Source organism: Bradyrhizobium sp. S3.3.6 (assembly GCF_040546905.1).
Lineage (GTDB): Bacteria > Pseudomonadota > Alphaproteobacteria > Rhizobiales > Xanthobacteraceae > Bradyrhizobium > Bradyrhizobium cytisi.
Genome location: NZ_JBEPOT010000015.1, coordinates 56,865 through 112,956, shown reverse-complemented (window position 1 = coordinate 112,956; position 56,092 = coordinate 56,865). Strand labels below are relative to the sequence as shown.

Here is a 56,092-nt window from a genome sequence, read left to right as displayed (position 1 = left end):
ATCGGTCCTGCGGTGTCCTGGCTGTGCGCGATCGGCACGATGCCGGCGCGGCTGATCAGGCCGACAGTTGGCTTGACGGTGACGAGCCCGTTCATGCTGGCGGGGTACAGCAGCGAACCCGACGTCTCGGTGCCGATCGACGCCGCGGACAGGCCGGCCGCCACGGCGACCGCCGATCCCGCGCTCGAGCCGCCCGGAGACACCAGCGGGATGTCGTGATCGCCCATCAGCGCCGGCGCATAGGGGTTCTTCACCTGACCGCCCAGCGAGGAATAGCCCGCGGGCATCTCGATCGCGAGCATGTTGGCGAACTCGGTCAGGTTCGCCTTGCCGAGGATCACCGCGCCGGCCTTGCGCAGCAGCTTGACGACCGTGGCATCGCGCCTGGCGCGCGCGCCGTCCAGCGCCAGCGAACCCGCCGTGGTCGGCTGCTGGTCGGAGGTCGCGATATTGTCCTTCAGCAGGATCGGCACGCCGGCCAGCGGCCGCCTGGCCGACGGCCTGATGCCGTCGAGCTTGCCGGCGATCGTGAGCGCGTCCGGATTGAGCGCGCGGACGGCGTTCAGCGCCGGCCCGGCGCGGTCGCAGGCAGCGATGCGCGCGAGATACGCCTTGGTCAGCGCCGTCGCGGTGACCTGCCCGCCGGCGAGGGCATCGATGATGTCGCTCATCGGCGCGTGCTCGAGCCTTAGCTCGGGCGGCGCCGCACCGCGGACGGCAGCCCCGGCGCGACGGGCGGGCTTCTTCATGACGTGCCTCTTGGACGGAGATATGCTACAGCATGTAGCATTTATCCCGCTTGCGCGACAAGGTGATCGCCGAGTCTGACACGAGCGGAACGATGCTGCTCCGTCCCACCGCCTTGATCGTCCCCACCAAATAGACCACCATCGCGTGATCGACCGCTCACAGCAAGAATGGGCGAGGAAACGCTGACATGAACGCAACTCCGGGGTTTGACCTGGTCGAGCGGGCGCTGAGCATCGTGCCGCTGATTGCTGACGAGGCCGACCAGATCGAGCGAACGCGGCGGCTGACGCCTGATGTTGTCAACGCGCTGATCGAGAACGGGCTCTATCGTGCGCTGCTGCCGCAGAGCCTGGGCGGGTCGGAAGCGCCGCCCGACATCTTCATGCAGATGCTGGAGGAGATCGCGAAGGCCGATGCGTCCACCGCCTGGTGCCTCGGCCAATGCAGCGTCTGCGCGATGATCGCAGCCGGCCTCGACCACGACACCGCGCACGAGATCTTCAACACCGCCCCCGGCATCCTCGCCTGGGGCGCGGTGGCGCACGAGGCGCGTGCGGTCGAGGGCGGCTACCGCGTCACCGCGCGCTGGGATTTTGCCTCGGGCTCGCGGCAGGCGAGCTGGCTTGGCGCGCATGTCCGCATCGTCAATGCCGACGGCACGCCGCGCAAGAACGCCGACAGCTCGCCGGAGATGCGCACCATCCTGTTCCCGCTCACAAGCGCCGTGATGCACGACGTCTGGCAGGCGATCGGGCTCGCCGGCACCGGCACCGATTCTTACGAGGTGCACGACCTCTTCATCCCCGATCGCTTTGCCGCGTTCCGCGACGTGGCCGAAGCCTTGCGCGAGCCGGGCCCGCTCTACCGGCTTCCGACCGGCTCGACCTTCAGCCTCGGCTTCGCCGCGGTCTCGCTCGGCGTCGCGCGCGCGACGCTGGATGCGGCGATCGCACTGGCGCGCGCAAAGCACCAGTCATTGGCGGCAAGCGCGATGCGCGACAACCAGGCTGTCCAGGGTCTGATCGGCCGCACCGAGGCGGATTTGCGCGCCGCGCGCGCCTATCTCTATGCGACGGCACATGCGATGTGGCGCGACCTCTCCGCGACCAAACTGTTCAGCCCGGCGCAGCGCAGCGCCGTCCGCCTCGCCGCGACCTGGACCATCCAGCAATCGGCAAAAGTGGTCGACACCGCCTATCACATGGCCGGCGCCACCGCCGTGTTCCGCAGCAATCCGTTCGAGCGACGGTTTCGCGACATGCATGCGATCACCCAGCAGATCCAGGCCCGCGACACCCATTACGAGGATGTCGGCAAGATGATCCTCGCCGAAAACCGCTAGTCGCCGCCGCGCGAAGCTGCAGCGCTTTGTCCCTGCTTGCGACAAACGATCAGCCTCTCCATGCGCTTACCGCATTGAGTCATGCAAAAGGATGGTAGCGAATCCGTTGAAACACGGAGGCGATGCTGCCCTGTTGTTAAGCAATTTCTGAGACCGTTCGGCAAAACCAAGAATCAATCTTTTGGAATGCCCGGGAATTTTCGATGTTCATGCTCAAGTCGATTGCGGCCCGCCTGATTCTCACCATCGCGCTCACCGTTGCGGTGGCCTGCGCCATCCTCTCCGGTTTCTCGATCACCCAGCAGCGGGCGCTGACACGGCTGGCGCTCGATCAGCAGCTCAAGCTGCAATATGAGAGCGTGATCGCGGCGATCGACTATGAGGGACGTTCGGCACTCGCCGTCTCCGCCGTGATCGCGGCGCTGCCGCCGGTCGGCGACGCCATCGCCAAGGGTGACCGCGACGCGCTCGCCAATCTGCTCGGCGACGCCAACAGGGCGCTGAAAGCGCAGGGCATCCCGCTGATCACCTTCCAGCTGCCGCCGGCGCTCTCGTTCTATCGCGTTCACGCGCCCAAGACCTTCGGCGACGACGTCTCCGGGCGCCGCGCCACCGTGGTCGAGGCGCTCAAGACCGGCCGCCAGATCGTCGGCGTCGAGCCCGGCCGCGAGGCGCTCGGCATCTTCGGCATGACGCCGATCGTGCGCGACGGCAAGACCCTCGCCAATGTCGACGTCGGCGCCGCCTTCGGCAAGGAATTCGTCGACCGCGCCAAGAAGCGGTTTGGCATCGACCTCGCGGTCTATTCCGTCGACGGTTCGTCGCTGAACAAGCTGTCGTCGACCTTCGGCGAGAACGCCGTCGCCAAGCCGGACGAGCTGACAGCCGTGATCAACGGCCCGCCGCTGCTGCGCGAGGCCGAGCTCGACGGCCACCCGGCCGAGGTCTATGCCGGGTCGATCAGGAACTACGCAGGCCAGCCGGTCGGCGTGCTCGAGATCATCAAGGACACGAGCGAATACGAGGCCGCTTTCGCCGCCTCCGAACGCAATCTGATCCTCGGCACGGTCGCGATCCTCGCCGCCGCTATCCTGCTGGCGTTCCTGCTCGGGCGCGGATTGTCGCGGCCGCTCACCGCGATCACGGCGGTGATGAACCGGCTGTCGAGCGGCGACACCAGCGTCACGATTCCCGGCAGCGAGCGGGCGGACGAGCTCGGCACCATGGCCAAGGCGGTCGAATTGTTCCGCCAGAGCATGCTCGAAGCGGGCTCGCTGCGCGAGGCGCAGGAGGCCGACAAGGCCAAGGCGGAGATCGAGAAGCAGGCGCTGCAGCGCCGGATGGCTGATCGGTTCGAGGCCGACGTCAAGGGCGTGGTGTCCGCCGTCGCCGAGGCCACCGAAGGCATGCAGCATGTCGCCGGCGAAATCACCTCCAGCGTGACCGGCACCTCGCAGCGTGCTTCGGCCGCTGCGACCGCGTCGGAAGAAGCCTCGACCAGCGTCAATGCCGTGGCGGCCGCGACCGAGGAGCTCGCCTCCTCCGTCACCGAGATCGGCCGCCAGGTCACCCATTCCAGCCAGGTTGCGGGCAACGCGGTGGTCAAGGCCGCCGAGACGACCGAGATGGTCACGAGCCTTGCGGCCTCCGCCGAGCGGATCGGCGACGTGCTGCGCCTGATCAGCGCGATCGCGAGCCAGACCAATCTGCTGGCCCTCAACGCCACGATCGAGGCGGCGCGCGCGGGCGAGGCTGGCCGCGGCTTTGCCGTGGTGGCGTCGGAAGTCAAGGAGCTGGCAAGCCAGACCGCGAAGGCGACCGACGAGATCGCGAGCCAGGTCTCCGCGATCCAGGCGGCCACCGGCAATTGCGTCACCTCGATCTCCGACATCAGCAACACCATCCGCGAGATCAGCGGCATCGCCACGACGATCGCCGCAGCCGTCGAGGAGCAGGGCTCGGCGACGCGCGAGATCGCCCGCAGCGTGCAGCAGGCCTCCACCGGCACCACCGAAGTCTCGGCCAACGTCGCCGGCGCGAGCCAGGCCGCCGACCAGTCGCGTGCGCTCGCTGGCAACGTCATGGTTGCGTCCGGAGAACTCGGCCAGCATGCGACCGCGCTGATGAAGAGCGTGGATACGTTCCTGGCGGGGCTGCGGGCGGCGTAAGAAGGTTGAGCCGCGAACTCGGTGCACCTCTCCCACACGCGGGAGAGGGAGCGCACCTGCTTCGTAGCGGCAAGGTCTAGGCCACCAGCGCGGCGTCCTCATCCGCGGCATCAATCCCACGCTGCGCCGTCAGCAGGCTGATGATCTCGACATTGGGGCGGGCCTTGCTGAACAGATAGCCCTGGCCTTCGTCGCACCCTTCGGCGCGGAGGCAGCTCAGCTCGGCTTCGGTCTCGACGCCTTCGGCGGTGATGATGACGCCGAGGCCTTTGCCGAGGCTGACGATGGAGCGGATGATCGCCTGCGCCTCGCGGTTGGCGCCGAGATCGCGGACGAAAGACTGGTCGATCTTGATCTTGTCGAACGGGAAGCTTCTGAGATAGCTGAGGCTGGAATAGCCGGTGCCGAAATCGTCCATCGAGATGCGGACGCCGAGCGAGCGTAGCGCATGCAATGTCGCCAGCACCTGCGCGCTCTTCTCCAGCAGCAGCGTCTCGGTGATCTCGAGCTCGAGCCGCCGCGACGGCAGGCCGGAATGTTTCAGCGCGTCCGTGACCATCGAGAGCAGATTGCCGCTGCGGAACTGGAGCGGCGACAGGTTGACGGCAACGCGGACGTCGTCGGGCCAGGTCGCAGCATCCAGGCAGGCGCGGCGCAGCATCAGTCCGCCGAGCGGATTGATCAGGCCGGTTTCCTCGGCGACCGGAATGAACTCGGCCGGCGAGACCATGCCGCGCTCCGGATGCGGCCAGCGCACCAGCGCCTCGAAGCCGGTGATGCGGCCGCTCGAGAGGTCGACCAGCGGCTGGTAATAGGGACGCAGCACGTCGTTCTGGATCGCGTCGCGCAGCTCGACCTCGATCTTGCGGCGGCTCTGCGCTTTCGCGTCGAGCGCGGCCTCGAAGAAGGCGAAGGTGCCGCGCGCATCGGATTTGGCGCGCGACAGCGCCATGTCGGCGCTCTTGAGCAGCTTTTCGGACTCGTCGCCGTCGGCCGGCGCCGTCGCAATGCCGATCGAGGCGCCGATCACCACGGAATGGCCGTCGAGCAGATAGGGATCGGCGATGGCCTCCAGCAGGCGTTTTGCCAACCCCACCGCATCTTCCGGTCGGGCCAATCCGCCCTGCACGATCGCGAACTCGTCGGAATTGAGCCGCGCCAGTGCATCCTCTTCGCGCAGCGTCGAGCGCAGGCGCTTGGCGACGCCGCGCAACAGCTTGTCGCCGACCGCGTGACCCAGCGTGTCGTTGACGGCCTTGAAATTGTCGAGCCCGAGCATCAGCACCGCGACCTTCTCGGGGCTGCGCCGCGAATGCTGCAGCATCTCGTCCATGGTCTGGCGCAAGCGATTGCGGTTGGGCAGGCCGGTCAGCCCGTCATGCTGGGCCATGAAGGCAAGCCGCGCCTCGGCGCGCTTGCGTTCGGTAATGTCCATCAGCGCGAGCAGCACCGCGGGCCGCTCGTCATAGGTTAGTTCGCGGGAATAGATCGCAAGATCGATCAGCGCGCCGTCGGCCTTGACGTGCTTCCAGGTCCGCGCGGCCTGCTCTTCGCTGGACCGGTCGGTGGCCCAAGGCGGCTCGCGATCGAAAGCCTGCAGGGAGCGGATCTTCAGCTTCTCGAATTCGACGCGGCTATAGCCGTAATGCGCGACCGCGGCGTCGTTGACGCCGAGGATGCGCTCGTCATCCAGCGCGCAGACGATCATGGGGACGGGATTGCCGTCGAACAGCAAGCGGAACGAGGCCTCGCGCTGCTTCAATTCGGTGATGTCGACGCGCAGGCCGACCACGCCGCCGTCATCGGTGCGGCGCTCCTCGATCAGGATGACGCGGCCGTCGGACAACGTCTGCTCGTGGCGCTTGCCGGGCTCGTAGAGCTTCTTCAGCCGCTCCGCGATCCATTCGTCCTCGTGACCGGCCGCTTCCGGATAGTCGCCGCGGGCAACGCCGATGCGCAGCGTGTCTTCGAGCCGCGCGCCTTCCTGAAACAGATCAGCGGTCTTGCTGTAGATCTCCGCGTACTGCTTGTTCCAGAGGACGTAGCGGCCTTCCGGATCGAGGATAACGATGCCTTGCGGCAGCATGTCGACGGCCTGACGCAGCCGCTCATGCGATTTGCGCGCCTCGGCGATGGCCGCTTCGGCTTCCGCACGGCTCTGCACGAGTGCGTCGTGTGCAACGGGCGGATGCAGCGCGCGCGCGAATCGCGGCTTGCGCGGCCGTCGGCCGCCCCGGGCAAGCACGTTGCACTTTCGCTTTCCTGTTTTCTTGGACCCCAAACTCAACTTCACACGCCCTAGCCGCACCCAGCGGACGCAAGTCTTGGGGCAAGTCTATGAAAAGAAAGTAATCCTGGCCGACGCCGTCACGGCAGTGCCGACCGGGCGCCGGGCCGGTTTGCCTGTTTGCGAGGCGCGACTGGCGTCCACGGGCGCGTCGAGCCTGCTCCCGCGTCGCGATCGGCGGGAGAGGAGATGCAAAAACGCGCAATCTCCTTGAATCAGTTCCGGACCGCAGGCCGCTTGCATGCAGGAGCCAGGCGCCTCTCGTTCCGCGCACGAATATTGGTCAATGCAGGATACGGTTATCGAGCCGTTAAAAATCGAGGCTAGGCGGCCACGTCGAAAGCCTAATTCTTAACCCAGACGCGGCGTTCGGCTATAAGAGGATCAGCATGAGTCCCCGCCGCATCGCCCCTCTCCTGCTTATGATGACGCTCCTGGCCGCCGGCTCAGCGCTGGCCCAGGACAAGGGCAGCGTGAACCCGAAGCCGCTGCCGCCGCTCGCCAATCCGAACGATCCCAAGATCGGCGCCAGGGAGCTGTTCGCGCGCAAGCTGCTGCCCTCGACCGGGGCGGCACATGTCATCGGCTCCTATGTGAAGGGCTGCATCGGCGGCGCCCAGCAGATGCCGCTCAACGGCGACGATTGGCAGGTGATGCGGCTGTCGCGTAACCGCAATTACGGTCATCCCGACATGATCGCGCTGATCAAGCGCCTGGCTGCCAGGGCGCACAAGGACGCGGGCTGGCCGGGCATTTTGGTCGGCGACATCGGTCAGCCGCGCGGCGGGCCGGCGCTATCAGGCCATGCCAGCCATCAGATCGGGTTAGATGCCGACATCTGGCTGACGCCGATGCCGGACCACCGGCTCTCGCGCGAGGAGCGCGAGGAGATGTCGGCGGTGATGATGGTGCGCGAGGACCGGCTCGACATCGACCCGAAAGTGTTCACGCCGAGCCATGTGCTGGTGCTGCGCGATGCGGCGCAGGAGCCGGCGGTGCAGCGCATCTTCGTCAATCCCGCGATCAAGAAGGCACTGTGCCGCGAAGCCAAGGGCGATCGTTCCTGGCTGTCAAAGATCCGGCCGTGGTGGGGCCACGACTATCATTTCCACATCCGCATGCGCTGCCCGGCGGGCGCGAGCGAATGTCAGGGCCAGCCGTCGCAATCCGAGGACGAAGGCTGCAAGCCCTCCGATCTGGCCTATTGGTTCAGCGAGGGCGTGCTGCACCCGAAACCGCCGCCGGAGCCGCCGAAGCCGAAGCCGCCGATGACGCTGGCCCAGATGCCGGTGGCCTGCAAAGCCGTGCTGCGCGCGGCCGATGCGAAGCGATAGGGCGCGCGTCGGGCAAGCTGCCGCCCTACCCACCGCTGTCGTCCCGGACAAGCGCAAGCGCAGATCCGGGACCCAGAACCACATGGAGCGGTTGTGGCGCGAGCTGATAACTCCGAGTCTTCGCCAAACACAACCCTGTGGTTATGGATCCGAATCTGCGCTTCGCTCCGCTGCGCTTGTCCGGGATGACGAACAGGTGGTTGGTTCGTGCCACCCAAATGCGCTAGCATCGCCATGCCGCGCGGCCGTAAGCCCGCGGCATTCCGGGATGCGCATCCCTTTCGCCAACGAAACCTGACCGCACGCCCCGCGTCCTTGCGTGGCCAACGATGAGATTTGACATGCGCGTCCTCGCCCTCCTCGCTGTGCTTTCACTCAGCGCGACCTCCGCCCTCGCCGCCGAGGAGCCCAGCGGCTGCGACAAGTTCAAATGGCCGATCGAGCGCGACCGCGCCGCGCTGACGGCGCCGGACCGCGCCAGGCTCGCATCGGGCAGCGAACAGGCCGCGGTCCCCTCGTCGGCGATCACGCTGGGCCTGGTCGCACCTCAGGAGGCAAAACTGCCCTCGCCGCCGGAGCGAGCGCCGAAGGACGGCACCTTTGCCGGCTTCACTGGCATCAAGGCGGCGAAGGCCGGGCTCTATACGATCAGCCTGTCCAGCGGGGCCTGGGTCGACGTGGTCCAGGACGGGCATTTCCTCAAGCCCATAGCCTTCAGCGGCGCCACCGATTGCGACGGCATCCGCAAAACCATGAAATACGAGCTCTCGGACAAGCCGTTCGTGCTGCAAATCAGCGGCGCCAAGGACAATTCGCTCTCGATTTCGATCCTGCCGGCGCAATAGGCCGTTTGGTTAGACGCCTTTGACCTGAGGGCGCAGCCTGCTATCTTCGAGAGCTGCGATATCCCTGCCGGCCGTAAGCCGTCGCAAGGTCCCGTGGAACAGCGCTTCCGCCCGTCGCGATCTGACCCAACCAACGCCAGATTTGCGCGTGCATTTGCGCGCGCGATCTCGCACGGAGCGCCATCCAATGTATCGCATTGCCGGACTTTTCACCGCCTTCGTCATGCTCGCGGGCGCGAGCCTCTCGCCGGCTGCCGCCGAGGACAAGACCATCACGGTCTTCGCCGCGGCGTCGATGAAGAACGCGCTCGACGAGATCGATGCCGCCTACACCGCCAAGACCGGCGTCAAGTTCAGCGTCAGCTATGCCGCAAGCTCGGTGCTCGCCAAGCAGATCGAGCAGGGCGCGCCGGCCGACGTATTCGTCTCCGCCGACACCGACTGGATGGACTACGCTACAGCCAAGAAGACCATCAACGAGCCGACCCGCGTCAACCTGCTCGGCAACAGCATCGTGCTGATCGCGCCAAAGGACTCAGAGATCAACAACGTCACCATCGCCCAAGGTTTCAACCTCGCAAAGCTCGCCGGCGACGGCAGGATCGCGACCGGCGACGTCAAGTCGGTGCCCGTTGGCAAATACGCCAAGGCCGCGCTGGAGAAGCTCGGCGCCTGGCAGGCGGCGGAGCCGAAATTCGCGATGGCCGAGAGCGTGCGCGCCGCGCTGACGCTGGTGACGCGTGGTGAAGCCAATCTCGGCATCGTCTATTCCACCGACGCCAAGGTCGAGCCCGGCGTCAAGATCGTCGGCACCTTCCCCGCGGATTCGCATCCCGCGATCATCTATCCGGTGGCGGCGACCACGACCGCGAAGCCCGAGACCAACGACTATCTCGCCTTCCTGCGTACCTCAGCCGCCAAGACGATTCTGGAGAAATACGGCTTCAGGTTCCTGATCTCTCCCACGACTTAGGTTTTGCGACGTGATGATCACGACTTGATGCTCGATATCTCTCCCGCCGAATGGACGGCGATCCTGCTCTCGCTCAGGGTCGCCGTCATCGCAACGCTGGTGGCGACGCCGTTCGGCATTGCGCTGGCCTGGCTGCTCGCCCGCAGGGATTTTTGGGGCAAATCGGTGCTCGACGCGCTGGTGCATCTGCCGCTGGTGCTGCCGCCCGTCGTCACCGGCTATCTCCTGCTTCTGACCTTCGGCCGCCGCGGCCTGGTCGGCGCCTTCCTCGCCGATCATCTCGGCATCGTCTTCGCCTTCCGCTGGACTGGAGCTGCGCTCGCCTGCGGCGTGATGTCGTTTCCGCTGCTGGTGCGCCCGATGCGGCTGTCGATCGAGGCGATCGATCGCAAGCTCGAGCAGGCGGCCGAGACGCTCGGCGCCGCGCCCTTCAAGGTGTTCTTCACGGTGACGCTGCCGTTGGCGCTGCCCGGCGTGCTGGCCGGCATGGTGCTGGGCTTTGCCAAGGCGATCGGCGAGTTCGGCGCCACCATCACCTTCGTCTCCAACATTCCCGGCGAGACCCAGACGATTTCGTCCGCGATCTATTCGCTGATCCAGACGCCGGACGGCGACGCCGCCGCAGGCCGGCTCGTCATCATCTCGGTCGTGATTGCGCTTGGCGCGCTCATCGCGGCCGAATGGTTCGCCCGCCGCGCCACCGCGCGGCTGCACGGGAACTGACCATGCTGCACGTCGATGTCGAAAAACAGCTTGGTGAGTTTTCGCTGCACGCATCTTTCGCAAGCGAAGGCCGCGTCACCGGCCTGTTCGGCGCATCCGGCGCCGGCAAGAGCTCGCTGATCAACATGATCGCCGGCCTGCTGCGGCCCGACCGAGGTACCATCGTCATCGACGGCGAGACCGTCGATGACACCGCCGCCGACATCCATGTGCCGACTTATCGCCGCCGCATCGGCTATGTGTTCCAGGATGCGCGGCTGTTTCCGCATCTCAACGTCGCGCAAAATCTCGACTATGGACGGCGGATGAACGGTCTCGCGCCCGATCCGGCGCAGCGCACGCGCGTCGTCGAGCTGCTCGACATCGGCGCTTTGCTCGACCGCCGTCCGGGAAAGCTCTCCGGCGGCGAGCGCCAACGCGTTGCACTCGGCCGCGCGCTCTTGTCAAAGCCGCGCCTGCTGCTGCTCGACGAACCGCTCGGCGCGCTCGACGAGGCCCGCAAGCTCGAGATTTTGCCTTATCTGGTGCGGCTGCGGGACGAGGCCAATGTTCCCATGGTCTATGTCAGCCACGACGTCGCCGAGCTGCGCCAGCTGGCGACCCAGATCGTGATGCTCAGGCAGGGACGCGTGACCTCGTTCGGCGGGGTGAAGGTGCTGACGTAAGGCGCGGCGGATCGCGGTTGAAGACGACCCGCCTCGCGCATCACTTACCAGCCACGATCGACGTTGCGCACGTCGCCGGTTCGGGCGTCGACATCGACCTCCATCCAGCGGCCGCTGCTGTCGCGGCCCTCGATCTGCCATTCGTCGCCGAGGAACTGGGTATGCGAAATCGTCATGACGCCGATGTCGGTCGCGACGTCGAGCGCGGCCTGCATCGAGATCTGATCGCCCGTGTCATAGGCCATCGCCGGCGCCGCCGCTCCCAAACCGATCGCGACAATGGCGGGCAGGATGAGTTTGCGCATGGGTTGCTCCTGTCAGATGCATTGACCGTTACGTGGCTAGAACGGACTACGCAGCAGAGCGTTCCGGAACCGGAAGTCACGAAGCCGCGCAAATCTTCCATGGTTGCGGCGATTTCGTGGCGATTCCGTGCGAACCGGGTCCTGCATCGGCTCGCCGTCGCAGGGCATGGCGCTTCAACAAACACCGTCATTGCGAGCGCAGCGAAGCAATCCAGAATCTTTCCGCGGTGGCAGTCTGGATTGCTTCGCTGCGCTCGCAATGACGGAGTGTGTAGTTGGTTCCGTCGTGCAAAACTCAAGGCGGACTGCGTGAGAATTAAACCCCCGCCACCGAGGTCCACAGCTCCGCGAGCTTGCGGCGCAGCGCCTGGCTGCGCGTCAGCGGCGCCGGCGTCTCGTCTTCTTCCGGCAGGCGAAGGCCGACGACGTTGACGCGGCCGCCGGAGATGCTGCGCGCCACGAGCACGATCTCACCCAGCGCCAGTTCGGCGCCTTCCTTCGGCGCGCGATCGAGATGGACGTCGAAATAGTCGGCCAGCGTCAGCTTGCTCTCGTCGTCACTCGCCTTGACGCCGTAGATCTCGGCGAGCTCGGCGAGCGTGTGCTCGCCGGAGACCATGAAGTCGCCGAGCAGATGCGGATCGGGCTCCGAGCTCGGCTGCATGTCGACGAAGAAACGGTCGAGGGCTTCGGCCTTTTCCGGCGGCGCCAGCAGATAGATGTAATCGCCGGGCGCGATCGGATCGGCCTCCGTCGGCGTCAAGATGCTCTCCTTGCGGATCACCAGGGTCGGCTTGGACCAGGACGGGATCAGGCCGCGGCGGAAATACAGGCTCTTGGGCCGCACCGGATAGCCGACCAGCTGCTGCTCGAGCTGGCCGGGCAGATCCAGTTCGACACGGCGCGGGCCGCGCTCGGCGCGCGGCAGCGCCACATGCAGCTTTCGCGCGGCAGGTGCGAGCGTCCAGCCTTGCAGCAGCAGCGAGATGATCACGACGACGAAGGCGACGTCGAAATAGAGATAGGCCTTTGACAGGCCGACCAGCATCGGGATCGACGCCAGGAAGATCGCGACCGCGCCGCGCAAGCCGGTCCAGGCGATGAATATCTTTTCGCGCCAGTTGAAGCGGAATGGGGCGAGACACACGAACACGGCGATCGGCCGCGCCACCAGCATCAGGACGAACGAGACGCCGATCGCCGGCAGCACGCTGGAGCCCAGTCGGCTCGGCGAGACCAGCAGGCCGAGCAGCACGAACATCACGATCTGCGCCAGCCAGGTTGCGGCATCGAGAAACGCTACGACCGAATTATGCGCGCGCGTCGGCCGGTTGCCGATGATGATGCCGGCGAGATAGACGGCGAGGAAGCCCGAGGCATGCATGATCTGCGAGCCGCCGAAGATCACGAGCGCGGCCGTGGTCACGAACGGCGCGTGCAGGCCCTGCGGCAGCGCGACCTTGTTGAGCCCGATGACGACGAAACGTCCGCCGAGGAAGCCGACGACGGCACCCAGCACCGCCTCTTGCAGGAACTCCATCACCACATGGCCGGGCGAGCTCGAGCCCAGCGAGATGTATTCGACCAGCATCAAGGTGAGGAAGATGGCGAAGGGATCGTTGGTGCCGGATTCCGCTTCAAGCGTCGCACCGACGCGCGGGCGCAGGCGCAGGCCCTGGGTGTGCACCAGCAGGAACACCGCGGCCGCGTCGGTCGAGGCCACCACCGCGCCGACCAGCAGCGACTCCGTCCAGTTGAGGTCGAGCGCGTATTTCGCGAACGGCGCCGTGATCAGCGCGGTCAGGAGCACGCCGACGGTCGCGAGCATCACCGAGGGCGCGAGCACGGTGCGGATGCTGGCAAAGCGCGTCTTCAGGCCGCCGTCGAACAGGATCAGCGCCAGCGCCACCGAGCCGACCAGATAGGTCGTGCCGACGTCGTTGAACTGGAGCTGGCCGGGGCCTGAATCACCCGCCAGCATGCCGATCGCGAGGAAGACCAGCAGCAGCGGCGCGCCGAAGCGCAGCGCGAGCAGGCTCGACAGGATACCGGCCATCACCAGGACGGCGCCGAGCAGAATGGCGATGCTGAAAGAGTCGAGGGAGGCCATGCGGTGCTGCGGTTACTCCGGGAGATCGACGAGTTCAGTCAGGGGGCCACCGGCCGGGCACTCCCTCGCCCCGCTTGCGGGGAGAGGGTGGGGTGAGGGGGAGCCTCTGCAGGGCCGGTGATAGTGGGACTCGCGGAGAGTCCCCCTCACCCGAAATTCAAGCAGCGCTTGAATTTCGACCTCTCCCCGCAAGCGGGGCGAGGTGAAGTGTGCCGGGACCGACAGATTTGCCCATCTCAAAAACATGTGCTCATGCATCCTTATCGTCGCCGCACCGGCGCGCCAACCCATTTTCTCCCGCTCGCGGCAATCTGCCCGTATTTTGCGGCCTTAACGCGCTTCATTTAGCGGTGTATCGATGGCCCGGCCGCAGCCTTTGTGGGATTCTGCGGCACTTTCGAATCAAACCGCCGCCCGCTTCCCGAAGAGACCTGCCCGATGGACCTCAAAGACTTCATGGAGTTCGTGCAGACCACCGCGCGCAGCGTCGGGGCGGAAATCGCCTCGCCATGGTTCTACCTGCAATTCGGGCTCATTCTGGTGGCGGCCGGGATCGCCTATGCGGCGGAAGCCGCCATTCGCATCCGGGTCGACATGACCTCGCTGGCGATGCGCTGGCCGCTGCCGCTGCGCCACTTCGCCCGGGTGATGGTCTCGAGCGCCTCGACGGCAATGTTCACCCTGCTCGTGATCATCTCGCGCGTGGTGATGTATCACGCGACCTGGCCGAGCCGCAGCTATCTCTTGATGGTCGCCGCCAAGCTGGGGCTCGCCTGGCTCGCGATCCGGCTCCTCACCTCGGTGCTGCGCAACGCCTTCTTCGTCAAGCTGGTGTCGGTTGCGGCGTGGTTCGTCGCCGCGCTGTCGATCCTCGGCCAGCTCGACACCACGGTCGACCTGCTCGACTCCTATGCGATCGTGCTCGGCGGATTGCGGCTGACGCCGCTCCTGGTGCTCAAGGCCGGCGCGCTGTTGATCCTCGCGCTCTGGCTCACCAACATCGCCAGCAATTTCGCCGAGAGCAAGATCAACTCGGCGACGGACCTGACACCGTCGGTGCAAGTGCTGCTGGTCAAGATCATCCGCATCGGGCTGCTCGCAATCGCAATCGTGCTTGCGCTCGGCACGGTCGGCATCGACCTCTCCGCGCTTGCGCTGTTCTCCGGCGCGGTCGGCGTCGGCATCGGTATCGGCCTGCAGAAGATCGTCGCCAACTTCATCTCCGGTATCATCCTGCTCGCCGACAAATCGGTGAAGCCGGGCGACCTCGTCACCATCGGCGACAATACCGGGCGCATCAGCGCGATGAAGACGCGCTATATTTCCGTGGCCGCCGGCGACGGCCGCGAATTCCTGGTGCCGAACGAGGATCTGGTGACGCAGAAGGTCGTCAACTGGACCTATACCGACAAGAACACGCTGGTGAAGATCACCTTCGGCACCAATTACGACGCCGATCCCAGGCTCGTCTGCAAGCTCGCGATCGAGACCGCGGCCGCCCACCCGCGCGCGCAGAAGGCCAAGCCGCCGAACTGCATCCTGACCGAATTCGCCGAAGCCGGCATGAAGTTCTCGCTCACCCTCTGGCTTGCGGACCCCGACGGCATGGACAACGTCAAGAGCGACGTGATGCTGGCGCTGTGGGACGTCTTCAAGCGCGAGGGCATCCGGGTTCCCTACCCGGTCCGCGAAATCCGCATCCGCGGCGGCGCGCTGCCGGTCGAAACCACCGTAGAAGTCCCGAATTGAGCCTGCTTTCGGGCGCATGGCAGGCTCTTGCCTTGATTTGACGCGTTTCTTGACGCGAACCGGTGCCCACTTCGCTCGAAAGCGCTCTCGCCAAGCTTGCGCGAAGGCCCGCAATCATTAAATTGGGCCTGAAATCAAGCCTTTCCGCCCGTATCGGGCCCGAGCCAGAAGAACCAGACCCGCATGAGCTACGTCGAAGCCACCGATACCTCCCTGCGCAAGACCGGACAGATCAAGCTGCATGGGCCGGCCGCCTTTGCCGGCATGCGCAAGGCGGGTGCCCTGGTGGCGAAGTGCCTCGACGAGCTCACCGACGTCGTCGGCCCCGGCGTTCCGACCGATCGCATCGACGAATTCGTCCGCGAGTTCGCCTTCAGCCATGGCGCCTATCCCGCGACGCTGATGTATCGCGGCTACCGCTACTCGACCTGCACCTCGCTCAACCACGTGGTCTGCCACGGCATGCCCGGCGACCGTCCGCTGAAGGAAGGCGACATCGTCAACATCGACGTCACCTTCATCGTCGACGGCTGGTACGGCGATTCCAGCCGGATGTATGCGGTCGGCCCGATCGCGCGCAAGGCCGAGCGGCTGATCGAGGTGACCTATGAAGCGATGATGCGCGGCATCGCCGCGGTGAAGCCCGGCGCCACCACCGGCGACATCGGCCACGCCATCCAGAGCTTCGTCGAGCCGCAAGGCATGAGCGTGGTGCGCGATTTCTGCGGCCATGGCCTCGGGCGCATGTTCCACGACGAGCCGAACATCATCCATATCGGCCGGCCCGGCGAGGGCGTGCAGCTCAAGCCCGGCATGTTCTTCACCATCGAGCCGATGATCAATCTCGGCAAGCCGCATGTGAAGATCCTGTCCGACGGCTGGACCGCAGTCACCCGCGACCGCTCGCTGTCGGCGCAGTTCGAGCATTCGGTCGGTGTCACCGCCACGGGCGTCGAGATTTTTACGCTGTCGGAGCGGCACGGCGAGAAGCAGATCGGGTGATTGCCGATCGCCTCGGTTATCGCCGACGACGGAAGGACGATGGCGGCCGCTTGTAGGTCGTGGCAAAGGCGTCGTTGAAGCGGCGAACGCTGCCGAAGCCGGCGGCGAAGGCGATCTCCGCCAAGGTCATGTCAGTCCGGTCGATCAGGCGCTTGGCTTCCTGGACGCGCCGGGTCGCCGCGATGTCGCTGGGGCTCGCGCCGGCATGGCGCAGGAACAGACGAAGCAGATGGCGCGGCCCGACGCCAAGAGCCTCGGCGAGCGCCGTCATGGTGGCGCGATCGAGAAAGCCGTCGTCAATCAGCCGCATCCCGCGGGCGACGGTGGTCGCCGTCCCCAGCCAGGCCGGAGAACCGGGCGCGGTTTCGGGCCGGCAGCGCAGGCATGGGCGAAAGCCGGCCCGCTCGGCGGCGGCAGCCGTCGCATAGAAGGTGACATTCTCAGAGCGTGCGGGGCGAACCGGACAGACCGGCCGGCAATAGATGCGCGTCGAGCGAACGCCGGAGAAGAACAGGCCGTCGAACGCGCGGGCCCGTGCCAGCCGTGCGCGGTCGCAGGTCTCCCAGTCGAGATGCGGTGGCAGGGTTTGCCGTTGCGCCGGACCCGTTGTCATGCCGCGACATTAGTTTCGATGCGGCTCGCCGAGTAGCTGAAATCGGACTCGATCGGACGATGAGGTCCGAATTCGGCCAGCCTGCGCGGCCGCTTCCTGATCATGCTGCCGGCAAATCCCGGAGCACACCGCATGAGCACGCAGGCCGAGCAGGCAACATCAGAACAAGCCACCCTCGCCTCCGAGATCGCCCTGTTGCTGCTGCTTTCGTTGATCTGGGGCAGCTCGTTCACGCTGATCAAGGTGGCGATCCCGTCGATTCCGCCGTTCACGATGGTCGCGACGCGCGTGACCCTCGCGGCAGGTCTTCTCCTTCTCATTGCGACGGCGCAGGGACACGCTCTCCCTCGCCAGGGATCGGTCTGGGCTGCCTTTCTCGTGCAAGGGGTGCTGCAAAGCGCGCTGCCATTCACCCTGATCAGTTGGGGCGAGGCGCATATCACAAGCGGCCTCGCCGGCGTGCTCAATGCGACACCACCGATGTTCGTGCTTGCGATTGCCTTGATGACGGGGCGCGGACGACAGGCGACCAGCGGCCGGACAATCATCGGCGTCGGTCTCGGCCTCGCCGGCGTCGCCATGACCGTGGGCATCGACGCGCTGTCGGGGATCGGCACGGCCGCGCCGCTGGCGCAGGCGGCCGTGCTCGGCGCGAGCCTTTGCTACGCGCTCGCACCGCTATGGGGGCAGCGGTTCAAGAAGCTTCCTGCGATCGTCACGACGGCGGGCGCCATGAGCTGCGCCGCAATCCCGATGCTGCCCGCGGCCGCGATCCTCGAGCGGCCATGGATGCTGGCGCCGCCGCCGGCGCAGGCGATCGCGGCTGTCATCGCGCTCGCAATCATCTGCACAGCGCTCGCGATGGTGATCTATTTCCGGCTGATCCGCACCATCGGCCCGCTCGGCACCACCAGCGGGAGCTATCTGCGGGCGGGATTCGCGGTGATGCTCGGCACAACCCTGCTCGGCGAGAGCTTTGCCTGGTCAATTCTGGCCGGAATGGCGCTCATTCTTACCGGGGTGATCACGGTCACGCTGCCGCCGCCGGCGCGACACGATCAGAAACCGCCGGGCTGATTGTCGTCACCTTCAAAGCCTGATCTTGCCATCCTGTTTGTCGATGACGATCTCATAGGCTGAACGGCGCGTCCTGCGGGCGGCAGCAAGACTGTCCGCGGGACACCATGACACTTCATGGTTGCAAAACGCGCCGGGTGCGGCATGGTTGTGCGCGATGCCCGCCAAAACCAACGCCGACGACAGCAACCCCGAGGACGCGCCGCATTATCTCGGCCATCGCGAACGGCTGCGCGAGCGCTTCTACAGCGCCGGGGCCGACGCGCTCAGCGACTACGAGCTATTGGAGATGGCGCTGTTTCCGGCGCTGCCGCGGCGCGACACAAAACCTCTGGCGAAAACACTGATCAAGATCTTCGGCTCGTTCGCCGAGGTCGTCCATGCGCCGGTGGCGCGCCTGCGCGAGATCGACGGCGTCGGCGAAGCGGCCATCAACCAGCTCAAGCTGATTGCGGCGGCCGCGCACCGCGTCGCCAAGGGCGAGGTCAACAGCCGCAATGCGCTGTCGTCCTGGAACGAGGTGATCGCCTATTGCCGCACCAGCATGGCCTTCGCCGACAAGGAGCAGTTTCGCCTGCTCTTCCTCGACAAGCGCAACCAGCTCATCGCCGACGAGGTGCAGCAGACCGGCACCGTCGACCACACCCCGGTCTATCCGCGCGAGGTGATCAAGCGCGCGCTGGAGCTGTCGGCAACCGCGCTGATTCTGGTGCACAACCACCCTAGCGGCGATCCCTCGCCCTCGCAGGCCGATATCCAGATGACCAAGGCGATCATCGAGATCGCCAAGCCGCTCGGGATTGCCGTGCATGATCACATCATCGTCGGCAAGAACGGGCATGCCAGCCTGCGGGGGATGCGGCTGATCTGACGAGCTTCCGGGCAAATGATGAGATGACATGAGCGATTGGCTGCATAATTTGCCGGTGCCCGCGATGGCGCTGGTGATCTTCGGTTTCACCTATTTCCTGGCAGCAGTGGTGTTCGTCTCCGTCGCGCTGGTCGCGACAGAGGAACGCGCGAAAGCGCTGAAGGCGATCTCGCCGGGCATGCTGCCGGTGCTCGGCATCATCTTCGGCCTGTTCGTCGCCTTCACTGCGGCGCAGGTCTGGGGCGACAGCGACCGCGCTGGCACGGCGGTGAGCCGCGAGGCCAGCGCGCTTCGCAGCGCCGTTCTGCTCGCGGCCGGACTGCCGGCGGAGCAGGAAGCCAAGCTGCGTGGGCTGGTGCGTGACTATGTCAGTCAAGCCGTCACGGTGGAATGGCCCGAGATGGCGCATCAGGAGGCTTCCCTGAAGGCGACGCCGCCGGCGCTCGCCGAGGCCTTGCAGCTGGTCGTCGCGACGACGCCGCAGGGTCGCGGGCAGGAGACCGCGCAGCGCGAGATCGTCGCCGCGCTGGAGCAGGCGCTGGATGCGCGGCGGCAGCGGATCATCGTCAGCCTGGCCTCGGTCAACTCGGTGAAGTGGTGGTGCCTGTATCTCCAGGCCTTGTGCGAGCTGCTGGTGATCGGCTTCGTTCATTGCGACAACCGCCTGGGATCGGCGATCGCGATTGCGCTGTTCGCGACCGGCGTCGCCACCTCGGCGCTCCTGATCGTGGCGCATGATCGTCCGTTCACGGGCCAGATATCGATATCACCGGAGCCTCTGCGCCAGATCATGCCGGAGGCCTCCGCCAAGCCCTGAGGCGCGATGTCAGTCGAAGGCGGCGAGCAGCGACTTCAACGCGGGCAGGTGCTCGGGTATCTGTTTCCTGAGCTCGCGTTCACAAATGGCGTCAAAGTGCTGCGATCCAACATCGAGCCGCATGTCCAATTCGCCGTTGTAGTAGAGCGGGCAGTGCTTGCCGCCGCCGGCCTTCCGTTTGTGCGTGCCGCGGTCTGCCAGGATACCCGTCAGCCCCTGCACGATTGCGTTTGCGATCATATGGTCGGCCGCAGGTCCCTGCGTCGGCTTGTCCTCGTAGACGGTGCCGAAGATGATGATGTTTTCCTGGCCGGGATCTGACCACCAGCACATATAGCCGGTGTGCGTATCGCCGCCTTCCTGATACATGATCGGCTTGTCGATGATGCAGAACAGAAAATCGACGCCGAATTCCTGGCGCTTGTTGTTCAACCCGCTTGCTGCGAGATTGGCGTTGAGTTGCAGGCCCTCTCCCTCCACGCGCTGCCAGGCTCCGAGCGGAACGGACATGTCGACAACCTCGAAGCCGAACTCGCCCTGGGCGACGTTCAAGCGCTGGACCGTGCGCTCGAGCTCCGGAAAGACATGGTTGACGTCCCACACGGCGACACGGAACTTGTGCAGCATGGTGGCGCGTCTCGCCGTGGTCGAGACCAGCGGTGTCAGCAATGCTTCCTTTGGCAGTGTGCGCCGCTCGCAAATGCGGCCCTCGGGATCGCGGGCGTAGACAACCGGAACGGCCCAGTCGATCGTGTCGTGGCTGGTCGCGTAGTTGACCGCGATCCGCGCTTCCCGTGCCGCGCTTCCGTAGGAGTCTCCCTGCGCCAGCGACCAGTAGAAATGCTGTGAGAATTCGGTTGCGGCCTCGTCGCGGACACTGAACTGGTTCGCAACAACGGCCGGAACGCCGTTCGCCACCAGCGCCGGCGCGATGCCGCGATTGAAGTCCGCCTTGCGCTGTTTCGTACCCCTCGCCTCGCCGCGTCCGGTTTCGCACGCGTTGAGGAAGATGAGCTGGATTCCACGCTTGCAGAGGATCTCGCAAATATTTCGCGCGCTGACCTCGCACACGGCGCCCTTGTCATCCTCAAAAACAAGGAAGCCCTGTCCGGTCTCGGTGTCGAAGGTGCCATGGCCGATGAAGTGCACGACGTCGTAGGGTGTCGCCGAGATCCACCGATGCAGCCGCGTCGGCGTCGTCGCACGCAGCACGTCGACCTTGACCAGGCCGGCATCGATGAGCGGCTGGAAGCTGCGCATGATAACGGCTTCTTCCTGCTCCGTAGAGAGCTTCGCGGTCCCGATCGGCTGTGCAACGGCCACCAGAATCCGCAACGGCCCCGACTTGGGCTTCGCAACCTCCACCGGCATCGCCGTCAGCGCATTGCGGACGAAATGCAGCTCCTGGGTCGCGAGGAACGTCTTGCGGTCCGGGTCGAACGCGAACTCCCAGGGCTTGTCGGCGATCCACGGAATCATCGACGTGAAGATCACGTTCAGATGGCCGTTGCGCTCCTCGCGCGATCGCGCCACGTCGTAGAGGCGACGCACCTCCCGCGGAAACAACGTGTCGAACAGCAGCGTCCCGTATTTGATGAGCTCTTCGTCGGTCGGCGCGTCGAAGCCGAGCTTGCCGTCGACGTAATTCTTCATGCGCTCATGCATGGCGATGATGTCATGCCACCTCTGCCCCGCTTCGCCGCCCCTGGCCGTAAAGGGCTCCACGATGCGTGCACCGCCATAGGTTGCCAACAGCTGGTACGGCTGCGGCGTCACGACACCACCTTTCTGCCCATCCCCGTCTGGCCGGGCAGGTCCGCCATCCTGCGCGAGGGGCCTGGGATCAATCAGCGTGAGCTGGAATGCATCGCTGAAGATCGAGAAATCGGACGGGCCCGGAAGCGGCGCCGGCACCACCGTCGCTGGCGGGGGCGCCGGCAGTTGTGCGGCCTGAGGCCGCAGCAACGCGGCCGGCCTTTCGACGAGGCTGCGCCGGCCTCGGCTGTCGGGGAGCATCACCGAGGGATCGATCTCTGGCAATCCGTGTGGAGCTCCCGCCAGCGCCTGAAGCAGGAAGCTGGCGGTCTCGGCCCGGGCGAAGAAATTCAGATGATGCACCGGCGGCAGATTCGAGGGAAAGTTTCCGCCCGCGCCGAAGCAGCCGATCCGGTCTCCGGGGACCGACCCGTCGGTGCGATCAATCAGCCATCCACCGGCGCTCGGCACGACGAGGTCATTGGCGCCGGCGAAGAACGTGTCGACGCCGACGTCGACCATTCGCTCGAGGATATTGCCGGACGGGGTGAAGTTCGAGACCAGCGCGGCGTAAGCCGCAGCAGGCGGCGCCGGGGGCCCCTGCAAATCGGCCACCATCTCGCCACCCGCGTCCATGGCCGCGATGCCCGGCAAGGCACCACCCGCGCGCTGCGCAAGCCAGACCAGCGCGTCGGCAACGAATCCGGCGCCGAAGGTGAACGGATTCTCGGGAAACAGTTCGAGCAGATTGGCCAGCCAGCCGACGGTGGCTTCCCACCGTGCCGGCGTTGCCAGCGGCGTGCCATCATTGGGCGAGGCGACCAGCGCGGCGCGATTCAGCTTGAACCGGCTTGCCGTCGGCCCGAGCGCGTTCGCGCGTTCCACCAGATTGCGCAGCACGAGACCGCCGCGCGAATAGGTGATGACGTCGAATTCGGTCTCCTGATCGGGCAAGCCGGCGAGCAGGTCTTTCGCATTCTCTTCCGGCGTCTTGCTGACGCTGAAATGATCGAACGCATATATTCGATCGCCATACGCCGCCTGCAGCGGCGTGAAGAATTGCGGTGTGGCGAGCTCTTTGAACGACGAGGTGGTGTGTGAGAACGTCCCATGAAGGAACAGCAGTGCGCGTCCAGCCTGACCGCCGGCCGGCGCACCCGGCCGCAACGTGCCCGACGCCAGCGAATTCTGGTCGAGAGTGAACCATCCTTCGGAGAGACCCGCCCTCCTCCATAGCGCCGCCTCGACCGTGGCGGCCAGCGAGGGCAACAACGCATCGGCGATCTTGCCAGCCACTTTCAGGACGACCGCTTTGATGGCCGAGCTCACGATGCCGCGCCGCTCGGCCGCGATCGAGGCACCTCGCAGCGGGACGCGAAAGCGGAAGCTGGCCAACGCAGCCGATCGCCCTCTGCGCGCTCCGATTTCGATCTCGGGCGCATGGAACGTGAGCGCGCCGGAGGCGTGCCTGATCGCCAGCAGGTAGGATTCGTTCGCCGACGGGACCACCGACATGTCGACCATCGGCACGCCGGCCGCCCGACGCGTGGTCGTCGGGGCGAGCTCCATGGTGCGATCGATCGTCACCTGCGGCGCAATGAACTCGGCCGGGATCACCGGAACGGTGATCGCCGCTGTCGCGGCCGCGCGCCGGCCGCCTCGGCGGACAGCCGCCGTGCCCTCGGAGACGACGGTCCATTCGCTGGCATTGTTCAGAGTAATCGATCGCGCCATGGAGACCCGCCTTTTCGGCAAATGCGGTCGGGGCGAACCGGCCTGGCGACAAGTGCCAGCCCGGGGCGAAAAAAATTGGTCAGCTCAATATGCTACCTTTAGTTTAGCGCGAGATGCGCGCTACGTAAAGGAGATGCGCGGTTTCGCCGCGTGAAGCCTGCCCTTGCCCTGTCACTTGCCCTGCCCCGAGCTACGCCGGCGCGCCAGCGGGGACGCGCTAGACGCGCGCCAGCGTGCAGTTCAGCATCCATTGCACACCGAAGCGATCGGTGAGCTTGCCGTAATAGTCGCCCCAGGGCTGGATCCCGAGCGGCGTGGTGATCGTGCCGCCTTCGGCAAGGCGGGCGAACAGGTCCGTCGTTTCCTGCGCGTCGTCCATCATCAGGTGGTGCGCCGAGCCGCGCATCGGCTCCGCATCGTCGTTGTCGGATGCATAGAATTGGATACCTGGTCCTTCGAATTTCGCATGCTGGATCTTGCCCTGCATCGGTCCGGCGCCGTGGCGCTTGATCTCGGTCACGTTGCCAAGGCCGCAGGCGGTATAGAAAGCGAGCGCCGCCTCGCATGCGTCGTGAAGAACAGATAATTCGACATCTGCATCCGCGGCTCTCCCCTTCGAGCGGATCAGGTCTCGGTCCCGGCGTCTGCGCGCTGCACCTCCGAAGTCAGGCTCTGCAAGGCGCAGCTCGAACCGAGCTCGCAGACCCGCTTTTGGCCGAGATAGAGGCGCCGGCGCGTCCTCTGTTCAGTAGCAGTATCTTGGATCGACCGGGACGTAGCGGCCGTCCGGGCGCTGCATGTAGCAGCCGCGCTGATAGGCGTAATAGCCGGACCGGCGACGCTCGCCTTCGGAGGCGATCGCAGCCCCCGTGCCGGCGCCGACGACGGCACCGATGGCGGCGCCGCGGCCACCGCCGATCGCTCCGCCCAGGATCGCTCCGCCCACGCCGCCAATGATGGCGCCACCGACAGCGTCCTGCGCCACCGCGTCATGGACCGGGACGGCCATCGCGACTGCGAAACACGCTGCAACTCCAAGACGTCGAAGCATCCCGAATCCTCCCATCTGATGCGCCAGTCATAGCGTTTGGGACGATCCCGGGCCAGAATAATCGCGCGAATCCGGCTCGCTTCCCGCCCTTTACGTCACGGGCCAGCCTGTCGCGACAACGGCCGATCCTGATCAGCCTCGGACTAAGGGTAGGCTTGCCCGCGGCTACGGCTCGACCCAGCGCTGCACGGCTTCCGCCGTGTCGGCAGGCGTCGTGTTGAAGCAGATCGCGGCCTGCGGCGCCAGGTGGTGGACGAGGTTGAGCACCTTCTCGAACAGCAGCAGCCGTTCCTTCGGCTCACGCAGGCCGGCACCGATGACGATGCAATCGAAGCGCTCATCGCGCAACGCGGCCGTTACGGCCGCCTCCGCGGCAACGTCGAGATCGATCAGGCAGCTCGTGACCTCGTAGCCGAGGCCGCGCAGGCGCAGCAGCTGCGCTTCGATATAGTTGCGGACGAGCGCCGGCGTGAGCTGCGGAAACGCACTGTAATCCGCACTGCCGGGTTCGATGCCGATCGCGAGAACACGCTTGGCCATCGCAGGATCCCCTGAGCAGACCGTCTCCGGTGCTAACGGACGGCCGCCCGACCGGTTCCCGGAGTGCGCATGGGCGACCGCGCGTTCGCGCCTACGGTGCTGATGTTGCGTCCTTTGACCGCAACCTTTCGCGCTGCACGTGTAAGCCATTTCACATGCACTGCGGCGATGGCCTGCCACATTTGCCAAACCACGCCCAGAGCTCGCGCCCACCGGCGGTGGCACGCGGCTCACGCCTGATTTGCACAACCAACCGATAATTTAACAATTCGCGGGAGCGGGAGATGGTGTCATACGAGAGTCTGAAGAGCGGGTACGAGAGGAACTGGGCCAATCTCCAGATCCGGCCCGCACGCCTTGGCGAGGCCAGCGCGACGGCACGCAAGGCCATCAACGGCAAGGCGACCTATCAGCAGGTCGAGCGGCTGTCCGGTGTGCCCTGGTATTTTGTCGCGCTCTGCCATTATCGCGAATCCAATTTCGATTTCGACACCTATCTCGGCAACGGCGAGGCATTGAAGCGCGTGACGTGCCTCGTCCCGAAAGGCCGTGGCCCGTTCGCCTCGTTCGTCGACGGGGCCGTGGACGCGCTGAGGATCCAGCACTTCGTCGGCACACAGGACTGGTGCATCGCGCGCACCCTGTACCGGCTCGAATGCTTCAACGGCCTCGGCTATCACGCCAAGGGCGTCAACTCGCCCTATCTCTACGGCGGCTCGACCCTGTACGGACCGACCGAGGCAAACGCCGGCAAGTTCGTCGCGGACCACGTCTTCGATCCGAACCATGTCGATTCCCAGCTCGGCACCGCCGTTATCCTGCATGCGATGATGTCGCAGGATTCCTCGATCGCGATCGACGACGGCCCGTCTATTGCCTCCCATTCCGAGCCCGACGAGGACGTGGCCTCGTCGGTCCTGCTCATGCAGCAGACGCTCAACAAGCTCGGCGCCAATCCGCCGCTCGACGAAGACGGCATCAGCGGACCGAAGACCAAGGCCGCGGTCTCGCAATTTCAGCAACAACACGCCCTCGCGGATACCGGCCTGCTCGACGGCACCACGATCGCCGCCATCACGCGCGCGGGAATGCAGCCGATCCGGACGGCGAATGTCGATCTTTTCCAGATCCTCAAGCGACTGGATGATATCTCACAGGTCGTGCAGTCAGGAGGCACAACACCTGCATTGGCAGGCGCGACGTCAGGCGGACAGTCGGTCGATCTGTCTCAAATCCTGAGCCGATTGGAAAATCTCGCACAGCTCATACAATCGGGAGCAACGACGCCAACGCCGATAGCGACCCCATCGACAGGAACGGCGCCCCTAGCGCAGTCGATTCAGCTACCCCAGATCCTGAACCAGCTGCAGAGCCTCACGCAGGCCTTGCAGTCGGGAGTGACAAATCCGGCGAACCCGACAACGGCGGCCAGCACAACAGTCAGCGTACTCGGGCAGCTCCTCTCTCTCATCACCAGGACAGTGCCGGGGACGGCGGCGGCGGCAAATCCCGCTCCGGCCGATCAGCTCAAGCAGCTCGTCGACCTGCTGGGCACACTGCTCGGCAACAAGCCCGTGCTCGGCCAGGTCAACGGCGCGCTCGGCGAAACCATCGGCAAGCTGCTGGACGGCAAGAAGACGGCACTCGGCATCGGCGGCGCGCTCATCACCGCGCTGCTCTCTGCCGTGAGCGCGAGCCCAGGTGCCGGCGGTCTTGCCGGGCTGCTCGGGACGATCGCGTCCGCGGTGCCAGGGCTTAGCCAGTTCGCCCTCCCGATCTCGCTGGCGCTGACGGCCTGGGGCGTGCTTGGCAAGCTGGAGAAATGGGCCCAGGGCACCGCGCCGCCGCCCAAGCCGACGACCTAGATATTTTTAGACGCCTTGGGCGTGGAGCGCCGCGGCGCGGCGCTCCATCAGCGCGCGCTCTCGCCCGTTGGTCGCAAGCTGCGCCGCGGCCTCGAACGCCTGCCGCGCCTCTGCGAGCCGTCCGAGCTTTTGCAGCAAATCACCACGAACCGCCGGCAGATGATGATAGGCCGACAGCGCCGGCGTGCCGGCGATCTTGTCGAGCACGTCGAGTCCGGCCTGCGGTCCTTCGGCCATACCGACCGCGACCGCGCGATTGAGCTCGATGACCGGCGAGCGCACCAGAAGCGCCAGCTCGGCGTAAAGCTGCGCGATGCGCCGCCAGTCGGTGTCCGCGGCCGTCCCCGCCGTGGCGTGACACGCCGCAATCGCCGCCTGAAGCGCGTAGAACCTTCCCGAACCGCCGAGCTCGCGGGCACGTTCAAGCGCGCGCAGGCCGCGGCGGATCTGCGAGCGATCCCAGAGCGTGCGATCCTGGTCCATCAGCAGGATGGGATCGCCAGTCGCGTCGGTGCGTGCACGGGCCCGCGCGGCATTCAAATCCATCAGCGCGACGAGGCCGTGAACCTCGGGCTCGTCCGGGGCGAGGCCGGCGAGCACGCGGCCCATGCGCAGCGCCTCGTCGCAGAGCTGCGGCCGCAGCCATTCGTCGCCCCGAGCGGCGAGGTAGCCTTCGTTGAAGATGAGATAGACGACCTCCAGCACGGAGGCGAGACGCTCTGACAAAGCCTCGCCGCCCGGCGTCTCGTAGGCGAGGCCGGATCCGGACAGCGTGCGCTTGGCGCGGACGATGCGCTGGGAGATGGTTGCTTCCGGCACGAGATAGGCGCGCGCGATCTCGGACGTGGTCAAGCCGCAGATCATCCGCAGCGCCAGCGCCGCGCGTGCCTCACGCGACAGGATCGGATGACAGGCGGTGAAGACCAGCCGCAACAACTCATCGCCGATGTCATCGTCGAGCGCAGCATCGAAATCCGGCACGGTCGCCTGCTCCTGCAACATGTCGCGCGCCAGCATGTCGTGCTTGTCCGCCAGCATCCTGCCGCGACGCAGGACATCGAGCGCGCGGCGCCTTGCGGTGGTCATGAGCCAGGCGCCGGGATTGTCGGGCACGCCGATGATCGGCCAGGCTTCCAGCGCCGCAACCAGCGCATCCTGGGTCAGCTCTTCCGCAAGTGGCACGTCGCGCAGCATCCGCGCCAGCGTCGCGATCAGCCGTGGCTGCACGACGCGCCAGGTGGCGTGAATCGTGGCGCGGATCTGATCGATGTCGGCGGCCGTCATCGCCGCCGACCGTAACGAGCGATGCTGACCATCAGGCGTGCGCAGCTACCCCTGACCGCGCGTCGACCTCGCAGGCCCCATCCTCGCCCGGCGTGGCGAAGGCCCGCAACTCGCAAGTGCCGTCCCAGCCCGGCATGTGATCGAGGTGCAGCTGCATGAACTCCTTGGCCATGGCCAGGGCTTCCGCCTTGTCGCGCAACTCGAAAATGGCGTAGCCGCCGACCACTTCCTTGGCCTCGATGAAGGGACCGTCGATGACGCTGAGCTCGCCGTCGACGATCCGCACGCGCGCGCCGGTCGCAAGCGGCATCAGGCCGCCATTGTCGATCATCCGGCCGGCCTTGATCTCCCGCTCGGAAATCTTCTGCATGGCCTCCATCAGCGCCGGGGTCGGGCCGGTCATCGGCCGGCTGGAAGTGACGATGTACATGAAGCGCATGCAAAACTCCTGTTGAGGCGAGACGCGGCCGGCTCGGCCGCGCGATCAGCTCGCTATTGGGATGACGATCTGACCGGGGCCGGATCGACATGACCGCGGGAAAAATTGCGAGCGGAAAACCGGAACGGCGCCTATTGGCGCAGCATGATCAGGGGATCGGCCGTATCGGGAACCCGCCGCCATTGCGCGTTGTCGTCGGCCTCGAACTGCCAGACGTCGCCCGATTTCGACATCAGGATGATCTGGCCGCGCTCGAGCCGCCATTGCGTCGGGTTAAATTGGGCGATCGCCGCATCGCATTTCGGCTTGAGGAAGACCTGGAAATTGTCCTGATCGGCTTCCGTGTTGGTCAGCGTCAATCCGCAGACCGGCTGGCCGTTGCTGCGCACCATGGCCCAGTCACCGATCATCTGGTCCATCGACTTGGCCATCGAGCGGGCGGCGGCGAGGTCCTGCAGGATGTAGACGCCCTCGCCCTGCCGCAGGCCTTCGAAGATGCCGGCCTCGACCTCGGTGAAGTCGATCACGGATTCACCGGTCGCATCCTGCAAGCGGACGATGTCGAGCCCCTTGACGCTCCAGGCGACGATGTCCTTGGTGAACGGAAGCGCGGTCTTGCAGGCCGGCTCGAGCTCCAGCTTGAAACCCTGCGCCCCGGCGTCGCTCTTCATCGTGATGACACAGGTCTTGCTGCGTTCGGTGGTCGAGAGCTCCCATTGTCCGGGCATTTCCTTCTTCAGGGTCGTCGCATCCTGCGCACGCGCAGGGCCGATCGCGGCGGCGCAGGCCGCGATCAGCAAAGCAACGGCCCGAAGGACTCTCATCAGCGCCCCTTGAATGGCGTTTCCGCAACCGGCGTCAGCGGCGCCTTGCCGGCGAACCAGGACTTGAGGTTGTCGACCACGAGCTGGTCCATGGCGTTGCGCGTCACCACGGAGGCCGAGCCGATATGCGGCAGCAGCACGACGTTCTGCATGAACTTGAGCTCCTCCGGCACGCTGGGCTCGGCCGCGAACACGTCGAGGCCGGCGGCGAGGATGGTGCCGGACTTCAGCGCCTGGACCAAGGCCTGCTCGTCGACCACCGAGCCGCGCGCCACGTTGACCAGCACGCCGCGCGGGCCGAGCGCCTTGAACACCTCGGCATTGATCATCTTGTCGGTCGAGGCGCCGCCCGGCACGATCACCATCAGCGTGTCGACCGCCTTCGCCATCTCGATCAGGTCGGGGTAGTGCTTGTAGGAAACGTCCTTGGACGGATTGCGCGAGTGATAGACCACCGGCACCAGCGAGGCATCGAGCCGGCGCGCGATCGCCTGACCGATCCGGCCCATGCCGACGATGCCGACCTTGCGGTCGCGCAGCGAGCCGACGCTGAGCGGATAGTTCTGGGTCTGCCAGAGGCCGGAGCGGACGTAGCGGTCGGCCTTGATGAACTCGCGCACGGTGGAGATCAGCAGGCCCATCGCGACGTCGGCGACCTCCTCGGTCAGCACATCAGGCGTGTTGGTGACGATGATGTTGTGCTCGGCGGCGTATTTGGCGTCGATGTGGTCGTAGCCGACGCCGAAGCTCGCCACCATCTCGATCCCGGGCAATTGCGACAGCGAATCCCTGTCGGCACGGACGGTGTGATAGGTCACCGCGACGCCGCGGATCTTGTCGCGGATCGCCGGCGTCAGCCGCTCGAGGTCGCCTCGCGTCTCGGCCTTGTGCACGACGAAATGATCGGAAAACCCGTTCTCGAGGATCGGCCGCACCGGCCCATAGATCAGAAGGTCGATCTTGTCGGACGAAATCGAACCGGTAGACATCAGTTTTCCTTTCCAAGCGCGCTCTCGTGCCAGCGCCGTAAAACGAGGTGGGAAACTAGCGCCAGCACCCCATAGATGACAATCCCGGCCAGCGACAACAAAAGCAGCGCTGCGAACATGCGGGGTATGTTCAATCGGTAGCCGGATTCGGCGATTCTGTAGGCGAGACCCGAGCCGGCGCCCGCCGTTCCCGCCGCGATCTCGGCCACGACCGCGCCAATCAGCGACAGGCCGCCGGCGATGCGCAGGCCGCCCAGAATATAGGGCAGCGCCGCAGGCAGCTTCAGGAAGCGCAGGGTTTGCGGCGGCGAGGCGCCATAGAGCTGGAACAGGCCGGCGAGGTTGCGGTCGACCGAATTCAGCCCGAGCGTGGTGTTCGACAGCACCGGGAAAAAGGCAACGATGAAGGCGCAGACGACGACCGCGGTCTGCTGCTCCAGATAGATCAGGAGCAGCGGCGCGATCGCGATCACCGGCGTCACCTGCAGCACGACGGCATAGGGAAACAGCGAATATTCCACCCATTTCGACTGGTTGAACAGCAGCGCCAGCGCGATGCCGCCGATGCTCGCAGCGACAAAACCTTCCAGCGTCGTCAGCAGCGTGGTGGCGAGCGATTGTGACAGCACCGCCCAGTCCTTGATCAGCGTCAGGAAGATGACCGACGGCGCCGGCAGCACATAGGGCGGAATCTCCCGGATGCGGACCACGAGCTCCCAAGCGGCAAGGCCAGCCGCGAATACGACGACGGGCAGCACGAAGCGAACCGCGCTCTGCGCCCCGGACGGCTTTGGAATGACTGGGGCTTGCGCGTTCATAGCATCGACTGTCCCGAGTAGGACGGCGCCAGCGCGGCCGATACTTTCCGGCAATAATCCGAATAAGCCGCCGAGGTGCGAAACTCCTCACCGCGCGGCTCGACGGTCTCGATGCGGATGTCGGCCTGGATGCGGCCGGGCCGCGCGGTCATGACGACGACGCGCTGCGACAGATAGACGGATTCGAACACCGAATGGGTGACGAAGATGACGGTCTTGCCAAGGCTGCGCCACAGTGCGAGCAGATCGTTGTTGAGGCGGAAGCGCGTGATCTCATCGAGCGCCGCGAACGGCTCATCCATTAAAAGGATATCAGGATCGGTGACGAGCGCGCGCGCCAGCGACACCCGCATCTTCATGCCGCCGGACAATTCGCGTGGAAAAGCGTTGGCGAAATCGGCAAGACCGACGCTCGCCAGCGCCGCGTCGGCCCGCGCCCGCCCTTCGGCTTTCGGGATGCCGCCAAGCTTCAAGGGCAGCCGCACGTTTTCGCGCACACTGGTCCAGGGCATCAGGGTCGGCTCCTGGAACACGAAGCCGATACCATGGCCGATCTGCGCCGGGCCTTCATGACGCGACATCCGCACCGTGCCTGATGATGCCGCGCTGAGCCCCGCAATCAGCCTTAGCGCCGTCGACTTGCCGCAGCCGGAGGGCCCGAGCAGCGAGATGAACTCGCCCTTGCGCACCGCGAGGTCGAAGGGACCGAGCGCCATGACGCCGTTGTCATAGGTCTTCGTCACGCCGCGCAGGCTGACGGCGAGCGCCGTCAGGCTGGCCTCGACCGTGGGCGTAGTTTTGGCGTCTGACATCAACGCTTGCGTTACGGCTTGGCGGGGCGCAGCTCGACACCGACGCCCTTGTTGACGAAGCGCAACGTGTAGGACTTGCGGAAGTCGAGATCGCCCTTCACGACGCCGGCCTTCACCATCTTGTTGAAGAAGGAGGTGTAGCGATCGTCGCTCATCGCGCCGATGCCGTTCTTCAAGGATTCGCCGGAATCGACGATGCCGTATTCCTTCATCTTGGCGACGGAATAGGCGAGCAGATCGTCGGTCATCTCCGGATTGAGCTTCTTGATCATGGCATTGCCGGCGGAATTGTCGCCGTAGATGTAATTGTACCAGCCGATCATGGAGGCATCGACGAAGCGCTGCACCAGGTCCGCCTTCTTCTCGACCAAGTCGCGGCGGGTCTCGATCAAGGTCGAATAGGTGTTGAAGCCGGCATCGGCGAGCAGGATGACGTTGGGCTTGAAACCGGCGGCCTTCTCGACGGCGAAGGGCTCGGAGGTGACGTAGCCCTGCATCGCGCTCTTGGGGTTGGCGATGAAGGGCTGCGGATTGAAATTATAGGGCCGGACGTTCTTCTCGCTGAAGCCGTATTCGGACTTCAGCCACTGGAAGTAGCTGCCCATGCCCTCCTTGGAGACGAACAGCGTCAGCGGCTTGAGGTCCTCGATCTTGGTGACCTTCGCATCCGGCTGCGTCAGCATCACCTGCGGGTCTTTCTGGAAGACCGCGGCGATGGTCACCACGGGGACGTTGTTAGCGACCGCGTCGAACGACATCAGCGTATTCGCGGCCATGAAGAAATCGATCTTGCCGGCGATCAGCAGCATCCGGTTGTTCTCGTTGGGCCCGCCCGGAACGATGGTGACGTCGAGCCCATATTTCTTGTAGGTGCCGTCGGCGACCGCCTGGAAGAAGCCGCCGTGCTCGGCCTCGGCGACCCAGTTGGTGCCGAAGCTGACCTTGTCCAGGGTTTCCGCGCGCGCCGGCAGGATCGACACGACCGTGGCCAGCAAGCCTGCCGTTAACGCTCGCCGCAGATGAGGAGGGCTCATGATGGGACTCCGTCGATCGTTTCTGGCCCAATCGCTTCTGGCTCATGCCAGACCAACGCGATAAAACCGCAAGACATTCGGGGACGCGAACCGGCCAGGCCCGCGTCCCCTCCATAACACCAAACTACGTGACAAATTCGGGCAAAGAAACCTTGATGACGCCTTCGCGCGACTGGACCGAGATCCGCTGGGCCGATGCGAACCCTGCGGACGTATCGCGCTGGATCGCGGTGCTGCCGCTGGCCGCGACCGAGCAGCACGGCCCGCATCTGCCGCTCGAGACCGACGTGCTGATTGCGGAGGCCTATCTTGCGCGGGTGCAGGAAGTGCTGCCCGCGACCATTCCGGCGACCTTCCTGCCCGTTGAGCCCATCGGCATCTCCACCGAGCATATCGACTATCCGGGCACGCAGACGCTGCCGACCGAGGTGGCGCTGAAGCGCTGGACCGCAATCGGCGGGGATATCGCGCGACGCGGCGTGAAGAAGCTCGTCATCATCACCAGCCATGGCGGCAACAGCGCGGCGATGATGCTGGTGGCGCAGGATCTTCGCGCGCATCAGAAGCTGCTCGTGGTGACGACATCATGGTCGCGCCTGTCGGCTGCAGAAAAACTGTTCCCGGCCGATGAAGTGCGTCACGGCATCCATGGTGGCGCGGTCGAGACCTCGATCATGCTTGCGCGCTATCCCGATCAGGTGCGCGTGGATGCGATCGCGGATTTTCCTGCGAGCAGCATCGCGATGGAGAAACAATATCGCTGGCTTTCGACGCAGCGGCCCGCGCCGTTTGCCTGGCAGGCGCAGGATCTCAACGCCAGCGGCGCCGTCGGCAATGCGACACTGGCCGTCCTCGAGAAGGGCGAGCAGCTCATCGACCAAGGCGCGCGCGCCTTTTGCGAGCTGCTGGCCGAGGTCGATAACTTCGACGTGAACAGGCTCGCCAAAGGCCCCCTTGGTTAGCTCGCATCTATCTGAAATCCTTCGGGAAAGAGCTGCATTCCCAGACCACCTAGGGCGCCTTCGAACCGGTTTCGGCAAGCCTCCGTCCAATTGAGCACGCGGACCACAACGGACCGCCTCAACCCGGATGGAGTTTCACATGTCGATCAAGACCAGGATTGCCGCCGTCGCTCTCGCCGCCCTCACCGTCACCGCTGGCGTCGCATCCACCACGTCGACCGCTCAGGCCAAGCCGCTCGGCTGGGGCTGGGGTGTCGGCGCCGGCATCGCCACCGCCGCCATCGTCGGCACCGCGGTCGCCGCCAGCAGCCAGCCCTATTACTACGGCTATCACCGCTGCGGCTGGGTCGCCCAGTACAACGCTTACGGCCAGTTCGTCGGCAACGTTCGTACTTGCTACTGATTTGAGGTTCTGAGGCCGATCTTACGTGGATCCCGCGTCCGACACGGGCGCCTCATCCACCCCGTGTCGTGCCCCGACCCCGCCCGGCTGTCCCCCCGGGCGGGGTCATTCGTTTTGCCGCCAGAGAAGCCCAGCGACGGCTTGGCTCAGACCGTCCTTCCGATTACACGTTTTGCGTGTCAGGATGTGAATGGGTAGCTGGAGGCGAGCGTGACTTGGCAGGTCTCAATTGGATCGATCCTGATCGCGATCCTGACTTCGACGCAGGCATTTTCAGAGTCGGAGTTAAGGCCGCAACCAGCGATCCGGGATGACAGTCGCCCCGCCGTGGACGTCGAGCTCGTGATCGCGGTCGATGTTTCCTACTCGGTGGAGCCGGATGACCTGGCAGCTCAACGCGAAGGCTATGCCAAGGCCATTGTTTCGGAGGAGTTTCTGCGAGCCTTGCGGGCCGGCCGTATTGGCAAAATAGCGTTGACCTATTTCGAATGGTCATCCACGAAGGACCAGAAAATAATCGTTCCCTGGCGACAGATCGATGGACCGGAAGCGGCTGAGGCCGTCGCGGCTGAAATCATCAAGTCACCAATCCGCCGCGGTTCGCGCACTTCGATTTCGAGTGCGATCAAGTTCGCCGTGCCGCTGTTCGAGCAGAACCCGTACCGTGGCTCGCGCCGCGTCATCGACATTTCGGGCGACGGTCCCAACAACACCGGCGATCCTGTCGCCACGGCGCGTGACATGGCGTTGCAGCAAGGCATCATCATCACCGGCCTGCCAGTCATGATCAATGCAACACCCGCTGGTTCGAGGGACGTCAACCATATCGACCATATCGATTGGTATTATGAGGATTGCGTGATCGGCGGCTCGAGTTCCTTTGTTGTGCCGATCACCGATCGCGAACACCTCAAGGAGGCGATCCGGACCAAGCTGCCTCTTGAGGTCGCAGGCCACACGCCGGAACGATTACCTGCCCCCTCCGCGGAAGCGAAGCCGCGGGTTCTCTGCACGATTGGCGAGAAGCTCTGGCAGCAGCGGTGGGATACGAACGGTCCAGCGATGAGCAGTCCGGCAGCTAAAGTTCCGGTGGCGAACAGTCCGGCGAACCAAGATGACGTGCCAAAGAAAGAGGACGCGTTGCTCGCCAGGAAGATCAAGGGCATCTGCCGCGGCTGCTAGCTGCGCTTGTTAGCCGCCGGCCGGGCCGCCGACCTGCGCGATCCTCCGTACCCCCGCATTTGTCCCGGCTTTGGATCGGTTTGCAGCAAAGACCGCGCCCCGCACCGCCCGTGTCATCCGTTTTCCCTTTTTTCGCACCGGGAATTCGTTGCAGTCCCGTCACATAGCGGTGCGAACCATCTCCTGCGACATTCTGAACTAGTTGCTATTGCGAATTATTAGCAATAAGGTTCGCAGCGAGCGCAGGGGCTTGGCAAGACCTTGGGGCGAAACGCATCGAAACGAGCTGGTCTCGTCCGGTCGCGCAAACAGCCAAGACCCTGATGACAGGAGCACCGCGAATCGGCAGGGATGTCGGGCGCGGTTGGGGCACGGTCGCGTCTGGGGGCGTAGTTTTGACGTTGAGAGGTCACCGTTACAGGTATTTGCGGACGGCTGCGGCGCTTGCCTCGGGCGTGCTCGCGCTGCCGGGCGCGAGCTTTGCCGCCGATCTGCCGCTGAAGGCGCGCGCCGCGAAAACAATCTATGAGTGGACCGGCTTCTATGTCGGCGGCCATTTCGGCTATGGCGACGCGAGCTTCGGACCCGGCACCAATCCCATGCCTGAGCAGGGCGTCGTCCTGCCGCACAGCGCGACCGGGCTCACCGGCGGTTATCAGCTCGGTTACAACCGGCAACTTTCCAACCGCGTCGTGCTCGGCATCGAGGCGGATTCGACCTTTACGAGTCCGTCTGACGGTCCGGCACTCGCACGTTCGCCGGCGCCATTCCACACCACGATTGATTATGTCGGCACCGTGCGCGGCCGCATCGGTTATGCGTTCGACCGATTCATGCCCTATGTCACTGGCGGCTTGGCCTGGGGCCATACCCACATCAACGTCAATGACGGCGATGGCGTCACCGGATTATTTCCGGTCGGCCACTACCAGGCCGGATGGACTGCGGGCCTCGGTCTCGAATACGCCGTCAGCGGCAACTGGACTGCGAAGGCCGAATACGAATATGTCGACCTCTCTCGCAAGACTTACGATCTCAGCGGCTTTGGCCTCGGCAGCGTCAATGTCGATCCGCGCATTCATCTGTTCAAGCTCGGCCTGAATTACCAGTTCGGCGACACGCCGTGGATGCCGGTGGCCGGCGGCAAGGCCAAGCTGCCTGAATCCGACGACTGGAACGTCCACGCCCAGACCACGGTGCTGCCGCAAGGCTATGGGCCGATCCATTCGCCCTATGCGAGTCCGCAGAGCCTTCCCGGTCGCGGCCAGTTCCAGGCGACCTGGACGACGACGGCGTTTCTGGGAGCGCGGCTCTGGGACGGCGGCGAGTTCTATTTCAACCCCGAGCTGGCGCAGGGTTTTGGCCTCAACGGCACGCTCGGGCTTGCCGGCTTCTCCAACGGCGAAGCGCAGAAGGCCGGCGCGGCCTTCCCGAAAATCCGGGCGCAGCGCTATTATCTCAAGCAGACATTTGGACTCGGCGGCGAGCAGGAGACGGTCGATGACAGTCCGAACCAGCTCGCGGGAAAACGCGACATTGATCGCGTCACGCTGGTCGTCGGTCGGTTCGCAGTCGGCGATTTCTTCGACGGCAACTCGTATGCAAAAGATCCTCGCGCCGATTTCATGAATTGGGCGATGTGGGCATCGGCCGCCTATGACTTCCCCGCCGACCTGCCCGGCTACACCCGCGGCGCTGTGGTCGAGCTCAACCGCAAGGATTGGGCGATCCGCGCCGGCCTGTTCCAGGTGCCGGCCGCGCCCAACAGCGACGTGCTCACCTTCAAGACCGGCGGCACCGTCGTCGAGTTCGAGGAGCGTCATTCGATCTTCGAGCAGCCCGGCAAATTGCGCGTCGGCGTCTTCGCCAATAGCGGCAACACCGCGAACTATCAGCAGGTGGTGGACCTGGCCGCGGCCAATCCGGCGCTCGACATCAACGACATCGCCGCCGTGACCCAGCGCAATCGTCTCAAATACGGCTTCTACGTCAATCTCGAGCAGCAGATCGTCAAGGATGTCGGGCTGTTCGCGCGGGCAAGCTGGAACGACGGCCAGAACCAGATCCTGAACTTCACCGATATCGACCGCAGCCTTTCGGGCGGCCTGTCGATCAAGGGCAGTCGCTGGGGGCGTCCGGACGATACGGTCGGCATCGGCGGCGCCATCAACGGCCTGTCGGCCGCGCATCGCGACTTCCTCGCCGCCGGCGGCACCGGTCTCCTGATCGGCGACGGCCAGCTCAACTATCGCACCGAACGCATCCTCGAGGCCTACTACGCCTATTCGGTGATCAAGGGCGTGACGCTGACCGCCGACTATCAGCTCATCGTCAACCCTGCCTACAACGCCGATCGCGGGCCGGTCTCGATCTTCTCGGGCCGCCTGCACGCCGAATTCTGAGGCTCCGGGAACACATGTCCGGCGGGCGGTGCGACAATTTGGTCGGAACCGGGCAAGGTGCGCATCGCGTTCATATATAACCGGCTTGGTCCGGCGTCCGCCGGGCTGATTTTCCCCTTCGCTCGCGCACAATGTTGTCTGTCGAACTCATCATCGTCGTCGTCCTGATCGTCATCAACGGCCTGCTGTCCATGTCGGAGCTCGCCGTGGTCTCATCGCGCCCGGCGCGGCTGTCGCTGCTGGCCGCCAAGGGCGTGCGCGGCGCCGAGCGCGCGCTGACACTGGCCGCCGATCCCGGAAAGTTTCTCTCGACGGTGCAGATCGGCATCACGCTGGTCGGCGTGCTGTCGGGCGCGTTCTCCGGCGCGACGCTCGGGCAACGGCTGACGCAATGGCTGGTCGAGCTCGGCCTGTCCTCGGGCATTGCCGACATCGTCGGCGTCGGCATCGTCGTCACCATCATCACCTATGCGACCCTGATCATCGGCGAGCTGGTGCCGAAGCAGGTGGCGCTGCGCAACCCTGAAAGCATCGCGGTGAAGGTCGCGCCCGCAATGCACGTGCTGGCGCGGGTCTCGCTGCCGCTCGTATTTCTGCTCGATCTCTCCGGCAAGCTGATCCTCACGCTGCTCGGCCGCGGCGGCAAAGCCGAGGAGAAGGTGTCGGAGGACGAGATTCATCATCTTGTCAACGAGGCCGAAAGCGCGGGCGTTCTGGAGTCGGGCGAAAAGGAGATGATCGCCGGCGTGATGCGGCTCGGCGACCGGCCGGTCGGCGCGATCATGACGCCGCGCACGGAGGTCGACGAAATCGACCTGAGCGATGACCAAGCCACGATCCAGACGCTGATCGCGAAGAGCCCGCACTCGCGCTTTCCGGTCTCCGACGGCGATCGCGACAAGCCGATCGGCGTGCTCCAGGCGAAGGACCTGCTGGTCGCGTATATGAACGAACGCACGCCGGATCTGCGGGCGCTTATCCGCGAAGCGCCAAGCATTCCCGCATCAGCCGATGCCCGCGATGTGCTGGCAATCCTGAGAGCTGCGCCGGTTCATGTCGGTTTCGTTTATGACGAGTACGGCGCGTTCGAGGGCGTGGTGACGGCAGCCGATATTCTGGAGTCGATCGTCGGCGCCTTCCATTCCGAGGAAGGGCCTCCGGAGCCGGCTTACGTCAGGCGCGCGGACTCGTCGCTCCTCGTCGCAGGCTGGATGCCGGTCGACGAGTTCGGCGAGCTGCTGGGCATCGAGCTGCCGCCGCATCACCGCTACAACACGGTGGCCGGCCTCGTGCTGCAGCAATTCAACGTGCTGCCCAATGTCGGCGACGCCTTCGACTTTGCCGGCTGGCACATCGAGGTGGTCGATCTCGACGGCAGGCGGATCGACAAGATTTTGGCGAGCCGGCTAAGTGAGGTCGAGACGGGGTGAGCGAGCGCTCGTGCGACACCCTCACCCGAACCTTACCCCGATCCGCTTTTCCTTGCGCCACACCACCGTGCAGGCGAGATGCGCGCCATCGGCCTTGATCGATAGGGTGAAATGCTCGGGAATGCCGACCGGGCTGGTGACGTCGAGGGCTGCGCCGGTGGCGGAGAAATTGCGGACGGTGCAGTCGATCGCGCCGCCGCCGAACTCGATGGTTCCGGCTTTCAACACACGATGCCTGGCCTTGTTGCGTCGTTCTTCGTCCATTGGGCCAATTTACACCCGAAGCTGACACAGAGGTTAAAATGCAACCGGCGTGCGATGAATTTACGCCCCGCAGCAGGGTGCGGCGGTATCATGTGGTGGAGCGGAACCTCACAGCGCCGGCTGAAACGAATCTGCCCGCGCCATCCGCCAGGCGTCGCCGAACCGCGGATCTTCCGTCCCTTCGAGCAGCTCGCCCGGGCGCAGCGCCGGATAGAGCTGTGCGAAGGACTGCACACGGGTCGTCGAGGTCCGCTGGCTGAAATGAACCGGGCGCAGCTCCTGCGGATGGGTGAGACCGGCCGCCGCGATCAGCTCGGTCAGCGAGTGCAGCGTGGCGCGATGATAATTGTGCACGCGGTCGATCTTGAGCGGCACGTAGAGCGCACGTGCCCGCGTCGGGTCCTGGGTCGCGACTCCGGTCGGACAGCGGTCGGTGTGGCAGCTCAGCGACTGGATGCAGCCGAGCGAGAACATGAAGCCACGCGCGGAATTGCACCAGTCGGCGCCGATCGCCATCGCGCGCGCCAGGTCGAAGGCGGTGGCGATCTTGCCGGACGCGCCGATCTTGATGCGGTCGCGGGCATTGATCCCGACCAGCGCGTTATGGACGAAACTGACGCCTTCGCGCATCGGCATGCCCAGATGATCCATGAACTCGAGCGGCGCGGCACCGGTGCCGCCCTCGTTGCCGTCGACGACGATGAAATCGGGATAGATGCCGGTCTCCAGCATCGCCTTGCAGATCGCCAGAAACTCCCAGGGATGGCCGATGCAGAGCTTGAAGCCAGCCGGCTTGCCGCCGGAGAGCTTTCGCATCTCGGCGATGAACTGCATCATGCCAACAGGCGTCGAGAAGGCGCGATGCGAGGCCGGCGAGATGCAGTCCTCGCCCATGGTGACGCCGCGGATCTTGGAAATCTCCTCCGAGACCTTCGCCGCCGGCAGCACGCCGCCATGGCCGGGCTTGGCGCCCTGGCTGATCTTGAGCTCGACCATCTTGATCTGGTCCTGGCTCGCGACGCGCGCGAACGCCTCGGGATCGAACGTGCCGTCGAGATGACGGCAGCCGAAATAGCCGGAGCCGATCTCCCAGATGATGTCGCCGCCCATCTCGGCGTGATAGGGGCTGAAGCCGCCTTCGCCGGTATCATGGGCGAAGCCGCCCTTCTTGGCGCCGGCATTGAGCGCGCGCACCGCATTGGGGCTGAGCGCGCCAAAGCTCATCGCCGAGATGTTGAACACTGAGGCCGAATAGGGTTTTGCGCAGTCCGGCCCGCCGATGGTGACACGAAACTTCTCCTCGGCGTGCGCCTTCGGCGACACCGAGTGATGCATCCACTCATAGCCATCGCGATAGACATCCTCCTGGGTGCCGAACGGACGCTTGTCGAGCTGCATCTTGGCGCGCTGATAGACCAGCGCGCGAATGTCGCGCGAGAACGGCATGCCGTCTTTTTCGCTCTCGAAGAAATATTGTCGCATCTCCGGGCGAATTTCTTCGAGCAGGAAGCGGATATGCGCCGAGATCGGGTAGTTGCGCAGAACCGCATGGCCCTTCTGCATGAGATCGCGGACGCCGAGCAGCGTCAGGGCGCCGAAGATGCAGATCGGGACCAGCAGGATGTCGAAGATCTTGCGGTCGGCGATGCCGATGCCGATCAGCAATGCGGTGACGACCGCGCAGATCGTCAGGATGATGAAGCGCGGCGAGAATGGAAGCAGCAGGGTTTCCATCAGGCCCTCGGGCGAAGCTTGCGTCTTGTTCTCGTTGGCCACGACCACGTCCCTCTCGTCAGGATGACGGGGTATGATACGCCCGCGCCGGGTCTATGGATATGACGCGGACCGGTCCTGAGGCTACCGAATCCGCACGCTTCAGATCAATTCCTCCGGATGCGGGCTTTTGCACTGCAATAGATTCAATGACATGACAAATCAGTGACCAATTCAGTGGCCATGCAGCTGCGCCTCGTGCGGAATCACACCGTGGCGCGCAAGGCGCAGCTCCCCCACTTCTCGCATCGCAACATCGCTGCGAGATTTTGCCGCGCGCTTATAACAAGGCGGGCGCGGGCAACGCCAATGACAAGGTCGGGGGAGGATGGTGAGGGTGGTAGTGAGGGTGCGAGCCGAGATGCCAGCCACACTCTCCGCCGTCGTCCCGGGCAAGCGTCAGCGCAGACCCGGGACGACGGCGGTGTTGGCGGGTATCAGCGCTCGACGAACGCCTTCTCGATCACGAAGTGGCCGGGCTTGTTGCCGGAGCCTTCGACGAAATCGCGGCCCTCGAACATCACCTTGAGCTCTTCGAGCATCGCCGGGCTGCCGCACATCATGATGCGGTCGGTTGCGATGTCGAGCGGGCCCTGGCCGATGTCGTTGAACATCTGCTCGGAGCTGATGAGGTCGGTGATGCGGCCGCGATTGCGGAACGGCTCGCGGGTCACGGTCGGATAATAGATCAACTTGTCCGCGAGCAGCTCACCGAACAGCTCGTCCTCGCGCAAATTCGCGACGAGCTTCTCGCCATAAGCGAGCTCGGAGACCTGGCGGCAGCCGTGCACCAGCACGATGCTGTCGAACTGGTCATAGACCTCGGGATCCTTGATCAGGCTGGCGAAGGGCGCAAGGCCGGTGCCGGTCGAGAGCAGCATCAGCCGCTTGCCGGGGATGAGGTTGTCGGTGATCAGCGTGCCGGTCGCCTTGCGGCCGACCAGAATGGTGTCGCCTTCCTTGATCTTCTGCAGGCGCGAGGTCAGCGGTCCGTCCTGCACCTTGATCGAGAAGAACTCGAGCTCTTCCTCGTGATTGGCACTGGCCATGCTGTAGGCGCGCAGCAGCGGACGGCCATCGACCTCGAGGCCGATCATCGCGAACTGGCCGTTCTGGAAGCGGAAGCCGGTATCGCGCGTGGCGCGGAAGCTGAACAGCGTGTCGGTCCAGTGCTGGACGGAAAGAACCTTCTCTCGGTAAAACGCGCTCATGATTTTCGATATTCCGAATAATTGCGATTTTAGGGCAAAAGCGTTGCCCGGCCCTGAAAACGGGGCGGACACCATTGCCATGGCGGAGGATTTCGCCTGTGTGATCTACGCCATTGAGGCCAATAATCAACCTCGTTCCGGATGCAATTGATGCCGGTCAATGCGGCATTTGCGGCGGAAACGGCCACACCATTAACGGATCTGCTGTCCGGGCGGCGCAGAGGGCAATTTCTTTTCCCTTTCGGGCGCAATTGCAGCACTTAATTTCCATCGCGCTCGCAAGAATTTCATTAAGAATAGCTCTGATTTTTACCCCGGCTTGGCGCCATTTCCCGCATTTTTGCGGCTTTTGGCGACTGGAACGATCTGGACATGACAAGCGGCGAGCGGATCTTCGTCCAAGCGATCAGGAGCTATGGCGCGCGTCATAGCATCGACGTCGATGTCCGCCCGGGCGGCTGGCTGATCGCCATGCGCCGTGGCGAGATGCGTCGCTTCGCCTTCGGCTACGACATCGGCCTCAACAGCGCGATCGCCCATCGCCTTGCCAACGACAAATCGGCGACTGCCGAGACGCTGTCGCTTGGATGCGTCCCCTGCATTCCGCATCACCTCTTCCTCAACCCGAAGCTGGGCAGCAACGTTGTTGATGCCGCCTGGCGAGAGGCCATGCTTGGGCTGCTTCACGACAATCCGCAAGGCGTGGTGGTGAAGCCCAACGAGGGGACGTCGGGACGATCGGTCTTCAAGGTGACGACAGAGACCGAACTCGACCACGCGGCCGGCGAGGTCTTTTCGATGAGCACAGGGCTCGTGCTCTCGCCTTATGTCGAGATCGAGGACGAGGTCCGTGTGATCCTGCTCGATGATGTCCCCCGCGTCGTCTACAGCAAGCAGCGTGGCTCGGATTGGCGGCACAATCTCGACGCCGGCGCAAAGCCCGTGCTGCTGGAAGGCGGCGAGGTCCGCGCGGCCTGCGTGAAGCTCGCGGTCGACGCCGCGAGGGCGATCGACATCGCCTTCGCGTCGATCGATGTGGTCCGTGTCGATGCCGACTGGCGCGTGCTGGAAATCAATTCCGGCGTGATGATGGAAGCGCTGGCGAAGCTGCATCCGGAGCTGGTGCAGGCGACGTACGACGCGGCGCTGGATCGGGTGTTTGGGGAACACAAATAGCCGCGGACTCAATTCACCCTCCCCTGGAGGGACCTGGAGGGGGAGGGTCGGTACGCGATCGAGCGAAGCGAGATTGCGTGACGGGGTGGGGTGATCTCTCCACTCGGGCACTGTTCGTCGCGGAGAGACCGTCACCCCACCCCGCTCGCGCTACGCGCGATCGACCCTCCCCCTCCAGGCCCTGGAGGGGGAGGGTAAAAGAGACCGCCATCAATTATTCGCGCTCGCGGAATCGTCCATCGCCTTGAAGGCTTCTTCCAGCTGCAGCGAGATCGGCACGTTCATCCGCTCGCCGGTCGGCATCCGCGCGACAAACCATTTGTTGTAGAGCGGCACGAGGTCGTGGTTGGAGCCGAGCTTGCGGAAGGTGCGGTCCACCACGGCTGAGAGTTGCGGCTCGCCCTTGCGGAACATGATGCCGTAGGGGTCGTACGACAGGAAGTCGCCGGTGACGCGGAACTTGTCCTGCGCCTTGTGGCGGACGATCAGGCCCGAGAGGAGAATGTCGTCGGTCGCGAAGGCGTCGGCCTTGCCGTCGACCAGCATCTGGTACGACTGCTCGTGATCGGCACCGACGACGATGTTCAGCCCCAGCGAGGATTTCTTGTCCGCGGCCTGGATCGCCTGCTCGTTGGTGGTGCCCTTCGTCACCACGATGGTCTTGCCCTTGAGATCAGTCAGCGACTGGACGCTGGACGCCTTCGGCACCATCAGCTTGGTGCCGGCGACGAACATCAGTGGCGAGAACGCCACCCGCTTGCCGCGCTCGGAATTGGCCGTGGTCGAGCCGCATTCCAGATCGATCTTGTTCTGGAGCACCGCGTCGATACGGTCGTCCGACGTGACCTTGACGTAGTCGATCTTCAGATTGGGATCGTCGACCTCGACGCCGATCTCCTCGACGATAGCCTCGCACAATTCGAGACTATATCCGATCGGGCGGCCCGACTGGTCGAGGAAGGAGAACGGCGGCGAGCTTTCGCGATAGCCGAGCCGCACGGCGTGCGCGTTCTTGATGGCGAGCAGCGTCGGGCTAAGCCCCTCGCTGCCGCCGGTCTGGGCCCAGGCGCCCGTAGCCAGCAGACATGCTGCCAGCAACAGGCTGCCCGAAATCGCCGTCAAAGGGCGCATGAAGCACTCCCGTCAGTGGCCGGCCATCGCAGGCACTTCGCCCGGCACCATGTCGCCGGGCACGACATCGCCAGCTCCGAGCTCGTGCTTGGGTCCGAGCTCGCCTTCCCACTTCGCCACGACCGAGGTCGCCAGCGTGTTGCCGATCACGTTGGTAGCGCTGCGGCCCATGTCGAGGAAAGTGTCGATGCCCATGATCATCAGCAGCCCCGCCTCGGGGATGTTGAACTGCGACAGCGTCGAGGCGATCACGACAAGGGAGGCGCGCGGCACGCCGGCGACGCCCTTCGAGGTGATCATCAGGGTCGCCAGCATCGCCAGCTGCGTGCCGAGCGGCATGTCGATGTGGTAGCTCTGCGCGATGAAGATGCTCGCGAAGGTGCAGTACATCATCGTGCCGTCGAGGTTGAAGGAATAGCCGAGCGGCAGCACGAAGCTCGAGATTCGCGACGAGGCGCCGAACTTGTTCAGTCCTTCCAGCGTCTTCGGATAGGCCGCTTCCGAGCTCGCGGTGGAGAACGCGATCATCAGCGGCTCGCGGATCAGCCTGAGCAGATGGCTGTAGCGCGGCCCGATCACGATGAAGCCGACCATCACCAGGATGCCCCAGAGGATGAAGAGCGAGAGATAGAAGCCGCCCATGAACACGATGAGCTTCCAGAGCACTAGCAGGCCGTTCTTGGCGACGGTCGCGGTGATCGCGGCCCAGACCGCGAACGGAGCGAACAGCATCACATAGCTCGTCACCTTCAGCATGATGTGGCCGAGATCGTCGATCAGCACCAGGATCTGCTTGGAGCGCTCCGGCAGCGCACCCATCGCCACCGAGAAGAACACGGCGAAGATCACGATCTGGAGGATCTCGTTCTGTGCCATCGCATCCGCGATCGAGGTCGGGATCAGATGGGTCAGGAATTTCTCGATCGAGAAGGCGGAGACCGGCAGGCCGGTCGACTGCGCCTTGTCAGGCAGCGTGCCGGGGAAGTTGGCGCCGGGCTGGAGCAGGTTGACCATGACGAGGCCGAGCATCAGCGACACGAAGGAAGCGCTGACGAACCAGCCCATGGTCTTGGCGAAGATGCGGCCGAGCTTGGAGCCCGAACCCATATGGGCGATGCCGCCGACCAGGGTCGCAAACACCAGCGGCGCGATGATCATCTTAATCAGGCGCAGGAAGATCACGGCGATCAGGTTGATGGACGACGCCCAATCTCCACGCGTATCCGGCAGGAAATTGTAAATCGCCGAGCCCATGATGATGCCCAGCACCATCGCCGCCAAAATGTATTGCGTAAACCTGTTCGACATCAATGACCCCCACTACACCGACCGCTTCATGATGTCGCAGATATGACGGCGACGCAACACGCTTTGCGTGCGCTCCCTTGAGCCGGATGTTCCCGTTGCGAAACCGAACGCCGCGATCTAGCCTTCATGCAGCGCACAACGAATGCGGCTTGCTCGTTTTGTTTGCGGCAACTGCATCAATAAACGTCAAGCAATGAGAGAGGGAACACCATGACCGGAAGCCGCAATCGCCAAATTCTTCTGGTGGAAAAGCCCAGCGGCAAGCTCGGCCCCGAGCATTTCAAGATGGTCGAGAGCGCATTGCCGGAACCGAAGGACGGCGAGGCGTTGCTACACGTGCGTTACATCTCGCTCGACGCCGCCAATCGCGCCTGGATGCACGGGGCGACGTATCGTTCGGCCGTCGAAGCGAACAGCGTGATGGCCGGCGGCGGCATTGCCGAGGTCGTCAGCTCCAAGGCGCCTGAGCTTGCTCCGGGCGACATCGTGTTCGGTGACACCGGCTGGCAGGAGTTTGCCGCAGTGCCCGCAAAGCATTTGACGAAAATGCCGAAGCTCGAGCCGATGACGCATCTGCTCAGCGTGTTCGGCATCGCCGGCCTCACCGCCTATTTCGGCCTGCTCGAGGTCGGCAAGCCCAGGGAAGGCGAGACCGTCGTTGTCTCGGCGGCCGCGGGCTCGGTCGGCTCGATCGTCGGGCAGATCGCCAAGATCAAGGGATGCCGCGTCATCGGCATCGCCGGCGGCGCCGACAAATGCCACTGGCTGACCTCCGAGCTCGGCTTCGATGAGGCTGTCGACTACAAGGACGGCGCCGTGTTCAAGGCGCTGCGCGCGGCCGCACCAAAGGGCATCGACGTCTATTTCGACAATGTCGGCGGCGACATCCTGGAAGCCTGCATTCCGCAGATGAACAATTACGGCCGCATCGCCTGCTGCGGTGCGATCTCGCAGTATGACGGGACGCCGTCGGCACACGGCCCGCGCGGCGTGCCCGGCCTGATCGTGGTGAAGCGGCTCGTGATGCAGGGCTTCATCGTGATGGACTACATGAAGGAGAGCCAGCGCGCCCTTGCCGATCTCCAGACCTGGGTAAAATCCGGCAAGCTGAAGGTGCAGGAAGACGTCATCGATGGATTGCAGAACACGCCGAAGGCGCTGATCGGATTGCTCGCGGGCGAGAACCGCGGCAAGCGCATGGTCAGGCTGTAGAGACGTAGTTACGTCGCAATTCCACGCGTATTATCTACTTGCGGTAGTGGCCGAAGCGGCCAAGGATGGCGCGCGCGGCATCACCCGCGACGATTGTTTGCATCACTTTTAATAAAGCGTCGGCACTACCGACAGGGCAGGAATTCACCCCGATGTTCAACACATTGAAACATGTTTCGACGCGGAGGGCGTTGCTCGCCGCAGCACTCTTCGCAACTGCAACAAGCGCATTCGCGCAAGCGCCGACCGAGGCTCAGAAGAGCGCGATCCGCTCCGCATGCCGCTCGGATTTCATGGCGCATTGCGCGAGCGTCACGCCGGGCGGCGCCGAGGCGTATCAATGTCTGCAGAGCCACATGTCGGGCCTGTCATCGGGATGCCAGACCGCGGTTCGTGCGATCGAGCCTGCCGCGGTTCCGAAGACCGAAGCAGCCCCCGCCAAATCTGAACCGGCCAAATCAGAACCTGCAAAGACCGAAGCAGCGCCGGCCGCCGAGCCCGCAGCGAAGCCGGCCGCAGAAGCCGCTCCGAAAGCGGCGGCGGCAAAGCCGCCGAGCAGCGCACAAGCTGCTGCGGTCAAGAGCGCATGCCGCGGCGATTATCCCAAGGTTTGCGCCAGCGTGCCGCCGGGCGGCGCCCCTGCGCTCGAATGCCTGGAGAAGAACAAGGCCAAGGTTTCGGCGGCTTGCGCGAAGGCCGTGACCGCTGCGGCCGGTGGCGGCAGCGCAACAGCGACGGCGGCGCCAGCAGCTGCTGCCGCACCGGCTGCCGGAGCCGCGCCGGCGGCCGCACCCACCGTGATCGTACTGCGCCCGCTGCGGCCGCGTGAAGAGCTGTCCATCGTCCGCTCCGCCTGCGGCGCCGACATCCGCACGCTTTGCGCTGGCGTCCAGCCCGGCGGTGGCCGCATCGTACAATGCATCGCCAGCAACGCGGCGTCGCTCTCGCCCGGCTGCAAGGACGTGCTGGCGCCGTTCGCCGCACGATAAGCAGCACGCGGCTCACGCTGCCATCGATGGTGGGTGGTGCGCGTGAATTTTCGCGCCTCTTGCGACTAACCTTTTGCCGACGCCCGATTTCAATCGCGACAAGACCCGGAGAAAGACATGCGTGCATTCCTGCTCATCGCTTCCGCGCTGCTTGCCTTCGCAGCGACCATGACCTTCGAGCCGTCTGATGCCAACGCAGTGGTGTGCGCCCGCGGCGTCTACCGCGCCGGTTGCGCCGGACCGAATGGCGCCGTCGTGGTCCGCAGGCCGGTGGTCCGCTGTACCAGGGTGCTGGTGAACGGGGTCTACGTGAAGCGCTGCGTCTGACGCGCGGGTGGTCAACCCAATGCGGTTTGGCTATGGTTCGCAACTGACGGTTTCGGGCACGCGCAAGACGGTTGCCCGCGGCCGTGCTGCGGCGCACCTCGCCTTGTCGATAATTCCGCTGGCGTGGGAAGCCGGGGCCCATTAGTCTACCCTGAGATAGTAAGTATACTGTCAATTAGGGAGGCAGAATTTGCGGATCGCCGTGATTGGCGGGGGGCCCGGTGGGCTCTATTTCGCCTATCTCTGGAAGAAGCGCCACCCCGAGGATCAAGTCGACCTGTTCGAACAGAACCCGGCCGACGCGACCTGGGGTTTTGGCGTCGTGTTCTCCGACCAGGCCCTGGAGTTCCTGCGCGCCGACGACCCCGAGACGGTCGATGCGATCGCGCCGCATATGGAGAGCTGGGAGAACATCACGCTGAACCGCGGCGGCGATACCGTTGCTATTGACGGCGTCGGCTTCTCCTCGATCGGCCGGCTCGAGCTGCTGCAGTTCCTGCAAAAGCGCGCGCTCGATGCCGGCGTCACGGCGCGCTTCGACACCCAGATTCACACGATCGACCAGCTCAACGGCCATGATCTGATCGTCGCCTCCGACGGCTTGAATTCGCTGGTGCGCCGCGCCTACGAGGGCGATTTCGGCACCTCGCTGTCCTACTCCTCCAACAAATTCGTCTGGTACGGCACCTCAAAGCGCTTCGACACGCTGTCGCAGACTTTTGTGAAGACCGACCGCGGCGCGTTCAATGCGCACCATTACCGCTATTCGCCGACCATGAGCACCTTCCTGGTCGAGTGCGATCACGCGACCTGGCAGGCCTATGGCTTCGCCTACAAGGACGTCGAGCAGTCCAAGGGTGTCTGCGAGGAGGTGTTTGCCGACACGCTCGGCGGCCACTGCCTGGTCTCCAACAAGTCGGTCTGGCGCAACTTTCCCTGGGTCTGGAACGAGCACTGGTCGTTCAAGAACATGGTGCTGATTGGCGATGCCCTGCACTCGGCGCATTTCTCGATCGGATCGGGCACGCGGCTCGCGATCGAGGACGCCATCGCGCTGGTCAAGGCGCTGGAATCGGATGCGCATCTGACGACCGCACTGCATCGCTACCAGGCCGCCCGCAAGCCTGTGGTGCAGAAGCTGATCAATGCCGCGCGCACCTCGGCCTTCTGGTACGAGCACTTTGCCCAGCACATGCAGCTTGGCCTGATGGACTTTGCCTATAGCTACATCACCCGCTCCGGCCGCATCGACGATTCGCGGCTGCGCGCGATGTCGCCGGCCTTCATGGCGCGCTACGAGGCCGAGAAGAACGGCGGAGACGCGGACCGCGAGGCTACGGCATGAGTAACGAGATTCGCGACCAGGTGCCCGCGGACGGCGCGGGCGCCCGCGAGATCGGCTTTGCCGTTCCGCAAGTCTACAACGCCAGCCGCGTGCTGTTCAACAATCTCGCCAAAGGCCGCAGCGACAAGCTCGCGCTGATTGGTCCGACGGGCACGCGGACCTATGCCGAGCTCTGTGCCGAGGCTTGCCGCTGGGGCAACGGCTTTGCGTCGCTCGGCCTGAAGCGCGGCGACCGCGTGCTGCTGTTCCTCGACGACACGCCGGCCTATCCTGCCGCCTTCTTCGGCGCGGTGCGCGCAGGCTTCGTGCCACTCCTGATCAATACGCTGACGCCGCCGGACCTGCTGCAATTCTATCTTGCCGATTCCGGCGCGGCCGTTGCGGTAGCGGAGGCCGAGTTCTGCGGTCGCTTCAACGCGGAGGCATGCAAGGACACGAATCTGCGCACGCTGATCGTCGTGAACGGCGCGGTCGGAGAGCACGCCGCGCCTGCCGCACTCGCGGCAACAAGCTGGCTTGCACAACTCCAGACGGACCTTGCGGAAGCCGATACGCATCGCAACGAGATGGCGTTCTGGATGTACTCCTCCGGCTCGACCGGTCGGCCCAAGGGCATCGTGCATCTCCAGCACGACATGGCCTATAGCGAGACCGCCTTTGCGCAGAACGTGCTGAAGCTGGCGCCGGACGACATCTGCTTCTCCGTGCCGAAGATTTTCTTCGCCTATGGCTTTGGCAATTCCGTCACTTTCCCGTTCTCCGCGGGCGCGGCAACTTTGCTGCTGCCGGGGCAGCCGAAGCCGGCATCGATCTTTGCCGCGATTGAGCAATACAAGCCGACGGTCTTCTTCGGCCTGCCCACGCTCTACACGTCGCTGACCAAGGCCGAGGGCGCGGACAAGACGAACTTCTCGTCGCTGCGCATGGCGCTCTCGGCAGCCGAGGTGCTCTCGGCCGAAGTCTTCAACGGCTGGAAGGCGCTCACGGGCCTCGAGATCGTCGAAGGTCTCGGCTCGACCGAGGTGCTGCACATCTACCTCTCCAATCGCCCCGAGCAGAAGAAGCTCGGCGCGGCGGGCTTGCGCGTTCCCGGCTACGAGGTCGCGCTCCGCGACAAGGACGGTCGCGACGTGGTCGACGACGAGGAAGGGATCTTGTGGGTGCGCGGCGATTCCAACACGCCGCTATACTGGAACCGGCCGGACAAATCCGCCGAGACCATCCGCGAGGAGGGGTGGATCTACACCGGCGACCGTTTTGTTCGCGACAGCGACGGTTTTCACTTCTTCCGCGGCCGCGCCGATGATCTCATCAAGATCTCGGGCCAGTGGGTCTACCCGCTCGAGGTCGAGCTGTGCCTCGCCGACCATCCCGAGATTCGCGAATGCGCGGTGTTCGCGGCCGAACTGCCGGACCGGCGCATGACGCTCAAGGCGGTGGTGGTGATGAACAACCGCACCGCCGACCAGAGCGAGGCGACGCGGCGGCTGCAGGACTACGTCAAGGGCAAGCTGCTGCCCTACAAATATCCACGCGAGGTGATCTTTATCGACGAGCTGCCGAAGACGGGCACGGGGAAGATCGACCGGCAGGCGTTGTTGCGGATGTGAGGCGAGGTGGAGATCCGCTCGCAGGCATCGTAGGGTGGGCAAAGCGGAAGCGTGCCCACCACTTCTGTTCCGTTGGAGGAGAGATGGTGGGCACGGCGCAAGGGCGCCTTTGCCCACCCTACGAAATCTTGCGATAGCCTCGTGAGGAGCATAGTCGTGGCCCCCTCACCCCGCCTTCCCCAGATGTTCCAACGCATCCTCCGCTCGCAGCGGCACCCGTGATGCCTCATTGTTGAGGTCGACGAGCTGGACCAGCAGCCCCATCAGCGCCTTGCGATCGCCGGGCTTGAGCGGCTCCAACATGCGCGTCTGCGCACGTTCGACGGCGGGGATGATCTCGCGCAGGATCGCGGCGCCCGGCTTGGTCAAATAGAGCAGCTTGATCCGCTTGTCCTCCGGCGCCGGCTTGCGCTCGACAAAATCCTTGGCCTGGAGCCGTTCGATCACGCTGCCGAGCGTGGAGCGGTCGAAGGCGATCACCGCCGACAACCGCGTCGCGTCGATGCCAGGATGAGTGTGGATCGCGATCAGCGCCGCATATTGCACGGGCGTAAGGTCGAACGCCTTGCACTCCTCCATGAAGATCGAGACCGCGATCTGCTGCATGCGCCGGAACAGATAGCCCGGCGCGGCATAGACCGCGTCTATCGTGATCGGCGCGGCAGGCTTACTCGGCATCGGGCTGCTTCTCCGGTGCGGCGTTGGCGAAGGCGGGCAGCGCCTTGGCGGCGGCTTCGGCCTTGAGCAGACGCGAATAGGCCGCGACATCGACACCAAAACGGCGGGCATTGGCAAGCTGCGGCACCAGGCAGAGATCGGCAAGCGTCGGCGCATCGCCGAAGCAGAACGGCCCTGGTTCGCCCTTGATCAGCGTCTCACAGGCCGACAGCCCCTCGCGATTGACCCAGGCGGCCCAATCCTGGACCTTCTCCTCGGACAATCCAAGCTCGCGCAGCCGCGCCAGCACCTTCAAATTCTGCACCGGGTGGGTGTCACAGGCGATCGCCAGCGCGAAAGCCCGCACCTTGGCGCGCTGCAGCGGATCCTTTGGCAGCAGTGGCGGGTCGGGGTGCGTTTCGTCGAGCCATTCGATGATGGCGACCGATTGCGTCAGCACCGCGCCAGCGTCGTTCTCCAGCGCCGGCACCAGGCCCTGCGGGTTGATGGCGAGATAGGCGGGCGCGCATTGTTCGCCCTTGCGAAGATGATGCGGCAAGTGCTCGGCACCGAGGCCCTTGAGATTCAGCGCGATCCGCACGCGATAGGCTGCGCTGGAGCGGAAATAGCCGTGCAGCTTCATTGGAACCCTCCCTGTCTGTCATTCCGGGGCTCCCGAAGCGAGAGCCCGGAATCCATACTCCCGGTCGTGATTATGGATTCCGGGCTCGACGCTGGCGCGTCGCCCCGGAATGACGACCTTGTAAGTCGTTCGTCAAGTTGACGCTACCCAGACTGTAAGTATACTGTCAAATAACAAAACGACGGGAGCCGCACCATGGAAGCCGTGACCAAGACGCCGGAACGCGAGGCGTTCTACAAGAGGATCGACGGCGAAAATCTCACCGCGCTGTGGACCGTGATGGGCGATTTGATCACGCCGGAGCCGAAGAGCGCCTGCCGGCCGCACCTCTGGAGGTTCGACGTCATCCGTGACTACATGACCGAAGCGGGCAAGCTGATCACCGCCAAGGAAGCCGAGCGGCGGGTGCTGGTGCTGGAGAACCCGGGCCTGCGCGGCCAGTCCAGGATCACGACATCGCTTTATGCCGGCGTGCAAATGGTGGTGCCCGGCGACGTGGCGCCCGCGCACCGGCACAGCCAGTCGGCCCTGCGCTTTGTGCTCGAAGGCAAGGGCGCCCACACCGCCGTCGACGGCGAGCGCACCGCGATGGAGCCCGGCGATTTCATCATCACGCCGTCGATGACCTGGCACGATCATTCCAACGAGACGAGCGAGCCGATGTTCTGGCTCGACGGCCTCGATATTCCGCTGGTGCAGTTCTTCGATTGCTCCTTCGCGGAAGGCTCCAGGGAAGACCAGCAGAAGATCACAAAGCCGGCCGGCGACAGCTTTGCCCGCTACGGCCACAATCTGCTGCCGGTCGACGTGAAGCGGTCATCGAAGACCTCGCCGATCTTCAGCTACCCCTATGCCTACACCCGCGAGGCGCTGGAGAAAGCCAGGACGAGCCAGGACTGGGATGCCTGCCATGGGCTGAAGCTCAGGTTCAGCAACCCCGAGACCGGCGATTTCGCCATGCCGACCATCGGGACCTTCATCCAGTTGCTGCCGAAGGGCTTCAAGACCGCGCGTTATCGCGCGACGGATGCGACCGTGTTCTGCCCGATCGAAGGCCGGGGCCGCAGCCGCATTGGCGATGCGGTTTTCGAGTGGGGCCCGCGCGATCTGTTCGTAGTGCCGAGCTGGCAATGGGTGACGCACGAGGCGGACGAGGATGCCGTGCTGTTCAGCTTCTCGGACCGGCCGGTGCAGCAAAAGCTGGATCTGTTTCGCGAGGACCGCGGAAACGCGTGAGGATCACGACTAACCACATCCGTCATTGCGAGCGCAGCGAAGCAATCCAGAATCTTTCCGCGGCGGGATTCTGGATTGCTTCGTCGCAAGTGCTCCTCGCAATGACGGCTGTGACTACCGCCAGTGCAGCAGCTTGATCTCCAGCCAATTGATCACCCTGCCCACCACAAGCCCGAACGCCGACAGGATCACCACGCCCGCGAGCAGCTGATCAGTCTGCATCAAATTGCCGGCCTGGAGCACGAAAGCGCCGATGCCGTACTGGGCGCCGATCATCTCGGCGCTGACCACGAGCAGCAGCGCCACTGAGGCCGTGATGCGGAAGCCGGCGAGGATCGCAGGCAACGCGCCCGGCCAGACCACCTTGCGCACGATGGTGGCGAAGGGAACGTTGAAGCTTTGCGCCATGCGGATGAGGTTGCGCGGCACTGCATCGACGCCGCTATAGACTGAGATCGCGGTCGAGAAGAACACCCCGAGCGCAATGGTCGCGATCTTCGGCTCTTCACCGATGCCGAGCCAGAGGATCAGAAGCGGCAGCAGCGCGATCTTCGGGATCGGGAACAACGCCGAGATGAAGGTGATGCCGATGCTGCGCGCAAGCCGCGACAGGCCGATGGCGAAGCCGACCGCAACGCCGGCCGTCGTCCCCAGCAGCCAGCCGACGCCGATGCGCAGCAGCGACGCCGAGAGATGTTGCCAGAGCGCGCCCGACAGCGCGAGCTCGTAGATCGCGCGCACGATGGCCGACGGCGCCGGCAGGAACAACGGATTGACGAGGCCGGTGCTGCCCGCCGCCTGCCAGATCGCAATGACCAGCGCGAGCGCGATCCAGCCGCCGAAACGGCTGGAGGCCGGCACGAAGCCTGCGCCGCGAAAATGGACGCGCCGCGTCACGGCGTCCTTGGTTGATGGCTCCGTCGCGCGATCAAGCATGCTGGACCTCGCGCTCGGCATCGATCGCCTCGTTGCGGATCAGCGACCAGATCTGGTTCTGCAGCGCGAGCAGTTTTTCGCGCGCAGCGATTTCGCCGCGTTCGGCACGCGTCATCGGCACCGCCACGACCTCGCGGATGCGCCCCGGTCGCCGTGACAGCACCACGATGCGGTCGGCCAGCCGCGCGGCCTCTTCGAGATTGTGCGTGACATAGGCCGCGCCCATGCCGCCATCGGCGAGCAGGCGGACGAAATCCTCCATCAACAGCTCGCGCGTCTGCGAATCCAGCGCCGACAGCGGCTCGTCCATCAGCAGGATGGCAGGCCTCACCGCGAGCGCGCGCGAAATGCCGACGCGCTGGCGCATGCCACCGGAAAGCTGCTTCGGGTAGGTTTTGCGAAAATCGGTCAGTCCCGTGCGGCGCAGCGCATCCTCGACCAGCGCACGGCGCTGCGTGGCTGAGACCTGCGTGTGCAGCAGCGGGAATTCGACGTTCTCCTCGACCGTCGCCCAGGGCAGCAGCGCGAAATCCTGGAACACGAAGGTCAGCGGATTGAGACTGTCCGCCGGCGGCGCGCCGCGCAACTCGGGTGCGCCCGACGTCGGCTGCAGCAGCCCGCCGAGGATCGACAGCAGCGTGCTCTTGCCGCAGCCCGAGGGACCGACGATCGCCACCACCTCGCCGGCGCCGACGGTGAAGGAGACGTCGTCGAGCACGGCGAGATCGCCGAAGCGGTGGGAGATGTGGTTGGCGATCAGGTCCATTCTGTCTCGTCTATCCTGTTCTCCGTCGTTCCGGGATGGTCCGAAGGACCAGACCCGGAACCTCGAGATTCTCAGGTGCGCAAGTGCGCACCGTAGTTCTCGCTTCGCGAGCCCCGGAATGACGACGGGTTAGTCCGCCTTCACAAAATCCTTGGCGATGATCGTATTGGCATCAAAGCCCTTGTCAGCAAAGCCCTGCTCCTGGAGCCATTTGATCTGGTTGTCGACGTTCTTGACGTCGAGCTTGCCGTCCGGATCGATATAGGCGCAGTTGCCGACCACCTGCTCGACCGGCAGGTTGGTGTATTTTGCGATGATCTCCAGCAGCGGCTTTGTCTTGTCGTTGATCGGGG

51 protein-coding genes and 1 pseudogene (2 of these 52 only partly in view) are annotated in these 56,092 nt (G+C 64.8%); 26 read left to right on the top strand and 26 right to left on the bottom strand.

The features are described 5' to 3' along the window. A protein-coding gene (locus ABID59_RS32305; protein ID WP_354086052.1) for an amidase family protein crosses the window boundary here: on the bottom strand, positions 1 to 749 show its 5' end (the start). It extends 880 nt beyond the left edge of the window; 749 of the gene's 1,629 nt are visible here — the first part of the coding sequence; the start codon lies at positions 747 to 749; its stop codon lies off the left edge, out of view. A gap of 188 nt (positions 750 to 937) precedes the next feature. Between ABID59_RS32305 and ABID59_RS32300 the strand changes: the two genes are divergently transcribed. Further along, the gene (locus ABID59_RS32300; protein WP_354086051.1) at positions 938 to 2,092 is read left to right on the top strand and encodes an acyl-CoA dehydrogenase family protein; all 1,155 of its coding nucleotides are present in this window, start codon (positions 938 to 940) and stop codon (positions 2,090 to 2,092) included. Positions 2,093 to 2,295: 203 nt separating this feature from the next. After that, positions 2,296 to 4,260, top strand: a complete 1,965-nt coding sequence (locus ABID59_RS32295; protein ID WP_354086050.1) for a methyl-accepting chemotaxis protein — start codon at positions 2,296 to 2,298, stop codon at positions 4,258 to 4,260. A gap of 76 nt (positions 4,261 to 4,336) precedes the next feature. On the opposite strand, the gene ABID59_RS32290 is transcribed toward ABID59_RS32295, so the two are convergent. Then, positions 4,337 to 6,505: a putative bifunctional diguanylate cyclase/phosphodiesterase gene (locus ABID59_RS32290; RefSeq protein WP_354086049.1), complete on the bottom strand. Its 2,169-nt coding sequence runs from the start codon at positions 6,503 to 6,505 to the stop codon at positions 4,337 to 4,339. Between the two features lie 431 nt (positions 6,506 to 6,936). On the opposite strand from ABID59_RS32290, the gene mepA reads away from it, so the two are divergent. From mepA to modC, 5 genes are all read left to right on the top strand, one after another. Then, positions 6,937 to 7,881 (top strand): penicillin-insensitive murein endopeptidase, encoded by a 945-nt coding sequence (gene mepA / locus ABID59_RS32285; RefSeq protein WP_354086048.1) that lies wholly within the window; start codon positions 6,937 to 6,939, stop codon positions 7,879 to 7,881. A 341-nt stretch (positions 7,882 to 8,222) separates the two neighbouring features. After that, complete coding sequence (locus ABID59_RS32280; protein WP_354086047.1) at positions 8,223 to 8,726, top strand: hypothetical protein; 504 nt, start codon at positions 8,223 to 8,225, stop codon at positions 8,724 to 8,726. 187 nt (positions 8,727 to 8,913) lie between these two features. After that, entirely contained in the window at positions 8,914 to 9,699 is a 786-nt protein-coding gene (modA, locus tag ABID59_RS32275) for a molybdate ABC transporter substrate-binding protein (protein ID WP_354086046.1), read from the top strand. Between the two features lie 27 nt (positions 9,700 to 9,726). Then, on the top strand, positions 9,727 to 10,422 hold the full coding sequence (gene modB, locus ABID59_RS32270) for a molybdate ABC transporter permease subunit (RefSeq protein WP_354086045.1): 696 nt from the start codon (positions 9,727 to 9,729) through the stop codon (positions 10,420 to 10,422). Between the two features lie 2 nt (positions 10,423 to 10,424). Beyond that, positions 10,425 to 11,087 carry a molybdenum ABC transporter ATP-binding protein gene (modC, locus tag ABID59_RS32265; protein ID WP_354086044.1) on the top strand — a complete coding sequence of 221 codons (663 nt, stop codon included), beginning with the start codon at positions 10,425 to 10,427 and terminating at the stop codon, positions 11,085 to 11,087. 44 nt (positions 11,088 to 11,131) lie between these two features. Here modC and ABID59_RS32260 read toward each other — a convergent pair whose 3' ends face one another. Then, positions 11,132 to 11,392: a PepSY domain-containing protein gene (locus ABID59_RS32260; protein ID WP_148751842.1), complete on the bottom strand. Its 261-nt coding sequence runs from the start codon at positions 11,390 to 11,392 to the stop codon at positions 11,132 to 11,134. A 316-nt stretch (positions 11,393 to 11,708) separates the two neighbouring features. Continuing rightward, positions 11,709 to 13,502 carry a potassium/proton antiporter gene (locus ABID59_RS32255; protein ID WP_354086043.1) on the bottom strand — a complete coding sequence of 598 codons (1,794 nt, stop codon included), beginning with the start codon at positions 13,500 to 13,502 and terminating at the stop codon, positions 11,709 to 11,711. 438 nt (positions 13,503 to 13,940) lie between these two features. Between ABID59_RS32255 and ABID59_RS32250 the strand changes: the two genes are divergently transcribed. Together ABID59_RS32250 and map are read left to right on the top strand one after the other, a co-directional pair. Next, positions 13,941 to 15,251 carry a mechanosensitive ion channel family protein gene (locus tag ABID59_RS32250; RefSeq protein WP_148751846.1) on the top strand — a complete coding sequence of 437 codons (1,311 nt, stop codon included), beginning with the start codon at positions 13,941 to 13,943 and terminating at the stop codon, positions 15,249 to 15,251. A 183-nt stretch (positions 15,252 to 15,434) separates the two neighbouring features. Continuing rightward, positions 15,435 to 16,253 (top strand): type I methionyl aminopeptidase, encoded by an 819-nt coding sequence (gene map / locus ABID59_RS32245; protein WP_148751847.1) that lies wholly within the window; start codon positions 15,435 to 15,437, stop codon positions 16,251 to 16,253. 16 nt (positions 16,254 to 16,269) lie between these two features. On the opposite strand, the gene ABID59_RS32240 is transcribed toward map, so the two are convergent. Next, positions 16,270 to 16,866 (bottom strand): Ada metal-binding domain-containing protein, encoded by a 597-nt coding sequence (locus tag ABID59_RS32240; RefSeq protein ID WP_354086042.1) that lies wholly within the window; start codon positions 16,864 to 16,866, stop codon positions 16,270 to 16,272. Positions 16,867 to 16,998: 132 nt separating this feature from the next. On the opposite strand from ABID59_RS32240, the gene ABID59_RS32235 reads away from it, so the two are divergent. The 3 genes from ABID59_RS32235 to ABID59_RS32225 all read left to right on the top strand — a co-directional run bounded on the left by ABID59_RS32235 (position 16,999) and on the right by ABID59_RS32225 (position 19,631). Then, a complete protein-coding gene (locus tag ABID59_RS32235) occupies positions 16,999 to 17,943 on the top strand; it encodes a DMT family transporter (protein ID WP_354086041.1) in 945 nt (314 codons plus the stop codon). Positions 17,944 to 18,100: 157 nt separating this feature from the next. Next, positions 18,101 to 18,814 carry a RadC family protein gene (gene radC / locus ABID59_RS32230; RefSeq protein ID WP_354086040.1) on the top strand — a complete coding sequence of 238 codons (714 nt, stop codon included), beginning with the start codon at positions 18,101 to 18,103 and terminating at the stop codon, positions 18,812 to 18,814. Between the two features lie 28 nt (positions 18,815 to 18,842). Then, entirely contained in the window at positions 18,843 to 19,631 is a 789-nt protein-coding gene (locus ABID59_RS32225) for a bestrophin-like domain (protein ID WP_354086039.1), read from the top strand. Between the two features lie 9 nt (positions 19,632 to 19,640). On the opposite strand, the gene ABID59_RS32220 is transcribed toward ABID59_RS32225, so the two are convergent. The 4 genes and pseudogenes from ABID59_RS32220 to ABID59_RS32200 all read right to left on the bottom strand — a co-directional run bounded on the left by ABID59_RS32220 (position 19,641) and on the right by ABID59_RS32200 (position 24,711). After that, entirely contained in the window at positions 19,641 to 23,120 is a 3,480-nt protein-coding gene (locus ABID59_RS32220) for a DUF7379 domain-containing protein (protein WP_354086038.1), read from the bottom strand. Between the two features lie 217 nt (positions 23,121 to 23,337). After that, positions 23,338 to 23,720 (bottom strand): annotated as a pseudogene (locus tag ABID59_RS32215) (VOC family protein). Positions 23,721 to 23,865: 145 nt separating this feature from the next. Next, on the bottom strand, positions 23,866 to 24,171 hold the full coding sequence (locus tag ABID59_RS32205; RefSeq protein ID WP_148751856.1) for a YMGG-like glycine zipper-containing protein: 306 nt from the start codon (positions 24,169 to 24,171) through the stop codon (positions 23,866 to 23,868). Positions 24,172 to 24,336: 165 nt separating this feature from the next. Further along, the gene (locus ABID59_RS32200; RefSeq protein ID WP_354086037.1) at positions 24,337 to 24,711 is read right to left on the bottom strand and encodes a hypothetical protein; all 375 of its coding nucleotides are present in this window, start codon (positions 24,709 to 24,711) and stop codon (positions 24,337 to 24,339) included. 284 nt (positions 24,712 to 24,995) lie between these two features. On the opposite strand from ABID59_RS32200, the gene ABID59_RS32195 reads away from it, so the two are divergent. Further along, on the top strand, positions 24,996 to 26,576 hold the full coding sequence (locus ABID59_RS32195) for a peptidoglycan-binding protein (protein ID WP_354086036.1): 1,581 nt from the start codon (positions 24,996 to 24,998) through the stop codon (positions 26,574 to 26,576). 6 nt (positions 26,577 to 26,582) lie between these two features. Here the strand turns inward: ABID59_RS32195 and ABID59_RS32190 are convergent, their stop codons facing one another. The 7 genes from ABID59_RS32190 to ABID59_RS32160 all read right to left on the bottom strand — a co-directional run bounded on the left by ABID59_RS32190 (position 26,583) and on the right by ABID59_RS32160 (position 32,776). Then, positions 26,583 to 27,860: an RNA polymerase sigma factor gene (locus ABID59_RS32190; protein ID WP_354086035.1), complete on the bottom strand. Its 1,278-nt coding sequence runs from the start codon at positions 27,858 to 27,860 to the stop codon at positions 26,583 to 26,585. A gap of 31 nt (positions 27,861 to 27,891) precedes the next feature. Next, the gene (locus tag ABID59_RS32185) at positions 27,892 to 28,299 is read right to left on the bottom strand and encodes a YciI family protein (protein ID WP_354036372.1); all 408 of its coding nucleotides are present in this window, start codon (positions 28,297 to 28,299) and stop codon (positions 27,892 to 27,894) included. A gap of 131 nt (positions 28,300 to 28,430) precedes the next feature. Next, positions 28,431 to 29,123, bottom strand: coding sequence for an AprI/Inh family metalloprotease inhibitor (locus ABID59_RS32180; protein ID WP_148751861.1), 693 nt, complete (start codon positions 29,121 to 29,123; stop codon positions 28,431 to 28,433). Next, positions 29,123 to 30,112 carry a 2-hydroxyacid dehydrogenase gene (locus ABID59_RS32175; RefSeq protein WP_354086034.1) on the bottom strand — a complete coding sequence of 330 codons (990 nt, stop codon included), beginning with the start codon at positions 30,110 to 30,112 and terminating at the stop codon, positions 29,123 to 29,125. The genes ABID59_RS32180 and ABID59_RS32175 overlap by 1 nt, the downstream gene beginning before the upstream one ends. Further along, positions 30,112 to 30,930 carry an ABC transporter permease gene (locus tag ABID59_RS32170; protein ID WP_354086033.1) on the bottom strand — a complete coding sequence of 273 codons (819 nt, stop codon included), beginning with the start codon at positions 30,928 to 30,930 and terminating at the stop codon, positions 30,112 to 30,114. The genes ABID59_RS32175 and ABID59_RS32170 overlap by 1 nt, the downstream gene beginning before the upstream one ends. Continuing rightward, entirely contained in the window at positions 30,927 to 31,742 is an 816-nt protein-coding gene (locus tag ABID59_RS32165) for an ABC transporter ATP-binding protein (RefSeq protein WP_148751864.1), read from the bottom strand. Before ABID59_RS32165 ends, ABID59_RS32170 begins: the two co-directional genes overlap by 4 nt. An 11-nt stretch (positions 31,743 to 31,753) precedes the next feature. Further along, a complete protein-coding gene (locus ABID59_RS32160) occupies positions 31,754 to 32,776 on the bottom strand; it encodes an ABC transporter substrate-binding protein (RefSeq protein WP_354036377.1) in 1,023 nt (340 codons plus the stop codon). Between the two features lie 155 nt (positions 32,777 to 32,931). On the opposite strand from ABID59_RS32160, the gene ABID59_RS32155 reads away from it, so the two are divergent. The 5 genes from ABID59_RS32155 (at position 32,932) to ABID59_RS32135 (ending at position 39,155) form a co-directional block, all read left to right on the top strand. After that, the gene (locus ABID59_RS32155) at positions 32,932 to 33,738 is read left to right on the top strand and encodes a creatininase family protein (RefSeq protein WP_354086032.1); all 807 of its coding nucleotides are present in this window, start codon (positions 32,932 to 32,934) and stop codon (positions 33,736 to 33,738) included. Positions 33,739 to 33,877: 139 nt separating this feature from the next. Beyond that, positions 33,878 to 34,141 carry a hypothetical protein gene (locus ABID59_RS32150; RefSeq protein ID WP_354036379.1) on the top strand — a complete coding sequence of 88 codons (264 nt, stop codon included), beginning with the start codon at positions 33,878 to 33,880 and terminating at the stop codon, positions 34,139 to 34,141. A gap of 210 nt (positions 34,142 to 34,351) precedes the next feature. Further along, positions 34,352 to 35,323 (top strand): DUF1194 domain-containing protein, encoded by a 972-nt coding sequence (locus ABID59_RS32145; protein ID WP_354086031.1) that lies wholly within the window; start codon positions 34,352 to 34,354, stop codon positions 35,321 to 35,323. Between the two features lie 425 nt (positions 35,324 to 35,748). Further along, on the top strand, positions 35,749 to 37,725 hold the full coding sequence (locus tag ABID59_RS32140; RefSeq protein WP_354086030.1) for a carbohydrate porin: 1,977 nt from the start codon (positions 35,749 to 35,751) through the stop codon (positions 37,723 to 37,725). 131 nt (positions 37,726 to 37,856) lie between these two features. After that, positions 37,857 to 39,155, top strand: coding sequence for a hemolysin family protein (locus ABID59_RS32135; protein WP_354086029.1), 1,299 nt, complete (start codon positions 37,857 to 37,859; stop codon positions 39,153 to 39,155). Between the two features lie 21 nt (positions 39,156 to 39,176). On the opposite strand, the gene ABID59_RS32130 is transcribed toward ABID59_RS32135, so the two are convergent. The 3 genes from ABID59_RS32130 to ABID59_RS32120 form a co-directional block, all read right to left on the bottom strand. Further along, complete coding sequence (locus tag ABID59_RS32130; protein WP_148751870.1) at positions 39,177 to 39,419, bottom strand: PilZ domain-containing protein; 243 nt, start codon at positions 39,417 to 39,419, stop codon at positions 39,177 to 39,179. Positions 39,420 to 39,527: 108 nt separating this feature from the next. Further along, on the bottom strand, positions 39,528 to 41,153 hold the full coding sequence (locus ABID59_RS32125) for an FMN-binding glutamate synthase family protein (RefSeq protein WP_354086111.1): 1,626 nt from the start codon (positions 41,151 to 41,153) through the stop codon (positions 39,528 to 39,530). 476 nt (positions 41,154 to 41,629) lie between these two features. Then, complete coding sequence (locus ABID59_RS32120; RefSeq protein WP_354086028.1) at positions 41,630 to 42,403, bottom strand: ferredoxin--NADP reductase; 774 nt, start codon at positions 42,401 to 42,403, stop codon at positions 41,630 to 41,632. Here ABID59_RS32120 and ABID59_RS32115 point away from each other — a divergent pair. Both ABID59_RS32115 and ABID59_RS32110 read left to right on the top strand, forming a co-directional pair. Further along, complete coding sequence (locus ABID59_RS32115; RefSeq protein ID WP_354086027.1) at positions 42,402 to 42,554, top strand: hypothetical protein; 153 nt, start codon at positions 42,402 to 42,404, stop codon at positions 42,552 to 42,554. The genes ABID59_RS32120 and ABID59_RS32115 overlap by 2 nt on opposite strands. Positions 42,555 to 42,775: 221 nt before the next feature. Continuing rightward, entirely contained in the window at positions 42,776 to 43,579 is an 804-nt protein-coding gene (locus ABID59_RS32110) for an ATP-grasp domain-containing protein (protein WP_354086026.1), read from the top strand. Between the two features lie 210 nt (positions 43,580 to 43,789). Here the strand turns inward: ABID59_RS32110 and ABID59_RS32105 are convergent, their stop codons facing one another. Further along, positions 43,790 to 44,710, bottom strand: coding sequence for an amino acid ABC transporter substrate-binding protein (locus tag ABID59_RS32105; RefSeq protein ID WP_354086025.1), 921 nt, complete (start codon positions 44,708 to 44,710; stop codon positions 43,790 to 43,792). A 12-nt stretch (positions 44,711 to 44,722) separates the two neighbouring features. Continuing rightward, positions 44,723 to 46,018 (bottom strand): dicarboxylate/amino acid:cation symporter, encoded by a 1,296-nt coding sequence (locus tag ABID59_RS32100; RefSeq protein ID WP_354086024.1) that lies wholly within the window; start codon positions 46,016 to 46,018, stop codon positions 44,723 to 44,725. 210 nt (positions 46,019 to 46,228) lie between these two features. Between ABID59_RS32100 and ABID59_RS32095 the strand changes: the two genes are divergently transcribed. The 5 genes from ABID59_RS32095 to ABID59_RS32075 all read left to right on the top strand — a co-directional run bounded on the left by ABID59_RS32095 (position 46,229) and on the right by ABID59_RS32075 (position 51,501). Then, positions 46,229 to 47,230 (top strand): NADP-dependent oxidoreductase, encoded by a 1,002-nt coding sequence (locus ABID59_RS32095; protein WP_354086023.1) that lies wholly within the window; start codon positions 46,229 to 46,231, stop codon positions 47,228 to 47,230. Positions 47,231 to 47,382: 152 nt separating this feature from the next. Continuing rightward, positions 47,383 to 48,219 carry a cysteine rich repeat-containing protein gene (locus tag ABID59_RS32090; RefSeq protein WP_354086022.1) on the top strand — a complete coding sequence of 279 codons (837 nt, stop codon included), beginning with the start codon at positions 47,383 to 47,385 and terminating at the stop codon, positions 48,217 to 48,219. A gap of 117 nt (positions 48,220 to 48,336) precedes the next feature. Further along, entirely contained in the window at positions 48,337 to 48,546 is a 210-nt protein-coding gene (locus ABID59_RS32085; protein WP_148751877.1) for a hypothetical protein, read from the top strand. Positions 48,547 to 48,736: 190 nt separating this feature from the next. Further along, positions 48,737 to 49,891, top strand: a complete 1,155-nt coding sequence (locus tag ABID59_RS32080; RefSeq protein WP_187434918.1) for an FAD-dependent monooxygenase — start codon at positions 48,737 to 48,739, stop codon at positions 49,889 to 49,891. After that, positions 49,888 to 51,501, top strand: coding sequence for a benzoate-CoA ligase family protein (locus ABID59_RS32075; RefSeq protein ID WP_354086021.1), 1,614 nt, complete (start codon positions 49,888 to 49,890; stop codon positions 51,499 to 51,501). The genes ABID59_RS32080 and ABID59_RS32075 overlap by 4 nt, the downstream gene beginning before the upstream one ends. A gap of 165 nt (positions 51,502 to 51,666) precedes the next feature. Here the strand turns inward: ABID59_RS32075 and ABID59_RS32070 are convergent, their stop codons facing one another. Beyond that, positions 51,667 to 52,179 (bottom strand): MarR family winged helix-turn-helix transcriptional regulator, encoded by a 513-nt coding sequence (locus ABID59_RS32070; protein ID WP_354036388.1) that lies wholly within the window; start codon positions 52,177 to 52,179, stop codon positions 51,667 to 51,669. Next, positions 52,169 to 52,801 (bottom strand): maleylacetoacetate isomerase, encoded by a 633-nt coding sequence (gene maiA / locus ABID59_RS32065; protein ID WP_354086020.1) that lies wholly within the window; start codon positions 52,799 to 52,801, stop codon positions 52,169 to 52,171. Before maiA ends, ABID59_RS32070 begins: the two co-directional genes overlap by 11 nt. 195 nt (positions 52,802 to 52,996) lie before the next feature. Between maiA and gtdA the strand changes: the two genes are divergently transcribed. Then, positions 52,997 to 54,037 (top strand): gentisate 1,2-dioxygenase, encoded by a 1,041-nt coding sequence (gene gtdA, locus ABID59_RS32060; RefSeq protein WP_354086019.1) that lies wholly within the window; start codon positions 52,997 to 52,999, stop codon positions 54,035 to 54,037. Between the two features lie 114 nt (positions 54,038 to 54,151). On the opposite strand, the gene ABID59_RS32055 is transcribed toward gtdA, so the two are convergent. The 3 genes from ABID59_RS32055 to ABID59_RS32045 form a co-directional block, all read right to left on the bottom strand. Next, the gene (locus ABID59_RS32055; protein WP_354086018.1) at positions 54,152 to 54,973 is read right to left on the bottom strand and encodes an ABC transporter permease; all 822 of its coding nucleotides are present in this window, start codon (positions 54,971 to 54,973) and stop codon (positions 54,152 to 54,154) included. Then, positions 54,966 to 55,739: an ABC transporter ATP-binding protein gene (locus ABID59_RS32050; protein ID WP_354036392.1), complete on the bottom strand. Its 774-nt coding sequence runs from the start codon at positions 55,737 to 55,739 to the stop codon at positions 54,966 to 54,968. Before ABID59_RS32050 ends, ABID59_RS32055 begins: the two co-directional genes overlap by 8 nt. Positions 55,740 to 55,868: 129 nt before the next feature. Then, positions 55,869 to 56,092 carry the 3' portion of an ABC transporter substrate-binding protein gene (locus tag ABID59_RS32045; protein WP_354086017.1) on the bottom strand. It continues 781 nt past the right edge of the window, so only the last 224 of its 1,005 coding nucleotides appear in the window; its start codon lies off the right edge, out of view; it ends in the stop codon at positions 55,869 to 55,871.

What these genes read in the sequence shown, in the direction of transcription:
- ABID59_RS32300 (WP_354086051.1), top strand. Translation starts at nt 938, where the DNA reads ATGAACGCAACTCCGGGGTTTGACCTGGTCGAGCGGGCGCTGAGCATC.
- ABID59_RS32295 (WP_354086050.1), top strand. Translation starts at nt 2,296, where the DNA reads ATGTTCATGCTCAAGTCGATTGCGGCCCGCCTGATTCTCACCATCGCG.
- mepA (WP_354086048.1), top strand. Translation starts at nt 6,937, where the DNA reads ATGAGTCCCCGCCGCATCGCCCCTCTCCTGCTTATGATGACGCTCCTG.
- ABID59_RS32280 (WP_354086047.1), top strand. Translation starts at nt 8,223, where the DNA reads ATGCGCGTCCTCGCCCTCCTCGCTGTGCTTTCACTCAGCGCGACCTCC.
- modA (WP_354086046.1), top strand. Translation starts at nt 8,914, where the DNA reads ATGTATCGCATTGCCGGACTTTTCACCGCCTTCGTCATGCTCGCGGGC.
- modB (WP_354086045.1), top strand. Translation starts at nt 9,727, where the DNA reads ATGCTCGATATCTCTCCCGCCGAATGGACGGCGATCCTGCTCTCGCTC.
- modC (WP_354086044.1), top strand. Translation starts at nt 10,425, where the DNA reads ATGCTGCACGTCGATGTCGAAAAACAGCTTGGTGAGTTTTCGCTGCAC.
- ABID59_RS32260 (WP_148751842.1), bottom strand. Translation starts at nt 11,392, where the DNA reads ATGCGCAAACTCATCCTGCCCGCCATTGTCGCGATCGGTTTGGGAGCG.
- ABID59_RS32255 (WP_354086043.1), bottom strand. Translation starts at nt 13,502, where the DNA reads ATGGCCTCCCTCGACTCTTTCAGCATCGCCATTCTGCTCGGCGCCGTC.
- ABID59_RS32250 (WP_148751846.1), top strand. Translation starts at nt 13,941, where the DNA reads ATGGACCTCAAAGACTTCATGGAGTTCGTGCAGACCACCGCGCGCAGC.
- map (WP_148751847.1), top strand. Translation starts at nt 15,435, where the DNA reads ATGAGCTACGTCGAAGCCACCGATACCTCCCTGCGCAAGACCGGACAG.
- ABID59_RS32240 (WP_354086042.1), bottom strand. Translation starts at nt 16,866, where the DNA reads ATGACAACGGGTCCGGCGCAACGGCAAACCCTGCCACCGCATCTCGAC.
- ABID59_RS32235 (WP_354086041.1), top strand. Translation starts at nt 16,999, where the DNA reads ATGAGCACGCAGGCCGAGCAGGCAACATCAGAACAAGCCACCCTCGCC.
- radC (WP_354086040.1), top strand. Translation starts at nt 18,101, where the DNA reads ATGCCCGCCAAAACCAACGCCGACGACAGCAACCCCGAGGACGCGCCG.
- ABID59_RS32225 (WP_354086039.1), top strand. Translation starts at nt 18,843, where the DNA reads ATGAGCGATTGGCTGCATAATTTGCCGGTGCCCGCGATGGCGCTGGTG.
- ABID59_RS32220 (WP_354086038.1), bottom strand. Translation starts at nt 23,120, where the DNA reads ATGGCGCGATCGATTACTCTGAACAATGCCAGCGAATGGACCGTCGTC.
- ABID59_RS32205 (WP_148751856.1), bottom strand. Translation starts at nt 24,171, where the DNA reads ATGCTTCGACGTCTTGGAGTTGCAGCGTGTTTCGCAGTCGCGATGGCC.
- ABID59_RS32200 (WP_354086037.1), bottom strand. Translation starts at nt 24,711, where the DNA reads ATGGCCAAGCGTGTTCTCGCGATCGGCATCGAACCCGGCAGTGCGGAT.
- ABID59_RS32195 (WP_354086036.1), top strand. Translation starts at nt 24,996, where the DNA reads ATGGTGTCATACGAGAGTCTGAAGAGCGGGTACGAGAGGAACTGGGCC.
- ABID59_RS32190 (WP_354086035.1), bottom strand. Translation starts at nt 27,860, where the DNA reads ATGACGGCCGCCGACATCGATCAGATCCGCGCCACGATTCACGCCACC.
- ABID59_RS32185 (WP_354036372.1), bottom strand. Translation starts at nt 28,299, where the DNA reads ATGCGCTTCATGTACATCGTCACTTCCAGCCGGCCGATGACCGGCCCG.
- ABID59_RS32180 (WP_148751861.1), bottom strand. Translation starts at nt 29,123, where the DNA reads ATGAGAGTCCTTCGGGCCGTTGCTTTGCTGATCGCGGCCTGCGCCGCC.
- ABID59_RS32175 (WP_354086034.1), bottom strand. Translation starts at nt 30,112, where the DNA reads ATGTCTACCGGTTCGATTTCGTCCGACAAGATCGACCTTCTGATCTAT.
- ABID59_RS32170 (WP_354086033.1), bottom strand. Translation starts at nt 30,930, where the DNA reads ATGAACGCGCAAGCCCCAGTCATTCCAAAGCCGTCCGGGGCGCAGAGC.
- ABID59_RS32165 (WP_148751864.1), bottom strand. Translation starts at nt 31,742, where the DNA reads ATGTCAGACGCCAAAACTACGCCCACGGTCGAGGCCAGCCTGACGGCG.
- ABID59_RS32160 (WP_354036377.1), bottom strand. Translation starts at nt 32,776, where the DNA reads ATGAGCCCTCCTCATCTGCGGCGAGCGTTAACGGCAGGCTTGCTGGCC.
- ABID59_RS32155 (WP_354086032.1), top strand. Translation starts at nt 32,932, where the DNA reads ATGACGCCTTCGCGCGACTGGACCGAGATCCGCTGGGCCGATGCGAAC.
- ABID59_RS32150 (WP_354036379.1), top strand. Translation starts at nt 33,878, where the DNA reads ATGTCGATCAAGACCAGGATTGCCGCCGTCGCTCTCGCCGCCCTCACC.
- ABID59_RS32135 (WP_354086029.1), top strand. Translation starts at nt 37,857, where the DNA reads ATGTTGTCTGTCGAACTCATCATCGTCGTCGTCCTGATCGTCATCAAC.
- ABID59_RS32130 (WP_148751870.1), bottom strand. Translation starts at nt 39,419, where the DNA reads ATGGACGAAGAACGACGCAACAAGGCCAGGCATCGTGTGTTGAAAGCC.
- ABID59_RS32125 (WP_354086111.1), bottom strand. Translation starts at nt 41,153, where the DNA reads ATGGAAACCCTGCTGCTTCCATTCTCGCCGCGCTTCATCATCCTGACG.
- ABID59_RS32115 (WP_354086027.1), top strand. Translation starts at nt 42,402, where the DNA reads ATGATTTTCGATATTCCGAATAATTGCGATTTTAGGGCAAAAGCGTTG.
- ABID59_RS32120 (WP_354086028.1), bottom strand. Translation starts at nt 42,403, where the DNA reads ATGAGCGCGTTTTACCGAGAGAAGGTTCTTTCCGTCCAGCACTGGACC.
- ABID59_RS32110 (WP_354086026.1), top strand. Translation starts at nt 42,776, where the DNA reads ATGACAAGCGGCGAGCGGATCTTCGTCCAAGCGATCAGGAGCTATGGC.
- ABID59_RS32105 (WP_354086025.1), bottom strand. Translation starts at nt 44,710, where the DNA reads ATGCGCCCTTTGACGGCGATTTCGGGCAGCCTGTTGCTGGCAGCATGT.
- ABID59_RS32100 (WP_354086024.1), bottom strand. Translation starts at nt 46,018, where the DNA reads ATGTCGAACAGGTTTACGCAATACATTTTGGCGGCGATGGTGCTGGGC.
- ABID59_RS32095 (WP_354086023.1), top strand. Translation starts at nt 46,229, where the DNA reads ATGACCGGAAGCCGCAATCGCCAAATTCTTCTGGTGGAAAAGCCCAGC.
- ABID59_RS32090 (WP_354086022.1), top strand. Translation starts at nt 47,383, where the DNA reads ATGTTCAACACATTGAAACATGTTTCGACGCGGAGGGCGTTGCTCGCC.
- ABID59_RS32085 (WP_148751877.1), top strand. Translation starts at nt 48,337, where the DNA reads ATGCGTGCATTCCTGCTCATCGCTTCCGCGCTGCTTGCCTTCGCAGCG.
- ABID59_RS32075 (WP_354086021.1), top strand. Translation starts at nt 49,888, where the DNA reads ATGAGTAACGAGATTCGCGACCAGGTGCCCGCGGACGGCGCGGGCGCC.
- ABID59_RS32070 (WP_354036388.1), bottom strand. Translation starts at nt 52,179, where the DNA reads ATGCCGAGTAAGCCTGCCGCGCCGATCACGATAGACGCGGTCTATGCC.
- maiA (WP_354086020.1), bottom strand. Translation starts at nt 52,801, where the DNA reads ATGAAGCTGCACGGCTATTTCCGCTCCAGCGCAGCCTATCGCGTGCGG.
- gtdA (WP_354086019.1), top strand. Translation starts at nt 52,997, where the DNA reads ATGGAAGCCGTGACCAAGACGCCGGAACGCGAGGCGTTCTACAAGAGG.
- ABID59_RS32055 (WP_354086018.1), bottom strand. Translation starts at nt 54,973, where the DNA reads ATGCTTGATCGCGCGACGGAGCCATCAACCAAGGACGCCGTGACGCGG.
- ABID59_RS32050 (WP_354036392.1), bottom strand. Translation starts at nt 55,739, where the DNA reads ATGGACCTGATCGCCAACCACATCTCCCACCGCTTCGGCGATCTCGCC.